The organism is Streptomyces sp. SID14515 (assembly GCF_010548505.1).
GTDB lineage: Bacteria > Actinomycetota > Actinomycetes > Streptomycetales > Streptomycetaceae > Streptomyces > Streptomyces caviscabies.
Genome location: NZ_JAAGMH010000126.1, coordinates 1 through 44,807 on the forward strand (window position 1 = coordinate 1; position 44,807 = coordinate 44,807).

Consider the following 44,807-nt stretch of genomic DNA (forward strand, 5'->3'; position numbering starts at 1 on the left):
GCGACCCGCGCCGCGTCGGGGCCGGTCAGGTCGCCGCCGGGCAGCACCCAGCCGACCAGGGCGAAGCACGGGGCGACCAGCAGGCCGAGCGCGGTCGCGGAGAGCCGGTCGCCGACCGCCCGGCTGGCGGAGCCCGCACCGGCGAGCAGCAGCAGTCCGGCGACGGCCGCGAGGGCGGCCCGGGTCGAACCGGAAGCGTTCACCCCGGGCCGGAACACCAGCACCAGAGCGGCTGCCACGGTCGCCACGGCGGTGCCCACCAGCAGGCCCCGGGCCGCCCCGGCGCTCCAGGTGTGCAGCCGGCGGCCCACCGTCTCGGCGATCCCGTCCACCAGGTCGTCGAGCCGCGCCTCGGGCAGCGCCTCGGTGTGCGGGCGCAGATGGAGCACCGTGCCGTCGGCGAGACCGGCGCGGGCCAGGGTGGTCTCCTCGTCGAGCGGGGCGTCGCCGAGCCGCTGGAGCACCCAGCCGGCGTGGTCGAGCCCGGCCTCCTCGGCCTCCTCACCGACGTACCGCAGGAGGGTGGGGAGCAGATCGGCGACCGGTACGTCGGCGGGCACGGCCAGATCGATGGTGACGCTCGGCGCACGTACGGTCAGGCGGCACGTTTCGGCCACCGCACTGTCGGTCATCAGCAGAACTCTCGTCTTCCGTGCAGGCTTTGACAGAGGACTTCCCCGGCAGAGGGAATGTGCGAACAGTACGGATAGGTCCGCGCGGCGGTGAACCCGGGGGCCGGGCAGGGAAATTGTGCCCGCACATCCGGCAGCCGCCACTCCCGCGTGGACAGGTCGTGTTCCGTGAATGCAGACTACTGCCTGCGGCCACCGGTCGTACCGCGGACCGGTCCTCGAATCCGGCAGGCGCTTGCCCATCACGGAAGTTGACCGTCTCCCGCTATCCGCTCGAAACATTCACCCGGCGTTCATCGGGGCACGTACGGCCCGGAGAATCAGCCTGGTGCGGTCTTTCCCCCTGCCGGGTACCCGCCGGTATTCGGTACGGGCCGGAAAGTCAGTGAACCGGAGGTTCTGTTCCTTGAGTGTCGTGCTGTTTCGCCGCCCGGCCCGCAGGCGCGGGCCGGAGATGCCCGAGGGGCAGTTGACCCTCCAGGAGCCGCCGGTCCTCGCCGAGACGGTGCCCGACACCTCGGCGGTGTGGACCTATCTGCCGATGGCGCTGATGTCGGTGTCGATGATGCTGATGTTCCTGCGCCCCGGCGGCGGGAACGGCGTCTTCATGTATCTGGCGATGGGCGTCATGGCGCTCTCCGCCGGAGCCATGCTGCTCGGGCAGCTGATGCGCCGCTCCAGCGAGCGCAAGCAGCGGCTGAAGGGCGAACGCCGCGACTACCTGCGCTACTTGGCCCAGACCCGCAAGCGGGTACGGACCACCATCGCGGAGCAGCAGCGGGCGCTCGCCTGGCGCCACCCCGAGCCCGCCTCGCTCCGCTCGCTGGCCCGCACCTCCCGGCTGTGGGAGCGCCGCCCGGCCGACGAGGACTTCGGCGAGGTCCGTCTCGCGGTCGGCGAGCAGCAGCTCGCCCTCACCCTCAACCCGGTCTCCACCCGTCCGGTCGAGGACCTCGAACCCCTCTGCGCGCACGCCCTGCGCCGCTTCATCCGCGCCTACTCCACCATCCCCGAGCAGCCGCTCGGCCTCTACCTCCGCTCCTCGGCCCGGATCCTGCTGCGCCCGGAGGGCGCGGACGGCGAGGAGGCGGCGGCTCCGGGCGAGAGCGGCGGCGGGGGCGACGACAGTGATGCCGTACGCGCCCTCGTGCGGGCCGTGGTCGGGCAGCTGGCGGTGTTCCACGCGCCCGAGGAGCTGTGGATCGCCCTCTGTGTCAGCGACGAGCGGCGGACCGACTGGGAGTGGGTCAAGTGGCTGCCGCACGTGCTGGATCCGCACGAGGAGGACGGCGCGGGGCAGGCCCGCCGGATCACCGCCGACCTCGCCGAGCTGGACGATCTGCTCGGCGCCGAGTTCGCCGAGCGCCCCGGCTTCGACCCGGACGCCCGCCCCGGCCGTGACGAGCCGTACACGGTCGTCGTGCTGGACGGCGTCAGCGTCCCGGAGGGCCACCGCTGGGAGGGCCACGGCTACCGCAACGCCCTGATCCTCGATGTCTCCGGGGCGCTGCGCTGGCGGCCCGGCCGCAACACGCTGCGGCTGACGGTGGGGCCGGACCGGGTGAGCCTGGTGCGCACCGACCGGAGCCGCAAGGAGCGCTCGGTGCCGCTCGGCCGCCCCGACCGGCTCGGCCCGCTCGGCGCGGAGTCGCTGGCCCGGCTGCTCACCCCGCGCCGGATGAGCCTGGGCACCGATATCGCGCAGCCGCTGGACACCGACGTCGAGCTGACCACCCTGCTCGGCATCCCCGACCTGCACCGGCACGATCCGCAGACCCTGTTCGACCGGCACTCCGGCTCCGGCCGGCTGCGGGTGCCGATCGCGGTCGGTGTGGACGGCCGCCCGGTCGAGCTCGACATCAAGGAGTCGGCCCAGGGCGGCATGGGCCCGCACGGCATGCTCATCGGCGCCACCGGCTCCGGCAAGAGCGAGCTCCTGCGCACCCTCGTCCTCGGCCTCGCGCTGACCAACTCCTCCGAGACGCTCAACTTCGTCCTGGTCGACTTCAAGGGCGGCGCCACCTTCCTCGGCCTGGAGGAACTCCCGCACACCTCAGCCGTGATCACCAACCTGGCCGACGAAGTCGCCCTGGTGGAACGCATGCAGGACGCCCTGCACGGCGAACTGATCCGTCGCCAGGAGCTGCTGCGCTCGGCGGGCAACTACACCTCGGCGCTGGAGTACGAGCGGGCCCGCGCCGCCGGAGCCGACCTCGCGCCGCTGCCCAGTCTCTTCGTGGTGGTCGACGAGTTCAGCGAACTGCTCTCCACGCACCGGGAGTTCATGGAGCTGTTCGTGATGATCGGCCGCCTGGGCCGCTCGCTGGGCGTGCATCTGCTGCTCGCCTCCCAGCGCCTGGACGAGGGGCGCATGCACCAGCTGGAGAGCCACCTCTCGTACCGCATAGGCCTGCGGACGTTCTCCGCGATGGAGAGCCGCGGTGTGCTCGGGGTGCCGGACGCCTACGAGCTGCCCGCCGCGCCCGGCAGCGGCTATCTGAAGTCCGGGGTGGAGGCCCTGACCCGGTTCCGCGCCGCGTACTCCTCGGGGACGTACCGGCGTCGGACGGGTGCGGTGGTGCAGGCCCGGGTGGCGAGCCAGGTGGTGCCGTGGACCAGCGGCTGGGTGGTGCCGCGCACGCTGGAGGCCGCGCCCGAGCCGGAGCCTTCGAGCGAGGAGGACGAGGAGGCGCTGCTGGAGGTGGCGCTGGACCGGCTGCGCGGCTCCGGGCCCGCCGCCCACCAGGTGTGGCTGCCGCCGCTGGACGAGCCGTCGCCGCTGGACGCCCTGCTGCCCGGCATCGCGCCGGACGAGGAGCGCGGTCTCGTCGCCGCGGGCTGGCCGGGCGCCGGGAAGCTGCGGGTCCCGGTCGGCCTGGTGGACAAGCCCTTCGAGCAGCGGCGCGACCCGCTGATCGTGGACCTCTCCGGGGCGGGCGGCCATGTCGCCGTCGCGGGAGGTTCGCAGAGCGGCAAGTCCACGCTCGCCCGGACGCTCATCGCGGCCCTCGCACTCACCCACACCCCGGCCGAAGTCCAGTTCTACTGCCTGGACTTCGGCGGCGGCGGTCTCTCGCAACTCGCCGCCCTGCCGCATGTCGGCGGGGTCGCGGCGCGGCTCAACCCGGAGCGGGTGCACCGGGCCGTCGCCGAGGTGATGACGCTCCTGGCCCGCCGCGAGCAGTTCTTCGTGGACCACACGCTGGACTCCATGCAGTCCTACCGCCGCCGCAGGGCCGCCGGGGAGTTCCCCGACGAGCCGTTCGGCGATGTGTTCATGGTGGTCGACGGCTGGTCCACGGTCCGCCAGGACTACGACGACCTGATCCCGAAGTTCAACGAACTCGCCGCCCGCGGCCTCAACTACGGCATCCACCTGATCATCACCACCACCCGCTGGGTGGAGCTGTCCGCGCAGGTCCGCGACCAGGCCGCCACCCGGCTGGAGCTGCGGATGGGTGACCCGATGGACTCCGAGATCGACACCCGTAAGGCCCGTTCGGTGCCGCGCACCGGTGGCCGGGGCATCACCGCCGACAGCAAGATGCACTTCCTCGCGGGCCTGCCCCGCCTGGACGGCAGCGGCTCCTTGGAGGACCTCGGCGAGGGCGTGGCCCATCTGGTCGCGGAGATCTCCCGGCACTGGTCCGGCCCGCCCGCCCCGCAGGTCCGGATGCTGCCGCACCGCCTCCCGCTCGCCGAACTCCCGGCCCCCGAGGCCACGGAGGGCGGCGGCATGCGCCTCGCGCTCGGCCTCGACCAGGACGCTCTGGAGCCGGTCTGGCACGACTTCAGCCGGACTCCGCACCTGATCGCGGTCGGTGACACGGAGAGCGGCAAGACCAATCTGCTGCGCCTGATCACCCAGGGCATCACCACCCGGTACGCCCCCGAGGAGGCGAAGATCATCGCGGTGGACTACCGCCGCACCCTGGTCGACGCCATCCCCGAGGAGTACCGCATCGGGCACGTCATCTCGCTGGACAACCTCAACGAGACCATCGAGGGCGCGGCCCGGGCGATGAAGACCCGCATCCCCGGGGCGGACATCGCCCCGGCCCGGATGCGCCGGTGCGACTGGTGGACCGGACCGCGTCTGTTCATCCTGGTCGACGACTACGACATGGTCTCCGGGAACTCCTTCCAGAGCCCCTTCGAGCCGATCTTCGAGAATCTGACGCTCGGCTTCGAGATGGGCCTGCATGTGATCGTCGCCCGCAGCGCCATGGGCGCGGGCCGTGGCCTGAGCGACGGCCTCATCCGCCGCCTGGACGAGGCCAACAATCCGGCCGTCCTGCTCTCCTGCCCGCCCACGGAGGGCCGTCTCTTCGGCAACGCGAAGCCGCTGAACCTGCCGCCCGGCCGGGCCCTGCACATCGCGCGCCGCAAGCCGCGGCTGATGCAGACGGCGTTGGTGGAGGAGGGCTGAGCGTACGGAACGGACAGAGGCGCCCTCCCGCGGAACTTCTCCGCGGGAGGGCGCCTCTGTCCGTTCAGCCCTTGCCCGGCGTGCCCGCTCCCGCCGGACGCCAGCCCCGGGCGCGCGCCCGTGAGAGGGCGAAGCCGGCCCAGAGGACCGCGAGGACACCGGCCGTGCCGAGGAGCACGAAGAGGGTGGCGCGGCCGGTGGCCCGGTCGGTGCCGGAGGTGTCGCGTACGGCCACGGGTTCGGCGGCGCGCTCCGCACCGGCGGCCGGCGCGGCGGAGTCGCCGAGGACGGTGGTGACGGCGGCGTAGGCGTCCAGCTGGGGGAGGTCGGCGGGGTACGCGGTGGCGGTCAGCCTGCGGGTCACCGCGTCGGCCGAGTCCTCGGGGTGGGTGGCGCGGACGACCGCCGCGGCCCCGGCGGTGTACGCGGTGGCCACCCCCACGCCTCCCCCGAGGTAGTGCCCTCTCCCGCGCGGGCCGCCGGAGACCACCCCGGCGCCGGGGGCGGCCAGGTCGACGGTGCCGGTGGGCAGCGCGCCGTCCGGGCGGGCGCCGACGGGCAGCATGTCGGCGACCGCGAGGACACCGGGTTCTCCGGCGGGCCAGTAGGTACGGGAGGGGATCTCGTCGGCGGAGCCGCGCGACGGCGAGTCCGGGGTGGCCGCGGCGACGACCACCGCGCCCGCCTTCCTGGCCTCGGCGACGGCACGGGTCAGCGCCTTGTCCCGGCGCGGCAGGGCCACCGCGACCGCGATCACGCCGGCCCGGGCGGCGGTCGCCTCGCGCACGGCCGCCGCGACCAGGGCCGGGTCCGGCTGCCCGCGCCGGTCGGTGCCGCGCAGGGCCAGGATCTTCGCGCCGGGGGCGACGCCGGCCAGCCTCGGGGTGTTCCCGCCGGTCCCGGCGATCAGCCCGGCCAGGAACGTACCGTGTCCGACGCAGTCGTCGGCGGCCTCGCCCTCGGCGGTGACCCGGCCGTCAAGCCCGGTGGCGTCGGGGTCGACCCCGGTGGAGATCAGCGCGACGGTGACGCCCGCCCCGGTGGAGTGCCGGTGCAGCCGGTCCAGGTCGAGGCGCTGACGCGACCAGTCCTGCTTCTTCGCCTTCTCCTCGGAGGCGGGGGTGCAGACCACCTCCTCGGCCCGTGGGTCGAGCGCGGAGGGCATGCCGGGCAGCTCCTGGCCCTTCTTCCCGTCGGCCGTGGGAAGCCCGTCGGCCGCGGAGAGTCCGTCGATCGCGGGCAGGGCCATCGGTGTACGGGCGAGGGGCGCGGCCTGGGCGGTCACGGCCACGGGCAGCATCAGGGCGGCGGCGAGCCCGGCGCCGTACAGCAGGCGGGTCGTGCCCCGGGCGGGCGGCCTCATCGGGGGACCGCCTTCGGAGTCACGGCCGTCACGTCCGCCGGGAGGAGGATGCGCAGGTCGTCCAGGGTGGGCGCGGCCAGCGAACTGAGCCTGCCCGCCTGGCGGGTGACCATCGACTCGACGACCTGGCGGGCCAGGCGGGCGTTGCCGAAGGACCGGTCGCGGGGCACCGCGTCGAAGTACTCCTTGAGCAGGGGGCCGGTGCCGGGACCGCACTCGTACCCCATGGCCGCGGCCTGGGCGCGCACGATGGTGACCAGTTCCTCGGAGGAGTAGTCGGCGAAGGCGATCCGGCGCGGGAAGCGGGAGGAGAGGCCGGGGTTGGAGGCGAGGAAGCGCTCCATCTCGTCGGTGTAGCCGGCGACGATGACGACGACCTCGTCGCGGTGGTCCTCCATCAGCTTCAGCAGGGTGTCCACCGCCTCCTGACCGAAGTCGGCGCCGCCGCCGCGCGGGGTGAGGGTGTACGCCTCGTCGATGAACAGCACACCGCCACGGGCCCGTTCGAAGACCTCGCGGGTCAACTGGGCGGTGTGGCCGATGTAGCGGCCCACCAGGTCGGCGCGGGCCGCCTCGACCAACTGGCCGCGTTCCAGGACGCCGAGCTGCGTCAGCACCTCCCCGTAGAGGCGGGCGACCGTGGTCTTGCCGGTGCCGGGCGGGCCGGTGAAGACCAGATGGTTACTGAGCGAGGGGACCGGCAGCCCGGCGGCGGCGCGGTGCCGGGCGGTGGTGATCAGGTTGACCAGGTCGGCCACCTCGCGCTTCACCTCGGCCAGGCCGATCATGTCGCCGAGGCGGGTGAGCGGGTCGTCGGCCGGTGCGGCGGTCTCGGCGGCCGACGCGGCGGCGGTGGCAGAGACGTCGTCGGGCAACAGCAGCCGCAGATCGCGCTCGCCGACCTGTGCCTGGGCGGAGAGCCGGACCGCCTGCCGGTCCACCATCTCCTCGAACACCCCGCGCGCGGCACGGCCGTTGCCGAATCCGGCGTCCCGGTCCATCGCCGCGAAGTGCGCGGCCAGCGCTTCCGCGGTGCCCTCACCCAGCTCGTACTGATGCTGGGCGCACATGCTCTCCATGATCGCGACCAGGTCGGGCACCGAGTAGTTCTCGAACTCGACGGTCCGCGAGAAGCGGGACGCCAGGCCCGGGTTGGAGCCGAGGAAGGAGTCCATCTCGCGGGAGTAGCCGGCCGCGACGACCACCACGTCGTCGCGGTGGTCCTCCATGAGCTTCAGCAGGGTGTCCACCGCCTCGCGGCCGAAGTCGGCGCCACCGTTGCCGCTGTCCGAGGTGAGGGTGTACGCCTCGTCGATGAACAGCACGCCGCCCAGGGCCCGTTGGAAGGTCTCGGAGGTCTTGATCGCGGTGCCGCCGACGACCTGGGCGACCAGGTCGGCACGGGAGACCTCCACCAGGTGGCCGCTGCGCAGCGAACCCAGCTCCGCCAGGATCGCCCCGTAGAGGCGGGCGACGGTGGTCTTGCCGGTGCCGGGCGGGCCGGCGAAGACGAGGTGTCTGCTCATCGGCGGTGCGGGCATGCCGAGTTGTTCGCGGCGCTGGGCGAGCTGGGTGAGGTTGACCAGGGTGCCCACCTGCTGCTTGACGTTCTCCAGGCCGATCAGCGCGTTGAGGGCGCCGAGGGGTCCGTCCGCACGGTCGGGGGCAGGTCCGTCGGCGGCGCCGGAGCCCGCCGGGTCGGTGTTCTCGGCGCTGCCGCTGCCCCAGGCGTCCCGCTTGCCGTTGCCGACGCTGTTCAGGCCCTCCACGGCGAGCCGTTCGCCGGGGGCGGTCTGCACCAGGCCGCCGCCCTCGTTCTCCCGGGCGGCGCAGTTGACGAGCGAGACGGGGGCGGTGGACTCCACCCGGAAGCCGTCCTGGGCGCCGCCGTTGGCCTCGCAGCCGCTGAGCGAGGCGAGCGCGCCCTCACGCAGCAGGAAGCCGTGCCCCTTGGGGGCGTGCACGGAGGTGCGGTTGGCGGTCAGTTCGCCGCCCGCGGCGACGACCACGCCCTCTTCGCCGGAGACCTCGACGCGGAAGTCGCGGACGGTGACGTTGCCGCCGTCCTCCACGACCAGGCCGCTGGTGGCCGTGTCGGAGACCCCGCCACCGGCCAGGTAGAGCGTGGAGCCGGAGGCCACCCGTACCCCGGCGCCCTTCGGCCGGACGATCTCGCAGTCCTCGACGCGGCCCCGGGCGTCCCGGGAGGCCGCGATGCCGTCACCGGCGGGCTCGACCAGCCGGGCCCGGCGCAGCAGCGGGTTGGCACCGCCGAGCACGGCGACGGCGGGCGAGGAGCCGATCACCTCCAGGCGGTCCAGCTCGGGCGCCGAGTCCTCCTCCAGGAGCAGGCCCGCCCCTTCGCAGTCGCGGACGGTCAGCCCGGTCAGCGCCGGGGAGGAGGCCCCGGCGACGCGCAGCGCCGCGCCCTGCGCGCCGTCCACCCAGCAGTCCTCGAAGGTGCCGCGCGCCCGGTCGGTGACGACGACGCCCTGGCCCCGCACGCGCGAGACGCGGCAGCGGCGCAGTACGGGGTCGGTGCCTCCGGCCAGCGCGATCCCGTTGCCGGAGGCGCCGGTGACGCGGACGTCCTCCAGGGTGGTGCGGCCCGCGCTGCTCAGATGCACGCCGGTGCTGGTGTCGTGCACCACGGTCCGGACGACAGAGACGGCGGAGTCCCCTTCCAGGGCGATGGAGGGCTTGTCGGTGGAGGAGATGTCGCAGTCCTCGACGGTGCCACGGGTCTCGCCATTGGCGAGCAGGCCGTTGCCCCGGGCGCCCCGCACCGTGCAGTCGCGGATGCGCGCCTCGCCCTGTTCGGCGAGGACGATGCCGCTGGTGCCGAGGTGTTCGAGCGTGCAGGACTCGACGGTGGTGGGCGTGGTGGAGGTGACCACGATGCCCGCGCCCTGCGGGTTGCTCACCCGGCACTCCCGCAGCGCGAGGGAGCCGGTCCCGCCGGCCAGCATCGCGGTCCAGGCGGCGCCGACGATCTCACACCCGTCGAACGCGGCCTGCCCGCGCCGTACGTCCACGGCGGGCAGCTCGGAGTCGCCGCCGCGCAGGGTGAGTTCGGAGAGCATGACGGCGTCGGCGCGCAGCGCGATGACGCTGCCCGAACGCGGCCGGATCTCCACCGTGCCCCGCCCCTCGGCGGCGGTGAGGGTGACCCGGGTGTGGATCACCAGGTTCTCCGCGTACGTTCCGGGCCGGACGCTGATGAGCGCACCGGTACGGGCGACGGCGAGCGCCTCGCCGATCGTGGAAAAGCGGTCCTCGGGGCCGACCGACAGTACCTGGCGCGACACGCACCAACCTCCTTGCTACGGCGGCTTCTTCAACGAACGCCCCACGGGGCCGGGGACGTCGGGCCGGCGAGCCGACCGTGTCATCATGCCTCGTCCCCGGTGCGGGCGGGTGCCGGGGAGCGGGGCTCCGGGCACCGAGGCGCTCGGCTCAGACGCTCCACTTCTGGTTGTCGAGGCCCGTGCAGGTCCACAGGATCAGATAGGTCTCCGGGCCCTTGCCCCGGCTGTGGTTCGGGATGTCGACGCACTTGCCGACGACGGTGTTGACCAGGTCGTGGGCGGCGTTCAGGGTGAACTTCTGGGCGGCGGACCCGTTGCACCAGGCGAGCTGGATGCGCGCGCCGTCGTTGAAGTTCGCGTTGGCGACGTCCAGGCACTTGTCCCGGGCCCGGATGGTGCCGTCGGAGGCGAAGCGCAACTTCTGGGCGTCGGCGCCGTTGCAGTCCCACATGAACAGCGGCTGGCCGTCCTTGAAGTTGTGCCCGGGGACGTCGATGCAGCGGCCGGAGAGGTGGCTGCGGAAGGAGACGGGCCCGCTGAGGGTCACGGCGGGCCCGGCCTTGGCGGGCTGGTTCTTCGCGCCGCCGGCCTTCTTCGGCTGTTCCTTGGAGCCGTCGGCTTTCTCCGCCGGGCTCTTGGGGGTCTTTCCGGTGGTGCCGTCCGTCTTCGGGGCGTCCTGGTCCGCGCCCGAGGCGGGGGCGGGGGCCTGCTGCACGGGCTTGGCGGGCTTCTCCGCCTTCCCCTCGTCACCCTTCGTACCGTCGCCCGGGGAGCTGGTCTCGGGCGCGGTCACGGCGAACTCGCCCGGCGCCTCCTGCCCATTCCCGTCGATCACGGTCCCGGCCGCCGCGGCGTTCGTCCGCTTGGGCCCGTCGTCGTCGTTCCCGGCCAGGACGAGGAAAGGCACGGACACGAGCAGCGCGCCCGCGACCGCGGCCCCGGCGAGCACGGCCTTGCCCGGCCGCCCGACGGGCCCGGCCTGCGACTGCGGCCGGTCGATGGCGGTGGCGGTCATGGTCCGTACGAGGGCGGGGAGCCGGCTCTGCGCGGCGGCGGAGGCGTCCGGGTCGGGGGCGGTGGCGGTGGCGGGGTCGACGTCGGGGGTTGCGGAGGGGGCTTCGGAGGTTCGGGAGGGGGCTTCGGAGGCTTCGGACCGGGCCTCGGAGGTTCCGGGCCGGGCTTCGGGGGCCTCGGACTCCGGTCGGGCGGCTGCGGGGCCGGTGGCCTCGCCGGCCGCCTCAGAGCTCTTTTCCTCTCCGGCCTTCTCGCTTTCCGGAGCCTCCGGGGCAGCGGCGGCGGCTGTACCGGGCGCAGCGGCGGCGGTGGGTACTGCGGGTCCGGCAGAGGCAGCGGGTACGACAGGGCCGGCCGGCCCCTCGCTCTGCTTGCTCCCGGCGCTTTCAGCGCGCTCTGCGCCGGACTCCGCGCGAGCCTCCAAGAAGGCGGGGGTCTGCTGGGACGAACGCGTCACGGGGTCCTCCCTGTGGTGTGGGGCCGGAATTCGGCCGAGCTGTGGTCACCCGTCCCGCTCACGGGTCCGAGAAGGCTGTCGGCCGGGACGAGCAGCGGAGCCGAGGCACCGGCGTTGACCATCAGCAGGGCACCGGAGGGCCGCACCGACCTGGCCAACTCCCTGGCGGGAAAGCTGTCATGGTGAAGTGCCGAGGACATGAATTCATGGGTGGGCGAGGTGAACAACAGCACCACCGGCGCCCCGTCCCGCCCGGCGGCCGTGAGCGGCCCGCCGTCCGGCCCGCGTACGACGGTGACCTCCGCCTCCGCGAGAGCCTCCAGCGCCGCTTCCACCGATCCGTACCCGGTGGCGGCGCGCTGGGCCGCCGCGTCCACCGGATCGGTGGGCTCCGGCCACCCGAGAACCCGCGCCGAGGGCCGGTACGCCGGGTTGGCGCGGTACTCCCCGACGCCCCCGTCCTCGTCCGACCGCCACTCCCCCAGCACCGCCCACTCCGGCGGCGTCCGCTCCTCGGCCCACTCCGGGTCGACGATTCCGACCCAGTGCCCCGGCGCCCGCCGGGCGGCGTCCTTCACGGCATCGGGCACCAGGGCGGCGTCGACCACTTCGGCGCCACCGGCACCAGGACCGCCAGGAACACCCAACGGAGCGTCCTGCCCGCCCACTTGCCGCTCTCCGGGCCGTATCTCCACCTGAACTCTTGGCTCCGTACGCAGTCTTGAGCGCCGAACGGCATACGCCCGCCGCCGACGGTGATCAGATCGGGGAGCCATCAGGATGTCATACGAGCACCGCCCACGGGGCTCATCGATGGACCCGTATCGGCCTCCCACGTGCCCGTTTGATGCCCGATCGGAGAACTTTCCGGGACCAGCGAGGCGTGGCAGGACAAAGCGCCGTGAGGAGTTCGGGGCGAGAGACCACCGCGGCCCCCACGACGAGCTACGTTGGGCGCGCCACCGAGGAGGAGTCACCGCATGTCCCCCGAGCACCCCACCCCCGGCGCCACCACCGCGGCAGCCACCGCCCGCGCAGAGGAGTCCGGCTCCCCGCCCTCGCCGGCCACCGCACCGGCGGCACCGACGCAGGTCCCGGCCGCCACCACGACGGCCGGAGAGAAGGCCGCCACCCAGCCGGAGCCCTCGGCAACGACACCGGCATCGACATCGGCATCGGCATCGGCGAAGCCGGCCGAGACGCCGGAGACATCCGAGACGTCCAAGACACCGGAGGCGCCCGAGACCCGGGCAGAGGCCCACGGAGTCGCGGCGGCCATCGGCACGACGCCGGAGACCCGGACCGTCACCGCCGTCGACAAGGGCCGCCCCCGTACACCGATCCTGGCGGGGGCCGCGTTCGTCGGCGCCGCCCTGGTCGCGATACCCGTGCTGCTGATGGGCAGCGCGAACGACGACGAGCCCCGGACCCCGGCCACCACCCCGGTCGCGGGGAGCGCCGACACGGTCCTCAACCCCGAATCGGCCCCGGCGGCCATGGACGACTACGTGGCGGTGAAGCCCACGCCGTCCGCGACGGAACAGAAGAAGATCGCCGCGCCGAAGGCCGTTCCCGCACCCGTGCCCACACCCGCACCGCGGACGAGCGCTCCCGCCGAGAAGCCGAAGGCCTCACCGAAGCCGAAGCCCAAGGCGGCCCCGAAGCCGAACTGGGGCACCCAGACGGTCTCCGCGACCAGCTCCATCGGGGTCGGCCAGTCCTGGGCCACCAACCGCATCCGGATGACGATGCAGCAGGACGGCAACCTGGTCGTCTACAACGAGCAGAACAAGCCGATCTGGGCCGCGATGACCTTCGGCGAGAACCACCGGGCGATCTTCCAGCCGGACGGCAACCTGGTCATCCACAACGGCGACGACCGACCCATCTGGGCCTCCAAGACCCATGATTTCGGCGGTGCCCAGATGGTCCTGAGGCCCGACGCCAAGGTGGTCATCGTGCACAACGGCAGGGTGGTCTGGTCGACCTGACCGGCGCGGAGTGCGCCCGGGCCTCAGCGGAAGGCCGGCAACGGGGGCAGGCAACGGTGCCGGGCCGACGTACCTACGGGAGCCCGCTACCCGCCCGGTCGCCGACAGCGCCGGTTTCAGGCCGTGCCGGTCGAGCCGGGCCTCGCTCCGGCGGGCCCGCCCACCACCGTGAGCAGGTCCACGACGAAGATCAGCGTCGAGTTCGCCGGGATCGCCGAAGAGGGCGACTGCTTGCCGTAGCCGAGACGCGGAGGAACGACGATCTCGCGCCGCCCGCCGACCGCCATCCCCCTGACACCCCGGTCCAAGCCCTTGATGACCCTGCCACCGCCCACGGCGAACTTGAACGGCCGGCCCTGCTCCCAGGAGGAGTCGAACTCCTTACCCGACGCGAACGTAACGCCTACATAGTGAATCTGGACCACCCTGCCCGCCTGCGCCTCGGGCCCCTCCCCGACCACCAGGTCCCGGACCGTCAGCTCGGTGGGCGCGGCACCCTCCGGAACCTCGACCCCGGGCTTCGCCAGTTCACTCATCACGACCCCATCACTCGCCACCGGAACCCCTGGTACGGGCCGACCGGACACATGGACATTCCACGCAGCAGACGATCACGCTACCGGCATGGCACACGCTCCTGGATGTGAGCTCCACTCCGTCACGACAACCCCAGGATGCGGTGGCATGACGGGAGTGAGTTCATGGCCGCAGTGATTGCGATGCTGGAAGAGCTCAGAGGCCTCGCCCCGATGACCGCCGAGGGTGCGGTGGCACGGTTCTCGGCTCAGGAGTGGACGCCCGGGGGCAGGCCGCGTGACGGCGTGGAGAGGTCATGGGACAAGGGCGGCGCCGGGGGCTGGATCCAGACCTTCGGCGGTGGGGCGGTCAGCGTCTCGTTCTTCGTCTGGATCCGCGACGTCGACGAATCGGGCTACTTCGACGACCTGGATGCCGTCTACGCGCAGGGGGAGCAGGCGCTGACCGACTTCCTCCCCGAGATCGAGGAATCCTCTCTCGCCGGCCACCTCGTCGAGGCCGAGCGGACAGAGGCGGACCGGGACGAGTTCATCAGGCTGAAGAAATGGACCCTCGACGGCCGGATGCTGACCGCCGGTGTGATCCAGCAGGACACCGATCTTCCGGTGATGGTCGTGGTGGCGCTGGAGCAGCCCGGCATCACGTGACCCACCCCGCCCCGGCCACAGCGGACGAAGCCCCGGCGAGGCGCGGGAAGGCCGGCCGCCCTGGCCGGTCCGCCACTCTGGGCGCGGTGTCCTTGCCGTCCGCCTGGTCAAGAGTCGTAGCGCTCGGTCGCCACCACCGTCGTTCCTGCCGGCACCGTCCCCACGGGCGTCTGTGGATCGCGAAAGGTGACCGACCGTGGGGCAGCCAAGCTGGCAGGCCGACGGGCAGGCGGGCAGGCGGGCAGGCGAAGGGTCAGCCCGCCAGACCGCTGATCGCGTCTCCGATGTACTTGGCGCCGAGAACGATCAGAACGGTGGTCATGATCGCCGCGTTGTGGGCGGCCATCCATGCCTTCCATTCACCGAGCACCTTGGCCGACTTCTGGCCGCCGAGGAGGTAGACGCCGAGCGGCAGCAAGGTGCAGAGCGACGCGATCAGCACCATCAGGACGGCCGCGACCGTCCTGCCGCCGGCCGAGGCCGTGCTGGAGGCGATGGAGAGCGCGCCGCCGACCGCGAGGACGAGGTTCTTGGGGTTGGCCACGGCGAGGGCCGCGGCCAGGCCGGCCGCCTTGGCCGGGGTGAAGCTTTCGATCGCCTTCATCCAGCCGGGTGGCTCCGCCTCGTGCCCTTCCCGTGGTCTGCCCTTCCACTGCCTGACGCCCAGGAGGAAGAACAGCACGCCGAGTCCCAGCTTCAGCCACAGGGTCCAGCGGGCCGGCCCGTCGACGCCTCCCGCGGCGTCTCCGCCGGAACCGGCGAGAACGACCACCGTGACGAGTGCCGCGAGCGAGATCACCCAGCCCACCGTGAAGGCGATGCCGTTGCCCCGGCCCTTGGGGGTGGCCAGCATGAGGATCACGGCGATCAGCGGCAGGGGGCTGATGGCGATGCCGACCGCCGAGGCGAGCATCTGCCCGATGGCGTCTCCCACGGCGGCTCAGCCCTTCGCCACGATGGGCGGCAGCCGGTAGGCGCCGTCGAGGACGGACTGCCCGGGGGTGTAGAGGCGGATCATGGGCCGGAAGTCGCCCGACGGGGCGGGCAGCCAGTTCGCCGCCTCGGCCGGGTCGTCGGGCCGCTCCCGCTGGATGAGGACGGTCAGCGAGCCGTCCTCGCCGTACACCAGGCCGGGGGTACGGTCGCCGAGGGAGTAGCGGTCGGCCGGGTTGGCGACGAGGTAGTAGTCGGGGGTGTCGTACATGGTCACCGACCAGAACGACTCGACGGGCGGCGGCTGTTCGAAACGCAGGGTGTAGGAACGGGATCCGTTCAGCTGCTTGCCCTCGGCGTCGGTGAAGGTGTGCGCGTACACCGCCTCGTAGCCGTGATTGCCCCACAGCGCCGCGCGCGCGGCGGCGGCCCGTACGAGGTAGGACGCCTGCCGGTCGGCGATCTTCCACTGGGAGGAGTCGATCGTGCCGGTTCCGAGGTGGTCGACGTTGTAGTCGAACAGGTGGGGGTTCGTCTCCCAGGCTCCCGGCAGGCGGTTGCCGTCGGCGGGCGGCTTCGACGCGGCCTCGACCCGCGCCTTGCCGGCCGCCAGCCCCTCGGTGAGGGCCTCGACGAGGGCGGGGTCGGGATCGACGTACGGCGAGAGGCCCTCTTCGAGGAGGCCCAGCGGCTGGAAGCGTTGCTGGTGGTCCTGGTCGGGGCCGGCGGGCGGGAAGTCCGCCATCCAGACGCGCAGTTGCTCGTAGAAGCGCAGGTGCTCGGGTACGTCGGGGTCCGGTGCCGGCAGGCCCGTCCGGTGGGGGGATGTGTCGAGCGGGGTGAGCGTGAGCCGCTGTTGCAGGGCTTGGACCCGGGGCATGTCGCCGGGTCCGTCGCAGGCGTTGCGGCCGATGACGGAGATCACGGCGGTGGGTGCTTCGATCACGCCGCGCACCCCGTCGGGGGCGGTGCCGGCCCAGCCGGGCGGGGCGATGAGCCAGTCGCCCTCCTCCGTGCCGGTGGCGCGCTTTCCGAGGTACGCGAAGTTGTTGCTCCACACGTCCACGAACTGCAGGACGTAGTACGCGCCGGAGGTGTCCGGGACGTGGAGCAGGACCGGGCCGCCGGAGAGGTCGATCTGGGCGATGGAGTAGACGGTGTCGTTGTTCACGGACACGAAGTGGGCGTCGGGTGTCGCCAGTTCGGTGGCGTGCCCGAACTGGTTGAAGGGGGTGGGCGGCAGTGAGCCGAAGCCCTGGTGCAGGAACGCGGAGATCATCGACACGTCGAAGACGAGGGGGTAGCCGTAGACGTACGCGTCGGCGGCCAGATCGGCGAGGCCGTCGGTGCTGCTCGGGCTGGTCCGGTTGGTCACGGCGGGGCTCCTGTCAGGCGTCGACGCTCAGGGCGGGCAGGGTCCAGGAGCCGTCGAGGACCGAGGGCTCGGGGCCGTACACGCGGATCGCGATGGTGAAGGGCCCGTCGGGGGCGGGCAGCCAGTTCGCGACCTGCTTCGGGTCCGCGGGGCGGTCCTTGCGTACGTAGAGGGTGAGGCCGCCGTCGTCGTCGTGGACCAGCCCGGGGGTGCGGTCGCCGATCGAGTAGCGGTCGATCTCGTTGGCGACGAGGAGCCGTTCGGGCAGCCGGTACATCGTGGCCGACCAGAAGGAGCGGGCGGGCGGCAGTTCCCCGGGAGCGAAGCGGATGACGTGGTCGTGTGTGGAGGCATTCGGCGGCCGGTCGCCCCGGTCGTCCTGGGCCCACCCGGCGTACCACGCCTCCGCCGCCGGCAGGCCGTACAGGCCCTTGTCGACGCCGACCGCCCGGGTCAGGTGGTCGGTGCCGTGCTCGGCGCGGGTGCCGAACCAGTGGGTGGAGTCGACCGCGTCCTTCTTCGCCTCTTCCAGGCGGGCGCGGGCGTCCGCGATGCCCTGCTCGACCGCGGCGCGGATCTCCGGCTTCAGGGCGGCGGGCTCGAACTCGCCGCTGCTGGTGACACCGAGCGCGGCGAGCCGGTCCCGCAGCTCCCGTTCGCCGTCGAGGACGGGGAAGAACTGGAGCAGGAAGTCCAGCAGGGTGAAGAACTCCACCGTGCCGAGATCCTCCTCCCGCCAGACCGGCCACACCGATTCATCGACCGGGGGCGGGGCGGCGGTGCCGGTGAACTCGGACAGCGGGCGCAGGAGGTACTGCTCCTGAATCGCCCGCAGGGCCGGCACGTCGTCGGGGCCGGCCAGATACGTGCGGCCCAGGATGCCGACCAGGAACGTGTCTGCGTGCAGCACGCCCGCGATGCCCTCGGGAACGGCACCGTCCCAGCCGGGCCCGGCGACCAGGTGGTCACCCGCTTCCGAGCCGGTCGTACGGGAGCCGATGTAGCCGACGTACGAGGTGTCCAGGTCGTGCAGCGGCAGGACGTAGTACCGGTCGACGGCCGGCACGGAGATCACATACGGCTCGGCGCGCAGGTCCAGCCAGGCCCAGGAGTACGGGGTGTCGTTGTTCGGCGTCACCACGTCGGTGTTGGCCGGGGTGAAAGGCTCCGAGTAGTGCCGGAAGCGGCCGAAGCCTCCTACGTACCGGGGGTCGGCCGGGTCGATGGCCTGGGGGTACATCGTCCGGTAGTTCCGCAGGAGCGCGAAGCCCCAGATCCAGCCCTCGGCCGCGGTCCTCCGCGCTTCCTCGTCGGTCAGCTCCGGCACGTCAGCCCTCCCTGCCCATAGCGCATGTTTCGCCTCAAAATGTCACGCTGCTTCGTGGAGCGCATCCGCAGCCCGGTCCTGTCGGGCGCGGAAACGGGCAGAGCGGCCGAGCAAGGGAGCCAGGCGTGGGGATTTCCGGGTGAGCGCCGGGCAGGGACGCGGGAGCCGGGCGGTCGCCGGATGGCTGGTGGGCTACCGCAGGGGCATGCTGCGGGGTGACGTGCTGGGAGCGCTCACCGCGTGGGCGCTCATCGTCCCCGAGAGCGTGGCGTACGCGCAGATCGCCGGAGTGCCTCCGCAGAACGCGTTCTACGCGGCCCCCGTGGCCCTTCTGGTGTACGCGCTGTTCGGGCGGTCCAACTTCCTGGTCATCGGGGCGACGTCGGCCGCGGCGGTCCTGTCGGCGGCGGCCGTGTCCGAGATCAGCGGCGATCCGCAGGATGCCGTCGGCCTCTCGGCCGCTCTGGCGGTCGTCGTCGGGGCGGTGCTGCTGGTCGCCGGCATCGCCCGCCTGGGGTTCATCACCAACTTCCTCGCCGAGCCCGCGCTGGTGGGCTTCCTGTTCGGGATGGCGCTGACCATCGTCGTCCGGCAGGGCGCCAAACTCGTCGGCGTCCCCGGCGGGGACGGCAACTTCTTCGAGCGCCTGTGGACCATCCTGAGCAAGGCCCCCGACTGGTCGCTCGCCACGCTCGCCGTCGGAGCGTCCGCGCTGGCTCTGCTGCTCCTGCTGGAACGGTTCGTGCCCCGCCTGCCCGCCGCGCTGATCGTGCTCGCCCTGGCACTGGCCCTCTCCGCCGTCCTGGACCTCAAGGACCACGGCGTCGACATCGTCGGCGGCATTCCCTCGGCCGTTCCCGTGCCGCGTCTGCCGGGCATCCCGGCCGAGGACTGGGTCGCCCTGTCCGCGGGTGCGCTGGGCGTCGCCCTGGTGGTCTTCGCCGAGGCGTTCAGCATCGCCGGCCGGTTCGCGCGCGAGCACGGCCAGGAGGTCGACGCGGACCGGGAGATGGCAGCGGTCGGTCTCAGCAACATCGCCGTCGGTCTGGTGCGCGGTTTCGTCGTCTCGGGCAGCGCTTCGCGCAGCGCCGCGGCGATCGGCGCGGGCGGCCGTACCCCGATGGTGTCCCTGATCGCCGCGGGCCTGATCCTGCTGACCGGGGCCTTCCTCACCCCGCTCTTCACCGACCTGCCCGAGCCGGTCCTGGGCGCCATCGTGATCGTCGCCGTACGCGGCTTCATGAGGGTGGGCGAGCTGCGCCGGTACGCCGCCCTGGACCGGCGGAGCCTGTGGGTGGCGCTCACCGCGCTGGTCGGCGTCCTGCTCTTCGACCTGCTGCCCGGGCTGCTGCTCGCCGTGGCCCTGTCCCTCGTGCTCTTCATCAGCGCCGCCGGCCGCCGCGACGTCGCCGTCCTCGGACGGCTTCCCGGCACCCGCTTGTACGCCGACGTCGCCCAGCACCCGGACGCGGCCACCACCGCCGGCGTGCTCGCCGTGCGGCCCGACGGCAGCCTGTTCTTCGGCAACGTCAACCGCGTCCGCCTCGCCGTCCGCGATCAGGTCGCACGCACCGACCCCCCGCCGCGTGCGGTCGTCCTGGACCTGACCAGCAGCTACCGGCTCGGCATCCCGGTCCTCGACACACTGGACGAGCTGCGGGAGGAACTGGCCGGGAAGGACATCGCCCTGCACCTGGCGCACGTACGGGCAGGGGCCGAACAGGACCTGACCCGGCACGCCCTGGCGGACCGCGTCGGACCGTACGGCCTCCACCGCACCGTCGACGACGCGGTCTCGGCGGCGACCGGCGGACCGGTCTGACCAGCGGGCCGGGCCACTCATTTCAGTGGCTGACGGGGACTCCGGAGGCCGGGGATTCCGGGACGCCGAGGCGCTGGGCGTCCTTCTCCGGGCGCATGAAGAGGGCCGCCAGGAGGCCGGTGACCAGGAGCAGTGCCGCCGTGACGAGCCAGCCGTTCTGGTCCCGGGTCTGGGTGCAGCAGGGGCTCCAGCAGTTCCGCCGTGCCGCCGAGCACCTGCCGGATGCGGTCGGGGCGGACATCGTGGTATCCATCCCAGGAGAGCGACTCCCCCGAAAATGACCCGCCCCTGCGCGTCAACTACCCTTATCACGCTACTGAATCGGCTTCCGGTGCACCAGAAACGGAACCCTGGATTCAATCGCTTTCGAGTCGCCGTATTCCGGTCACAGCCCCTCAAACAGATAGAGACCCACGCTCACCACTGCGACATGACCCCAAAAAAAATACCCTGCGCGATTTGTCCCGCCATGAGATGACGTCGTCGAACAACAACTGCTGATGCGGAACGCTGCGGACTCAGAGGGCAGGTATTCAGACAGCGCCCTCCATGAGTCGGGCGATCATTCGTAGCAGCGGAGGGCGACAGCGGGGCTACGTTCCCGGTCGCTCGGCATCGAACGCCTCGGTCGTGGGGACTCGCAACTATCTTCGCCTTATAGCCCGTTCCGTACGGCGAATACACCTCGTCCTCGCCTGCCCGAAGGGACTCGCCGGCCTCCTCGACGACCACGGGAACCCGTTGCGCGAGACCGTGATTCCCGCGGACACCAAGATCGGCGAAGGTCTACGAGCCTCCTCCCCCTCTCAAACCCTGAGAGCACAGCGCAGGTTGGACGGGCCACCCCACTTGGTCTCATTCAGCTCCGCCCGGCCGCTCCCGATCAGGGCCGCCCCCAACCCCTCAGCCGCCAAGAGACCACACTGGGGCCTCCGTATACCGTTTCTTATGGTGTGATCGATCGTTGAGCCGCGCATGACGGATCTGGTGGAGCGGTTGGTTTCAGAGGAGTTATGGGTGCTCTTCCGACAAGTGGTGCCGCCTGCGGAGGTGAAACGGCCACAGGGCGGGGGCCGGCGGCGGGCGGGCGACCGTGAGTGCCTCGCGGCGATCATCTTCGTGGCGACCTCAGGGTGCACCTGGCGACAGCTGCCCCCGACGTTCGGCCCGGCCTGGCCGACGGTCTACCGGCGGTTCGTCGGTTGGAGCCGGGACCGGGTCTGGGCGGAGCTCGATCGCGCCATCTCTGACGAACCCGGCGCCGGAGGGCAACTGGACTGGCCGCGGTGCGCTATCGACTGCGTTAGCCTTCGGGCGGCTCAAGCGGGCTACTACTGACCGGCCCCGATCCAACCGACTACGAGTAGCCGGATCCTAGGTCCACCTGACCAGCCACCAAGACGGCTGTCGCTGCCACTAACCGCCTCCGGTGCCCGCATATACCCGGGTCGGCACCGTGCGCGCGCTGCGTTGCGTCTGCCCGATCCCGCCCCGGTCCGGCCGCAGCCGACCGGGGACTTGGCCGACAGATGCAACCGCCCTTCAAGAACGCGCTGCAGTGGTGTGACGTTTTTCACTCGGACGTTGATCTGTGCCGGCTCAGCGCCGCAATCGATGGCCAGGTCGTCTCCTGTCTCTGTGCGGTTGTGCGAGCTAAACGACCGATTCCTCCGCCACGATCTCAGCCACACCGCCCGCGGTCCGGTGTCCCCGCAGATGCTCGTCAGCTCGGTTCAGCAGCACGCCACCAAAGGAAACACGTTTTAGCTCATCGGGTCTGACCTGCATCAGGTTCAAGCGTTCGTGTGCGCGAAGGCGGGTTGAACAGGTCTGATTGTGGGATGGATCAAGAGGTGAGGGCAGGTCAGGTCGGATCGCACAGGACGTTGGCGGTCCGTCGTTTGCGGGAGAAGCAGCAGACAGGCAAGGCGGAAGAGAGGTCAGGCAGAAGTGGGCCTGCGGGAGCATCACTCGTCGCAGGAGGTGCGGGAGCTGGAGCGACTCAGGACGGCACACGCGGAGAGGGATATCGCGCGATCGAGTCGACTCTGGGGCACCTCCGGGCCGTATTCGCCGCCAGTCAAGGACCGCGCAACTCCCGCGTCGAGGCTGGTCCGATGATCCAGACTTCCGGAGCCCGGCGCGCTGCCCATGGATGACAGCCGGAGAGCGGGCGGCGTCGCCTGATGGATAGCAGGTGCGTGATAGCAGTGGAATGCAAGGTAACCCGACTCGCCTTCATTGAACAGACACGCGGCAAGGGGATCCGAGCACGGATCACCACCGGGGGCGGAAGCGGGCCAGGTCCTGTCCCGCATGAGGAGCAACCCGCTTCCTCGTTGACGGCACGTCACCCTTGGCATTGCCCGGCAGGTGAGTTTATTCCCGGCCTACCACGAATGAGACATCGCGCCGCGAAATGGCTGAGGATAACTGGCGCGCCCAGATCGGAAAACACACTTACCCTGAAGTGACGCTTCAACTCGCTCTGATTGGACAGGACCTTGCAGCTCATTGAACGAGGCCACGCGTTCGCCGAACTCCACCGTCTCCTGACACCCATCGAGCGGGGCACCGGACACGTGGCACTGGTGAGCGGCGCCATCGGCAGCGGAAAAACGGAACTTCTCCACACTTTCGCAGAACACGCCCTGGACAACGGCGCTGTCTACCTCAGCGCCACCGGCTCACATATGGAGCAAGATATTCCGCTTGGAGTCGTCAAACAGCTCTTCGAGTCTGCTTCACTACCCCTCGACATACCCTGCGGGATCCAGGAAGCTCTTGAACACGACAGGTCAGCGCCTGCTCATGGGAGCGACCCGGTGGGTGACGTCGCCGGGCCGGTTCACAACCGCCTTCTGCAGCACCTGACGTCAGATCTGTCGAAGCTGGCGGAGTCCACGCCGCTGCTCATCGGGGTCGATGACCTTCAACATGCCGACACACCCTCGCTCCAGTTCTTCCTGTGGCTGTCCCGTCGTCTGCGCTCCCTCCCCTCCCTGCTGCTGTTCACCGACATGGAGCACGGCAGCAGGGTGTACAGGGAGTTCCGCGCCGAATTGCTCCGCAGCAAGCTGAGCACTCGGATTGATTTGAAACCGCTCACCGCAGGCGGGGTCACCGAGCTGCTGGCAACAGGACTGGGGGCGCGGGTCGCCCGTCGGCTGGGCCGCGTCAGCCATGAGTTGAGCGGCGGCAACCCCCTACTCGCGCGAGCCTTGATCGAGGACAACATGAGCGCGTCCGGAGAGACAGACACACCCAACGCGGGCGACGCCTACGGCAGAGCGGTTCTGGAATGTGTCCGACGCTGTGGGCCGAACCACGCGCTCGACGTTGCACAGGGTATCGCCGTACTCGACGAACACGCCTCTCAGACCGTGCTCTCCACGCTGCTCTCCATCAACTCCTTCGACGTGACGCAGGCGGTGGACACACTCACACGGACGGGAATCCTCCGCGACGGGAAGTTCCGGCACCCACGCGCCCGGAAAGCGATACTCAACGACATGTCGTCGGCTGACTTCGCCTCACTGCATCAGCGAGCTGCCACTGTCGCCTACAGTTCCGGTCTGCCCATGACTCCAATCGCCCGCTTCCTCCTGGCCGCAGGCCACCGTGACGAAACGTGGGCCGGCGACGTGCTCCGCGAAGCCGCACGCCTCGCGCTGGGAGAGGGCCGGGTGGCCTTCGCGATCGAATGTCTCCAACTTGCCTGTGGCTCCAAATCGGATGCCGAACGTGATCCTGAGATGACCGCCACACTCGCGGCGGCGGAGCGGCGTGTGGATCCGTCGATATCCGCACGGCGGCACATCGTCCTGATTGCCGCAGCTCAGGAGGGGCATCTTTCCGAACATCGCATCACCGAGCTGATCAGGGCATTGACCTGGCATGGCCGCCTCGAGGAGTCCGCAAACCTGATCGAGTACCTGGTGCAACGTGACGTCGAGCCCCGGCCCGACTTCTACGCCTGGCTACGGGTCTCGTACCCGGAGTTCATGACCCGGCTTCAGCAGGACCTGCAGATCATGACGACTCAGGCTGTGCTGGCACAGCCTGAGTCGGCGGAAGTCTTCCTGGCCAGGTCCCTCATGGTCGGTCGATTTGCTGGTATCGCCGGACTTGCTGACCAGTTCTTGCGGAACACCCGGCTGGACGACCAGGGTGTCGATTCGCTGGAATCGGTCCTCCTCGCGCTGGTGTACTCCGACCGCCCCGAGCAAGCCGCCCCCTGGTGCGACTCGTTGCTGTCCAGAGCGACCGCGCTCCGCGCTCCCGCGTGGGAGGCGAGGTTTGCGGCCGTCCGAGCGGAGATCGCATTGAGACAGGGAGAGCCGGACAGCGCCGAGCACTTTGCGAGCATGGCGCTAGAGCGAATCCCCCTGCAGAGCTGGGGTCTTGTCGTCGGCGCCCCGCTGGGGGGCCTGATCCGAGCCGCGACCGCGCAGGGCAGACATCACATCGCCGCGCAGTGGCTGACCGAGACCGTGCCGGCGGCGATGTTCCAGACCCGGTTCGGGTTGCAGTACCAGTACGCCCGTGCCGAGTACAACTTGGCCACCGGCCGTGCGGACTTGGCGTTCGAGGACTTCCTGCAGTGCGGTCGGCGCATCAACGATTGGGGGTTCGCTCCTTCGGCGCTCCTGCCCGAGCGCGCGTCGGTCACCACAGCTGCGGGTTGGCTCGGAGACATACCGCTCGCACACCAGGAGAAGCGGGTGCTGGCAGAACAGATGGCGCAGGGTCTCCCGGAGCAGGCCCCGTCCGCCGAGAAACGAAAGGAGCCGACCGAGGTACTGAGCGCCGCAGAGTACCGGGTCGCCGAATTGGCATCGTCCGGCCAGACGAATCGCCAGATCTCACGGAAGCTCTGCATCACCACCAGCACGGTCGAACAGCATCTCACCCGTGTCTACCGGAAGTTGAAGGTGAAGAACCGCCTAGAGCTGACACGAGTGATTTCGATCCCGTGAGAGCCCTTCAGCGGAGAGCGCGGTCTCCCGACCAGCACGGCCCACCGCGCCAGGGCCTGTCTGGCCATTCGCGTCGTCGCCCGCAGGGCGGCCGCGCGGCGTCCGGTGCGCGCTCTCGGCGTGCCGGCCCCAGGCCCTTGTACCGGGCGCGTACTCGGGTCTGAGGTCGGTGGCGGCGCGAGTGCGTGCATGGCGCCGTGAGACAGACGGGAATTGCCAGACAGGCCCTGTAGAGGGCGTCCGGTGGACCAGGGCCCGCAAAGGGCGCGGCGTCCGGTGCGGTGCATCGCAAGGCGCCGGAGCGCCCTCATCGCGGAGCGATTCGGACGTTCCGGCGACGCAGCGAGGGATGGGGCCTCCCCTGCTCGAGCGAAGCCGAGAGCTCGGGGAAGCGCCAGACGTCCTGACCCCGGTCACGATCTACCGGACACCCTCCGGCCGGGCTGGCTCACTCAGTAGATCCCCTCCGGCACGGTTCGCAGACTTTGCAGTGGCTGCACGTTGGCCACGCCGTCCCACGGCCACTCGGTGCCTGTGTCATACCGTATGGCCGCGTCCCTCTCCAGTATGTTCGGCACGAACAGGTCATCGTGCAGCACAGTCAGCCGAACCTGCCCGCTCCGGCCGTACTCCACCGGACGAGTCCAGTCACCGGGGTCCACCACACTGTGGGTAACCTGCGGATACGTCGATATGTACGGCATGAGGCCGCCCTGGTCGAGCACGGGCAGGGCGAGTGCATTACCGAAGGTATTGCCATACATGGGGACCACCGGCGCATCGGGCATCGCCGCCACGAACGACTTGTACATGGCGGGGGTGACATGAGTTCCGCTGATGCGGGCCCCCTTCAGCTCTGCGACGAGTTCCGGGTGCTTGCGGATCAGTGTCTGGAACAGAGCAGGAGTGATCATCAGATAGTCGACCGGCTGCGTGCGCAAGATCAATGTGATCTGCTCCAGGATGTGGTCGGTGTACTCCTGGACCTCCTTCATCCGGCCTGCCCGGACCAGCCTCTTGACCCAGCGCGGGTCGAAGTCGACCCCGTACACCCGGGACTCGTAGTGCTCCGCAAGATGCCACCCTCGGTTGCCGACCAGATGCGGCCCCGTCGGAGTCGCCTGCAACCAGCTTCGCCCCCGCTGAAAACCCTCCCGAGGCAACGCCCAGCGAAGCCAGTCCGCCCGGTTCCGCAGCATCGGCTCGGTGTAGTGCACACGGCAAGGGGTGCCGGTAGTGCCTCCGGACTCCCATATCTTCCCTGCCAGCGGGCGTGGTACGGCTTGCGGCACGAGTTCGGCGGGATCCAGCGTGCGTAGTTCCTCCAGCTGGAACGGTCCGAAGGCGGACAGTTCTTCGTAGCGAGTGATGTCCCTCGGGTCGAACGACAAGCCGGCCGCCCGTCGCAGCCAGTAGGGACTGCCGGTCACGGGGTCGAAGTGACGGCGGACCACGCGTCGGGTCCAGCTGTCGAGGTCCTTCGCCAGTAGCTCTTTGATGACCGTGTCTTCAGTCAGCACTGCGTCCTTCTCCGTTCCACTAGTCGGTTGAGTCACCTATGACGCCTCCGAACCGTCTTCCCGCAGCCATCCTTGAATGGCTGCGGCGGTCTGCTCGGCGTGCTCCATCAGCAAGGTGAAATGGTCGCCCGGTACGTCGATCGCGGTGTGCCGCAAGGACCAGACCGCCTGCCAGCTCTCGGGAGGCACCGCTGGGCCCTCCAGTGTTCCTGCCCGCTCCGAGGCGCGGACCAAGAGAGTCGGCGCAGTCAGCTCCCGGGGCCGCCAATCGGCGAAGAGACCGAAGTATCCGGCCATCGCGGTCAGTCGGGTGTCGTTCATCGGACCGACCTTGCGCTCGTCCTCGAGCGCTGTCGATTCCAGCGCGGGCAGGATGTAGTCGGTCTGTTCGCTGCCCGGCTCGTACGTGTCCAGCAGGACCAGAGAGCGAAGTGCCGCGCCCTCCTGCTCCAGTCGGGTCGCGAGCATGTGCGCGATGCTTCCACCCGAGGAGCGTCCGACCAGCACGAACGGCGTGTCACCAAGGTCACGCCGCACGATGCCGTGCAAGTAGCCGACCAACGCATCCATATCAGCTGGTATCGGCTCCCCGGTCACGAAGCCTGGGTACGACAGAGTCCACAGGTCATGGTCACCGCGGAATGCGGTCGCCAGATGGGTGAACTCGTGGATTCCCCCGAATACCGTCGGCGAGGGCAGACAAAGCAGGGCCGGGCCCTGCCCTGCCCCGGCACGCAACCGGACCAGCTCGGTGGAGCCGGCCACCCCGTCGGGTGCCGTGAAGGTGGGACGAAGCCGGGACGCGACATTCAGCAGGATGCGGCCCTCCTCGAACTTGCCCTGCTCACAGGCGCTCCGGTAGAGGTCAGCGATCCCGTTCGGTACCGGCTTCGGATCGGAGTCCGGCAGAGTCGGTCCCAGACTGACCACGAGCTCATCCGCCAGGACGGTGAAGGTGGGGTGATCGAAGATCATCGTCGCGGGCAGCCTGAGGCCTGTAACGGTGTCCAGGCGGTTGCGCAGTTCCACGGACATCAGCGAGTCGAAGCCGAGCTCGGTGAAGGAGGCCGCCTCGGCGATCGCCTCCGGTCCGGGGTGCCCGAGTACACGGGCAGCCTCTGTTCGGATCAGGTCCAGCAGGACATCGCGCTGCTCAGATCCGGTCAGCCCCACCAGCCGCTCCCGCACGGCGGCATCCTCGGCCTGAACATCGGGGGCCGCCGCACGCCTGAGGGCACTCGCGCCGCGGAACATCACCGGCACCGTCCCTCCGGTGTTCGGCACTCCCGGCAACAGATTCAGCCGGACCGGGACAATCAGCGACGCGTCCACCGTCCGTGCGCGGTCGAACAGGTCCAGCGCCTCGTCCGGTGACAAGGCCGCCGGACCGCGGGAAGATCCGCGGGACGCCAGATCGCCGGCCATTCCGCCATCGGTGTCCCACATCCCCCAGGCCAGCGAGCGAGCCGGCAGGCCACGAAGACGGCGGTAGGCGGCCAGGCCGTCCAGGAAGGTGTTGGCCGCAGCGTAGTTGCCCTGCCCCGGGTTGCCCATCACACCGGACATCGAGGAGAAGAGCACGAAGTCCGTGAGATCGAGATCCTGGGTGAGCTCATGCAGGTTCCAAGCTGCGTCGACTTTCGGACGCAGCACCCTCGCCACCTGGTCAGGCTTGAGCTCGGTGATCACACCGTCATCCAGTACACCGGCCACGTGCACCACGGCGGTCACCGGGCAATCGCTCAGCAGTTGGGCCAGTGCCTCGCGATCGGCCACGTCACAGGCCACAAGGTCGACGCGGGCGCCCAGCTCGGCAAGCTCCACGAGCAGTTCGGTCGCACCCTCCGCAGCACGGCCGCTGCGGCTCGCCAGCAGGAGGTGCCGCACGCCGTGCCGGCTCACCAGATGCCGGGCGATGTGCCTTCCCAGGGCACCCGTCGCGCCGGTCACCAGCACCGCACCGGCCGGGTCCCAGACCGGCTGTGCGGATGCGGCGGTCGCCCGGACCGGGAGCAGCCGGGGCACCAGCAGCACATTGTCGCGTACGGCTATCTGCGGCTCGTCGACGGCGCACGCGGTCGCCACGGCCGCGGGCAAGGCCCGGTGGCTGTCGGAGTCGAGATCCACCAGGATGATCCGGCCCGGATGCTCGGACTGGGCCGTGCGAACCAGCCCCCACACCGCGGCAGCGGCCAGGTCCTGGATGTCCCCGACCGCCCCGCGGGTAACCACCACTAGCCGGGAGCGGTCGAATACGCCATCGGCCAGCCACTCCTGAATTGCCTTCAGAGCCTGCTGAGTGGCGGCATCGACAGTCGCCGGAGGCTGGGCACCGGAGCCGGCGCAGGGCAGCACGACCACAGGCGGCGGCGCCATGCCGGCCTTCACCGCACGCGCCATGTCGCGGAGATCGTCGTATTGGACCAGCGGCAGCCCGGGGGGCAGAAGGCCCGAGCCGAGGAACACCCAGGGTTCGGGTGTCGCGGGCGCTGCCGCAGCCGGAACCGGGACCCACTCCAATTGGAGCAAGGAGCCCTGTCTTGCCGCCGAAGAGACGTGTTCCGCCGACATCGGGCGCAGTGCCAGGGACTGGACCGTGGCGACCGGACCACCCGCATTGTCGGCCAGGTCAACCCTGAGGCCGTTGTCACCGGAGGTGAGCCGGGCCCTCAATGCCGTGGCACCCGTGGCATGGAGTGTGACTCCGGACCAGGTGAAAGGGACCCCCGCCGCTTCGGTGGCAGCCGGATCCAGACCGAGTGCCTGCAAGGCCGCGTCCAGGAGCGCCGGATGCAGTCCGTAGCCGGACACATCTACGCTGTCCAGCTGAAGCTCGGCGAACAGCTCCGTGTCCCGGCGCCACAGCGACCGCACTGCTGTGAACGGCCACCCGTACTCCAGCCCCCACGCGGCGAAACGCTCGTACCCGCCCTCGATCGGCAGTTGCACGGCCCCTGGCGGCGGCCAGCTGGCCAGTCCGGCGTCGGCGGGAGCCTCTGCGGGAGCCGCGCTGAGCGTGCCTGCCGCCAGGCGCTGCCAGGACTGCTCCGGGCCTGTGGAATCCAGCTGGGCGTGCACGGTGACCGGACGGCGGCCCGACTCGTTCGGTGCACCGAGTGCGACCTGGATCGCTGTGCCACCGTGCTCGGGCAGGAGCAGCGGAGCCTCCAGGGTCAGTTCGTCGATACGGTCGCACCCCGCTTGGGCGCCGACGTGCAGCACCATGTCCACGTACGCGGTTCCGGGAAGCAGCGGCCGGCCGCCCACCGCGTGGCCGACCAGCCAGGGCTGGCCGTCCACCGACAGCCTGCCGGTGTGAAGGAGCCCTCCCGAGTCCGGCAGCGCCACAGCGGCCCCGAGCAGCGGGTGCCCGTCCGCGGCCAGTCCTACGGCGTTCAGGTCGGCCGTACCGCCCGGACGAACGCTGGGCCAGAACCGCTGGTGCTGGAACGGGTAGGTCGGCAGGTCCACCAGGTGACCGGTGGTCTGGTGGACGGACGGCCAGTCGATGGCGGTGCCGACGGTGTACAGGTGGCCCAGTGCCGTGAACAGGGCATCTGCCTCCGGTCGTCCCCGGCGCTGCGCGGCCGTGAAACGGTGAGCTTCCGGGGACGGGACGCACTCCTCGGCGAGTGCTGTGAGGGTGCCGTCAGGGCCGACCTCCAGGTAGGTGGTCACACCCCGTTGCGCGAGGGTGGCGACGCCGTCGGCGAACCGCACCGTGCGGCGCACGTGTTCGACCCAGTAGTCCGGGGTGGCCATATGGTCGTCCGCGAGCAGACCGGTCAGGTTGGACACGATCGGGATGCGGGGAGGTGCGAACGAGAGCCCAGTCAGTGTCTCGGTGAAGTCGGCGAGCATCGGCTCCATCAGCGCGGAGTGGAAGGCATGGCTCACCCGCAGGCGCTTGGTCCGTTTTCCCTGCCCACTGAGGATGGCCTCTGCGGCCGCCACAGCGGCGGCCGTCCCGGACAGCACGACCGCCCGGGGGCCGTTCACCGAAGCCAAGCTCAATTCGTGGCCATGTGCGTCCAGCAGCTCCGCCACCTCGGCCTCACCGGCTTGCGCAGCGAGCATCGCACCGCCGGACGGAAGCTCCTGCATGAGGCGTGCTCGGGCGCTGACGAGGGCAGCGGCGTCCGCCAGGCTCAGAATGCCGGACACGTGTGCCGCCGCGATCTCACCGACCGAATGGCCGAGCACGTAGTCCGGCCGGACTCCCCAGGACTCCAGCTGCCGGAACAGGGCGACCTCGACGGCGAACAGACCGAGTTGCGCGTATCCCGTCCGGTGGAGCAGAAGCCCGTCCGGTGAATCCTCCGGCGCGAACAGCACCGTGCGCAGGCGCGGATCCAGCTCCGCGCAGACCGCGTCCAGAGCCGCGGCGAAGGCGGGGAGCTGTGCGTACAGCTCCTTGCCCATTCCGGCGCGTTGTGCACCTTGGCCGGAGAACAGCATGGCCAGGCGGCCTTCCCCGGCCCTGCCTCGGATCAGCTCAGGTTCGGCTCGGCCCTCAGCCAGTCCGGTCAGTGCTCTGCGCAGAGCCTCACGGTCCGGAGTGACGACAGCCGCACGGTGCTCCCACCCGGCGCGGCCTACGGCCAGGGACCGGGCTAGCGCGCGGAGGGGTGCAGCGGGACGGTCGCCAAGGTGGGCAAGCAGTTCGCGGGCCTGCGCCCGCAGTGCTCCAGGGGTGCGGGCGGACAGCAGGATCGGTGGGATCGGGGCATCGGTGTCGGCCTCGGGCTCCGGGGACACAGGCGCCTGTTCGAGGATGAGGTGGGCGTTGGTGCCGCTGATACCGAAGGCGGAGACGCCGGCACGCCGGGGCCGGCCGGTGTCCGGCCACAGTCGTTGTTCGGTGAGGAGCTCGACCGACCCGGCGGCCCAGTCGACGTGTCGGGATGGTTCTTCGACGTGCAGGGTCCGCGGGAGCACTCCGTGACGCAGCGCCTGGACCATCTTGATCACTCCGGCTGCGCCGGCAGCGGCTTGGGTGTGCCCGATGTTCGACTTGACCGAACCGAGCCAGAGCGGGTGTTCCCGGTCCTGGCCGTAGGTCGCCAGCAGTGCCTGGGCCTCGATCGGATCGCCAAGCCGAGTGCCGGTGCCGTGCGCTTCGACCACATCGATGTCATGCGGCGTAAGTTGGGCGTTGGCCACCGCTTGGCGGATGACGCGCTGCTGGGACGGACCGTTGGGGGCGGTGATGCCGTTGGAAGCGCCATCTTGGTTGACGGCGCTGCCCTGGATCACCGCCAGGACGGGGTGATGATTGCGTCGCGCGTCGCTGAGGCGTTCCAGGACGAGCATGCCTGCGCCCTCGCCCCATCCTGTGCCGTCGGCGTCATCGGAGAACGCCTTGCAGCGGCCGTTGCCGGCCAGGCCGTCCTGCCGTTCGAACTCGGCGAAGGCCACCGGGGTCGCCATCACCGCCACCCCGCCGGCCAGGGCGAGGGAGCATTCCCCGCTGCGCAGCGAACCGGCTGCGGTGTGCAGCGCGACCAGGGCCGAGGAGCAGCCGGTGTCGATGGTCAGCGCCGGTCCTTCCAGGCCGAGGGTGTAGGAGATACGGCCGGAGATGATGCTGCCGGAGTTGCCGCTCATCGCGAAGCCGTCATCGCCGTGCGTCGAATTGGCGACCAGCGCGGCGTAATCGACCGCGGACGCGCCGGCCATGACGGCGGTCGGACTGCCCTTGAGGCCGGTCGGATCAATGCCGGCCCGCTCCAGCGCTTCCCAGGACACTTCCAGGAGCAGGCGCTGCTGCGGATCCATCGCCATTGCCTCGCGCGGTGAGATCCCGAAGAACGCCGGGTCGAATTCGGTCACGTCGTGCACAAATCCGCCGATTCCTTCGGCATTCCAGCCACGGTCGGCGGGAAACGGCCCCATCGCGTCGGTGCCCGCGGTCACCAGATCCCACAGGTCATCGGGAGAGCCCACGCCGCCGGGAAAACGGCACGCCATGCCTACGATCGCTATCGGCTCATCGCTCTTCCCCGTGGCGACCACCGGTGCCAGGCCGGCCTCGCGGTCCGTCAACGAGTCCAAGAGGTGGCGGGCGAGCTCGAACGGAGTGGGATAGTCGAACACCACTGCGCCGGGCAGTTTCAGTCCGGTCATCGCCGTGAGCCGATTACGGAATTCCACCGCCATGACCGAATCGAAGCCCAGATCGCGGAAGGGCTTACGGGCATGGAGTTCCACAGCACTGTGGTGACCGAGTACGACTGCCGCTTCGGCCCGCACCACGTCCAGGATCGCCTGCTCCGGGTCGGACGATTCCGCCAGCCGCCGTCGCATCCCCTCCGCCTGTGGATTCGCTGCCGCATCGGCGGTTTCGGCCGCCGCACCGGCTGCTTCGGCGATCTCGTCGATCAGCGGCCGACGGCGGGCCATGGTGTACGCCGGGGCGAACCGTTCCCAGTCCATGCTGGCCACCGTCAGCGTCGTCTCGTCATCGTCGAGCGCCTGCTGCAGGACCTGCATCGCTGCGTGCGGCGCCATCGCACCCACCCCGCGCCGCCGCAACTCTCGCTCGGCTTCACATCCGAGCATGCCTCCGCCGGACCAACCGCCCCAGGCGATCGAGGTCGCCGTCCTGCCTTCGTGTCTGCGCTGCTGCGCCAGGCCGTCCAGGAAGGCGTTGGCCGCGGCGTACGCCGCCTGCCCTGCACTGCCCCATATGGCGGCTCCGGAGGAGAAGAGCACGAAGGCGTCGAGCTCCTGATCTGCCAACAGCTCATGCAGGTGCTGCGCTCCGGACGCCTTGGCCGCGACCACGTCGTCGTACTCGTCCAGGCCGAGGTCGGGCAAGGTCCCGTACCGGCTCACCCCTGCGGCGTGGAACACCGAGGTGACCGGCCCGACGTCAGCCAGCAGCCGTGCCACGGCGTCGCGGTCCGCCACGTCACAGGACACCACTGTCAGCCTGCAGCCGGCGGCCGCGCAATCGGCCTCCAGGTCGGCGATGCCCGCCGCTGCCGGGCCGCGGCGGCTGGTCACCACCACGTGGTCGGCACCGTTGCCGGCCGCCCACCGGGCGATGTGCCCACCAACGGCTCCGGTCCCACCTGTGATCAGCACCGTGCCACGCGGACGCCACTCCCGGTGCGGGGCACCTTCCCGCGAAGGTGCCCGCACGAGCCGGCGCACCAGTACGCCTTGTTCCCGCAGCGCCAGTTGGTCCTCACCGTCGGCCGCCGCGAGGACGGCGGCGAGTCGTGCCGCGGTCTTCTCGTCGAGGGTCTGGGGCAGGTCGATCATGCCTCCCCACCGGTCCGGACATTCGAGCCCGGCCACGAGGCCCAGGCCCCATACCTGGGCCCGTTCGGCAGTTACCGCGTCCTCGGCGGTGGCCGATACGGCACCGCGGGTGAGCAGCCAGACGGGCGCGTCCACACCGGCATCGCCGAGCGCCTGAACCAGCACCAGCGACGTTCGAGGGTTGAGGCCCGCCTGGTGCACCACTCCGGCAAAAGCGCCGTGCTCAGCCGCCAGTCCACGCAGTTTCTCCGCGAGGGAGGCTCGTTCGGCTGTGCCGTCCATGGGCAGTTGGACGACATCGGCGTCGGCCATCGCCGACAGGATCTCATCATCCGGTCCGGCCAGAAGCCACCGGCCCGAGAGTTTTCCCTGTGGTGTACGCAGCGGCTTCCACTCCACCCGGTAGCGCCACGCGTCCGTCGCTCGCGGTCGGCCCGTAGGCCCTTCCAGCCAGTACCTCTTTCGCTGGAAGGCGTAGGTGGGCAGCTCTACCCACCGTCCTCCGGTTGCCAGGCTCGCCCACTCGACCGGTGCCCCGTGCACCCACGCCTGCGCCAGCGCTGTCGCGAACCGTTGTGGCCCGCCGTCCCCTCGCCGCAGTGATCCCAGGATCACCGTCTCACCGACGGAATCGTCCAGGGTGTCCTGCACGGCCGGAACCAGCACCGGGTGCGGACTCATCTCGATCAGCAGCGTGCAATCGTGCTCCAGGAGGGACCGGGTCGTCTGCTCGAATTCCACGGTCTGCCGCAGATTCCGGTACCAGTACTCCGCGTCGAGACCGGTCGGATCCAGCATGCCTCCGGTGACTGCGGAGAAGAACGCCACTTCGGTCGCTGCCGGTGACACCTCCTCCAGCACCCCAAGCAGCTCGTCGCGGACCTGGTCCACCTGGGGCGAATGGGAGGCGTAGTCGACCGCCACGCGGCGGGCCCGTACTCCGTCCGCCTCACATGCAGCCACGAGTTCATCCAGTGCATCTGGCGCGCCGGACACAACGACCGAGGAGGGCCCGTTCACGGCCGCCACAGACAGCAGGTCCTCCCGGTGCTCCAGGCGTTTGCGCACCTCCTCGAGGGGGAGCGCAACCGACGCCATTCCGCCCTGGCCGGACAGTTTCCGGACGATCAGCTTGCTGCGCAGCGCTACGATGCGGGCGCCGTCGTCCAGCGACAGTGCTCCGGCCACACACGCCGCCGCGATTTCACCTTGGCTGTGCCCGGCGACCGCGACCGGCGAGACCCCGCAGGCCTTCCACAGTTCGGCAAGGGAGACCATGACGGCCCAGAGCACGGGCTGTACGACATCGGCCCGCTCAAGCCAGGCGTCATCCGACGCCGTGCGCAGAACTTCCGGCAACGACCAATCGACGTGCGGCGCCAGTGCCTCGGCGCACGCATCGATCTGCCGGGCGAACACCGGTGAGGAGTCCAACAGTTCCACGGCCATGCCGGTCCACTGCGCGCCCTGGCCGGGGAAGACGAAAGCCACCCGGGGCTTCGGAGCAGCTGCGCCTTCGATCACGCCTGGTGCCGAACCCGACTGCGCCACCACGTCCAGCCCGGTCGCGTCCATGACGACAGCGCGGTGTGAGAGGTGCGCACGGCCGACGGCCAGGGACCAGCCCACGTCCACCGGGTCCAACCCGTTCGTTGCATCCCGCAACCGGGCGGCCTGCTCCCGCAAGGGTGCGTCACCAGAACCGGAGACCACCCATGGGACCGAGGCCACCTGCAGTGGTGGTGTGCTCGCCGAAGGATCCGTGGCAGCCGGTGCCGGCGGCTCCTCCACAATCAGGTGCGCGTTGGTTCCGCTGACCCCGAACGACGACACTCCAGCCCGGCGTGCACGATCGGTGCGAGGCCAGGGACGGGACTCGGTCAGCACCTCCACCGACCCGGCCGACCAGTCCACATGAGCGGAGGGCCGGTCCACGTGAAGCGTCGGCGGCAGCGTGTCGTGCCGCATCGCCTGCACCATCTTGATCACGCCGGCCACCCCGGCTGCGGCCTGCGTGTGCCCGATGTTCGATTTGACGGACCCCAGCCACAGGGGCGTCGGCCGATCCTGCCCGTAGGCCGCCAGCAGGGCCTGTGCCTCGATCGGATCACCCAACACGGTTCCGGTGCCGTGTGCTTCGACGGCGTCGATATCGGATGGCGCCAGTTCGGCGTTGGCCAGTGCCTGCCGGATGACGCGCTGCTGGGACGGCCCGTTGGGTGCGGTGAGCCCGCTGGACGCACCGTCCTGGTTGACCGCACTTCCTCGGATGACCGCGAGCACCGGATGTCCGCGACGCCGTGCGTCGGACAGGCGCTCCAGCAGCAGCAGACCTGCTCCTTCACCCCAGCCGGTGCCGTCGGCCGCGTCGGCGAACGCCTTGCATCTTCCGTCGGGGGCCAGCCCGCCCTGTCGGGAGAACTCCACGAACGATCCCGGCGTCGACATGACGGCGACTCCGCCTGCCAGGGCCAGCGATGTCTCACCGCCTCGCAACGACTGAACGGCCAGGTGCAGGGCCACCAGTGACGAGGAGCACGCGGTGTCCACGGTCACCGCCGGCCCTTCCAGTCCCAGCACGTACGCGATCCGGCCCGATGCCACACTGGCCGAACTACCGATGCCCAGATAGCCCTCCACGCTCTCCGGCACAGACTGGAGCCTGGTCGCGTAGTCACTGAAGTTGACTCCGGCGAAGACACCGGTACTGCTGCCGCGGACCGATGCGGGGTCGACTCCGGCTCGTTCGAAGGCCTCCCACGCCACCTCCAGCAGCAGGCGCTGCTGTGGGTCCATCGAAAGGGCTTCACGTGGGGAGATGCCGAAGAACTCGGGGTCGAAGTCGGCGGCTCGGTGCAGGAATCCGCCACCGAGGCGGCGCCCGGGGTCGGCCGCGTGCAGGTCGTCCAGATCCCAGCCCCGGTCCTCGGGAAACCCGGTGATCGCGTCACGCCTCTCGGCGAGCAGCTGCCACAGGTCTTCCGGAGATTCGACGCCGCCCGCGTAACGGCAGCTCATGGCGACAATGGCGATGGGCTCGCGGCGCTCCGCCTCGACCTGCTCCAGCCGGGTACGGGTCTGACCCAGCTCGGTGGTGACCAACTTGAGGTAATTCAGAAGCTTCTGTTCATTCGTCATCGGGGAGAACACCCTCGCGTGGTAGTCAACTGAGTCCCAGGTCCTTGTTGATGAACTCGAACATCTCTCCCGCCGTGGCGGCTTCGAAGTCAGGAGCGTCATCGGATGAGCCGGTCACCTGCCGGTCGGACCAGTCCGCCAGCAGAGCCCGCAGTCGGGCCGTGACCGTCGCGGCCAGCTCCACCTGTGGATCGAGTTCGGACAGTCGGTCAGCGATCTCGTCGAGCTGGCGCAGCACCGGGGCTGCGGTGGACGAGGTGCTCTCTCCTATCAGCCGGTCCAGCAGATGCTGGGCCAGCGCCGACGGAGTGGGGTGGTCGAACATCAAGGTGGCCGGGAGGCTCAGTCCCGTAACGGTGCCCAGACTGTTGCGCAGGTCGACGGCGCCGAGTGAGTTGAGACCGAGTTCGAGGAATCCGCGCTCCGCCTCCACCTGGTCGTCCGATGCGTGGCCGAGCACGGCTGCGGCATGGTTTCGGACCAGCGCCAGAACGGCCCGTTCTCGCTCCAGTCCGGAAAGACCCGCGAGCCGCTCGCTGAAGTCCTCCGCGCGCTCGCCTGTTCCTGCCGGGACCGAGGCCAACGGCCGCAACAACCGCGGCAAGAGGTCGGCGGGAGTCTGCAGGAGCCCGGGCGCGAACTTCACCGGAAGCAGCACCGCATCGGAACAGGCCAGGGCCGTATCGAACAGCGACAGACCTTCCGTAGTGGTCAGGCCAAGCACCCCGGACCTGGCTATCCGCGAGCGTTCCGTCTGGCTGAGCCGCCCGGTCATCCCGGTCTCCTCAGCCCACAGCCCCCAGGCCAGTGACACCGCGGGCTTGCCCTCCGCGTGGCGCCGCTGGGCCAGCGCGTCCAGGCAGGCGTTCGCCGCAGCATAGTTGCCCTGGCCGGCACCACCGAGAATGGCGGCGGCGGAGGAGAACAGCACGAAGGCGGAGAGGTCGGTGTCGCGGGTCAACTCGTCCAGGTGCAGGGCCGCGTCCGCCTTGGGAGCGAGCACACGTCGCATCCGGTTAGGTGTCAGGGCTTCGACCACGCCGTCGTCCACGACGCCCGCACAGTGGATGACCCCGGTGAGAGGGTGCTGAGACGGGACGGCCGCGAGCAGCCGACGTAGCGTCTCCCGGTCGGAGACATCACCCGCGACAACGGTCACAGCAGCGCCCGCTTCGGCAAGCTCGGCACGGAGTTCGCCGACGCCGTCGGCCGTGTCACCGCGGCGGCTGACCAGCAACAGGTGCCTGACCTCGTGCCGGGCGACCAGATGTCGTGCCACCAGAGCTCCCAGTCCGCTGGTGCCCCCGGTGACCAGGACCGTACCTCGGGGGTCGAAGGAGCGGGGAGCGCCCGTGCCGCCCTCGGCCCGCACCACCCGGGGGGCGAACAAGTGGCCCTTGCGCACCGCCAGCCGTGATTCGCCACTGGCCGCAGCCGCGGCCAGTACGTCGGGGTCAGGATCGGTCCCGTCGCCGTCGAGCAGCACGAATCGGTCCGGGTGCTCGGCCTGCGCCGCGCACAACAGGCCCCACGCCGCCGCCCCGAACACATCGACGAGGTCCGTCGCGTGTACGCCTACGGCACCGCGAGTGAGCAGGATCGGCATGGGACCGTCCTGCGGTTCAGCTGCGAGCAACCCTTGGACCAGTTCAAGGGCCGCACCGGCGGCATGAGTCGGTTCGTCCTGTTCACCGTGTGAAACGGTATGTACCGTTGGCACGTCACCACTGCCGCCCGGCACCCGCACCTCCTCCCAGTCCAGGCGGAACAATGTGTCGGCGGCGGGCGCGGGCGTGGCGGGTGCGGCCAGCCAGAATCGCTGTCCCTGGAAGGGGTACGTCGGAAGCTCGACGGTCCGCGCATCGCTGCCGGCGAAGACAGCCGCCCAGTCGACCGGCACACCGTGCACGTGCAGCCGGGCCAACGCCTCGATCAGGCCCGGGCCTTCCGGACGGTCGAACCGCACCGACGCCACCGCGGCTATCGGGTCGTCCGAACGGCAGTTCTCCGCGACAGTCCCGGCAAGCCGGCCATCAGGGCCCAGTTCGAGCACGGTGCCGACACCGGCCGCTTCCAGCGCGTGGATTCCGTCACCGAACCGCACGGTCTCCCGTACGTGGCGGACCCAGTACTCCGGCGTGCACAGTTCGTTCGGATCGGCCAGTCGACCGGTGAGGTTGGAGACGATCGGGATCTCGGGCGGGTGGAACGACACCGACCGGGCGACCGCACCGAACTCTTCCAGCATCGGCTCCATCAGGGGCGAGTGGAAGGCGTGGCTCACCGGAAGCCGTGTGGTCCTCGGGAACCGGTCAGCAACTGCCAGAACCGCGTCCTCCCGTCCGGAGATCACCACCGCGTCCGGTCCGTTCACCGCCGCCAGGCTGACGTGGTCGCCCAGCAGGGGAAGCACCTCAGCCTCAGGTGCACGGATCACCACCATGGCTCCTCCGGCGGGCAGGGCCTGCATAAGCGCACCTCGGGCGGTAACCAGGGCGCAGGCATCCGGCAGAGAGAGCACACCGGCGGCGTGCGCCGCGCTCAGCTCCCCGATCGAGTGACCGATCAGGACGTCGGGGGTGACTCCCCAAGATTCGAACAACTGGTACAGGGCCACTTCGAAGGCGAACAGAGCCGCCTGGGTGTAAGCGGTCCGGTCCAGCAACGCCGCCTCCGGGGTGCCTTCGGGCGCGCACAGCACGGCCTTCAGCGGATGGCCGAGACGCGGGTCCAGGTGGGCCGCCACCTCGTCCAGAGCCCGGGAGAAGGCGGGGTACGCGGAGCACAGTTCGGCTCCCATGCCAGCCCGCTGCGAGCCTTGCCCGGCGAACAGGAAGGCGAGCGAACCGCTGCCCGTTCGGCCCTCTACCGCCCCGGCACGCGCTTCGCCCCGGGCGACTGCCTCCAGGCCGGTCAATAGCTGATCCCGGTCAGAAGCCACCACCGCGGCCCGGCGTTCCCAGGCCGATCGCGACGCGATCATCGAATAAGCGAGGTCGACGGGGTTGAGTTCCGGGTCGGCCAGGACAAGATCACGCACGCGCTCGGCCTGGTCGCGGAGCGCGGGCTCGCAACGGCCCGACAGCACGACCGGAACCGCGGGGAGCGATACGGAGGCATCCGGCTCGGACTCCGCCTCTTCCGGGGCTTCCTCCAGGATCACATGCGCGTTGGTGCCACTGATCCCGAACGAGGACACACCTGCCCGGCGCGGTCGGTCGATGCGCGGCCACGGGCGGCTCTCGGTCAACAGCTGGACGGCTCCCTCAGCCCAGTCCACGTGTGGTGTGGGCGCGTCGACGTGCAGCGTCTTCGGCAGCACACCATGGCGCATGGCCATCACCATCTTGATGACACCGGCCACGCCGGAAGCAGCCTGGGTATGGCCGATGTTGGACTTCACCGATCCCAGCCACAAGGGCGTCCGGCGGCCCTGACCGTAGGTGTCGATCAGTGCCTGCGCCTCGATCGGGTCGCCGAGCATGGTGCCGGTGCCATGTGCCTCGACAGCGTCCACATCGTTCGGGGCCAGCCCTGCGGAGGCCAGAGCCTGACGGACGACACGCTGCTGAGCCGGTCCGTTCGGCGCCGTCAAGCCGTTGCTGGCGCCATCGGAGTTGACCGCGCTGCCGCGGATCAGGGCCAGAATCCGCCGCCCACGGCGCTGGGCTTCGGACAGCCGCTCCAGCAGCAGCACCCCCACGCCCTCGCCCCAACCGGTTCCGTCGGCGGCGGCCGCGAATGCCTTGCACCGACCGTCGTCGGCCATGCCGCCCTGCCGGGAGAACTCGCCAAAGGTGCCCGGCGTCGACATCACGGCCACCCCACCGGCCAGGGCCAGCGAGCATTCACCGTTCCGTATCGCCTGTACCGCCAGATGAATGGCGACCAACGAGGACGAACATGCGGTGTCAATCGTCACCGTGGGTCCCTCAAGACCGAGGACGTACGCGATCCGGCCGGACAGCACGCTGCCCGATGCTCCCGTTATCTGATAGCCCTCGGCCTCCTCGCTGGCGGCCAGAACAGAGACGTATTCGTGCGGAGTGCCGCCGATATACACGCCGGTGCGGGTCTCCCTCAAGGAGCGGGGATCGACTCCGGCACGCTCGATCGTCTCCCACGCCGTCTCCAGCAGCAGCCGCTGCTGGGGATCCATGGCCAGGGCTTCCCGTGGGGATATACCGAAGAAGGCCGGATCGAAGTCGGCGGCATCGCCCAGGAAGCCCCCGACGTACCCGTTCGGTTCAGGCACGTTCCAGCCGCGGTCACGGGGCAATGCGGACAGGGTGTCCACCCCCTCCCGTACCTGTGCCCACAGGGCCTCGGGGCCGCGCCCGCCTCCCGGAAAGCGGCAGGAGATACCCACGATCGCGACCGGTTCGGTCGCACCGGCAGCCAGCCGTTCGTTCTCCTGCCTCAGTTGCTCGTTCTTCAGCAGTGATGCCCGCAAAGCCTCGGTCACCGTGTCTGTGGAAGTGCGCAAGGTCATCGTTCTAGCCCCGCCCGAGATCGGTGGCGGCGGTGTCGCCGCCGTCGCCCAGTGCCAGCTGAATCAGGGCGTCAGCATCCATCGTCTTGATCTCGTCGCTACGATCAGCCACCGGTTGCAGCCCGGCTGCTGGCGCAGACGGCTCCGGCCGAGCGCCCGGGAACAGCCTCTCGTGCACCAACCGGACCAGGGCGTCCAACCGCGGATAGTCGAACACCACGGTGACCGGCAGCCGAAGCCCGGTCACCGCGCTCAGCCGGTTGCGCAGTTCGACGGCGGTCAGAGAGTCGAAGCCGAGCTCACGGAAGGGCTTCTCCGGATCGACGGCGCTTGAGTCGGGGTAGCCAAGCACCGCCGCCACCTGCCCCTTTACCAGGCCGTGCAGCTCCTGGCGGCGCTCCGCCTCGGTCAGGCCCTGAAGCCGTTGGCTAAGCCCTACGGCCTGCTCTCCGCTTCCCACCACGCGGCGAGCAGGCGCACGGACGAGGCCGCGCAACAGCGCGGGAACTGTGCCGGAAGCGGCCTTGGCGCGCAGGGCCGCGAGATCCAGCTGGACAGGCAGCACCACCGCCTGGTCCGTGTCCAGCCCGGCGTCGAGGCGAGCCAGCCCTTCAGCGGCCGACATAGGCATGACGCCTCGTCCACTGGCCCGGGTCAGGTGTGCTTCACCGACCCGACCCGCCATTCCGGTGCGCTCCTCCCACAAACCCCACACCAGTGAGGTGGCGGGGAGGCCGGCGGCCCTCCGATAGTGCGCGAAGGCATCGAGAAACGCGTTCGCCGCCGCGTAGTTGCCCTGCCCGCCACCGCCGAAGGTGCCCGCCACCGAGGAGAACAACACGAACGCCGTCATCTCAAGACCGGCGGTCAGGTCGTGCAGGTTCAGCACGGCGTCGATCTTCGGCCGGTACACGCGGTCGACTCGTTCGGAGGTGAGGGAGGAGACCAGCCCGTCGTCGAAGACACCCGCACAGTGCACCACGGCTGTCAGCGGACGATCGTCCGGCAGCTCGTGGAGCAATCGGCCCAGCGCGTCACGGTCCGCCACATCGCAGGCGACGATGGTCACCTCCGCCCCCGCCTCGGCAAGCTCGTCGCGCAGCTCGGTCGCACCGGACGCGTTCGGCCCCTGTCGGCTGACGAGGAGAAGCCGACTGACGCCATGGTGGAGGACGAGGTGGCGGGCCACGAGCGCGCCGAGTCCTCCGGTGCCACCGGTCACCAGCACGTTGCCGGCGGGGTCTGCCCAAGCGTGGGGCTCCTTCGGCGCCGTGGGCTGCAACCTGGCCAGCCGCGGTACCCGCATGACACCGGCACGCAAGGCCAGTTGCGGCTCCCCCGTCACAAGCGCCGCCGGTAGGGCCCGCCAGGAGTCCACGTGCTCATCCACGTCCAGCAGCACGAACCGGCCCGGATTCTCGGCTTGCGCGGACCGGAGCAAGCCCCACAGAGGTGCTGCGTTCAGGTCGATGACCGGGTCCATGCCACCGGTGACCACAGCGCCTGTCGTTGTGACGACGAGCTGAGACTCTGCGAACCGCTCATCGGTGAGCCAGGTCCGGATGAGACTCAAAAGGCGTTCAGTGGTCTCCCTGACCTCTCGGGCCCCGAGCACCCGATCTACGTCCTGGGTGACCAACACCTTTTCGGGCAGGCGCGCCCCACTGCTCTCCATCGCTTCGGCCAACGCGGCCGGACTCGAGTAGCTGGGGAGCCCGGCATCCGGCGGGACCGGACCTATCACCGCGATCTTCTGAGGTGGCTCCGTCGGCATCTGCGGCAAGGCAACAGTCGTCCAGTCGACGTGGTATGTGGCGTCCTGGTGCGCAACCGGCCGGAGTTCCTCGGACGATGTGGCCCGTAGTACGAGTGACTCCACCGCGGCGACCGGTGCTCCGGTGTGATCGGCCAGCTGAACCGAGATTGAGTCCTCTCCGGCCAGGGCCAGGCGAACGCGCAGGGTCGATGCGCCGGTGGCGAAAAGGGAGACCCCCGTCCAGGCAAAAGGCCGTCGGCCAGCGGCGGTTCCGGGGAAGAACTGGCCGACGCCGACCGCGTGCAGCGCCGAATCGAGCAGAGCCGGATGAATCCCGAAGCCCGGCTCCTGGTCGGCAAGGTGCACCTCGGCATACACCTCGTCCCCGCGGCGCCATACCTGCCGCAGCCCTTGGAAGGCCGGACCGAACTCCACTCCGGCCTCGGTCATCCGCGTATAGAGACCGTCGAGGGACACGGGATCCGCTCCGGCAGGGGGCCAGACCACGAGCTCACCAGGGGCCGGCGGCTCTTCCTGGCTCAGCATGCCGTCAGCGTGCTGCGTCCAGGACGAGCCGACGGAGTCGGCGGCCTTGGAGTAGATGGTCAGGCTGCGCCGACCGGATCCGTCCGGACCGCTTACGTTGACCTGGAGGTCGACGGCGCCGGTTTCCGGCAGCGCGAGTGGGGCCTGCAGGGCAAGCTCCTCGATCTGGAAGCAGGCGACTTGATCTGCGGCGTACAGAGCCAACTCGGCGAATGCGCTGCCGGGCAGGAGTGTCGTACCCATCACGGTGTGGTCGGCCAGCCAGGGCTGGGACTTCAGGGAGAGCCTGCCTGTCAGCACCAGTCCGTCCGAGTCGGCCAGTTCTACGCCGGCAGTCAGGAACGGGTGATCGGGGGAGTTCAGCCCGGCGCCGGCGACATCCGTCGCGACCATCGGCGCTGAGTCGAGCCAATAGCGCTGGCGTTGGAATGGATAGGTAGGCAGATCAACACGCGGACCCGCCGGCACCAACGACGACCAATCCACCTCCACCCCATGAACCCACGCCTCGGCCACACTGGCCACAACCCGATCCCAACCCCCCTCACCACGACGCAACGTACCCAACGCCACCGCATCAACCCCCGCCTCATCAAAACCCTCGACAAGACCAGGAACCAACACAGGATGCGGACTCACCTCCACAAACACACCGAACCGCTGCTCCAGCACAGCATCAACCGCCGACCGGAAACACACCCGCTCCCGCAAATTCCGATACCAATAATCACCCCCAAGCTCCGCACCACCCACCAAACCACCCGTCACCGTGGAATAAAACGGCACCACCGAATCCCGCGCCTCCACCCCCTCCAACAAACCCAACAACTCCGACTCAAGCGCCTCCACCTGCGAAGAATGCGACGCATAATCCACAGACACCCGCCGCACCCGAACCCGCTCGGCCTCACACACACCGAGCAACTCCTCCAACGCAGCAACATCCCCCGACACCACCACCGACCCAGGACCATTCACCGCCGCAACCGACAACCGCCCAGGCCAACGACCAACCAACCCCTCCACCTCAACCAACCCAGCACCAACCGAAACCATCCCCCCCGAACCCGCCAACCGCCTCCCGATCAACCCACTACGCAACGCCACCACACGCGCCGCATCCTCCAAAGACAACACACCCGCCACACACGCAGCCGCGATCTCCCCCTGCGAATGCCCCACCACCGCACCAGGCACCACACCACACGACCGCCACACCTCAGCCAACGACACCATCACCGCCCACAACGCCGGCTGCACCACATCCACCCG

Annotated in this window: 19 protein-coding genes and 1 pseudogene; 6 read left to right on the forward strand and 14 right to left on the reverse strand. The window is 70.2% G+C overall.

Going from position 1 to position 44,807, the window contains the following annotated elements; all coding sequences use genetic code 11:
* On the reverse strand, positions 1–632 hold a 632-nt coding region (eccD, locus tag G3I54_RS30095; RefSeq protein WP_164619122.1), incomplete at its 3' end, for a type VII secretion integral membrane protein EccD.
* Between the two features lie 406 nt (positions 633–1,038).
* On the opposite strand from eccD, the gene eccCa reads away from it, so the two are divergent.
* Positions 1,039–5,061 carry a type VII secretion protein EccCa gene (eccCa, locus tag G3I54_RS30100; protein WP_239144651.1) on the forward strand — a complete coding sequence of 1,341 codons (4,023 nt, stop codon included), beginning with the start codon at positions 1,039–1,041 and terminating at the stop codon, positions 5,059–5,061.
* A 64-nt stretch (positions 5,062–5,125) separates the two neighbouring features.
* On the opposite strand, the gene G3I54_RS30105 is transcribed toward eccCa, so the two are convergent.
* The 4 genes from G3I54_RS30105 to G3I54_RS30120 all read right to left on the reverse strand — a co-directional run bounded on the left by G3I54_RS30105 (position 5,126) and on the right by G3I54_RS30120 (position 11,811).
* Positions 5,126–6,424 carry a S8 family serine peptidase gene (locus G3I54_RS30105; RefSeq protein WP_164619124.1) on the reverse strand — a complete coding sequence of 433 codons (1,299 nt, stop codon included), beginning with the start codon at positions 6,422–6,424 and terminating at the stop codon, positions 5,126–5,128.
* Positions 6,421–9,732, reverse strand: a complete 3,312-nt coding sequence (locus G3I54_RS30110; protein ID WP_164619126.1) for a right-handed parallel beta-helix repeat-containing protein — start codon at positions 9,730–9,732, stop codon at positions 6,421–6,423. Before G3I54_RS30110 ends, G3I54_RS30105 begins: the two co-directional genes overlap by 4 nt.
* Positions 9,733–9,880: 148 nt before the next feature.
* Positions 9,881–11,203 carry a ricin-type beta-trefoil lectin domain protein gene (locus G3I54_RS30115; protein WP_164619128.1) on the reverse strand — a complete coding sequence of 441 codons (1,323 nt, stop codon included), beginning with the start codon at positions 11,201–11,203 and terminating at the stop codon, positions 9,881–9,883.
* Complete coding sequence (locus G3I54_RS30120) at positions 11,200–11,811, reverse strand: type VII secretion system-associated protein (protein ID WP_343240468.1); 612 nt, start codon at positions 11,809–11,811, stop codon at positions 11,200–11,202. Before G3I54_RS30120 ends, G3I54_RS30115 begins: the two co-directional genes overlap by 4 nt.
* A gap of 372 nt (positions 11,812–12,183) precedes the next feature.
* Here G3I54_RS30120 and G3I54_RS30125 point away from each other — a divergent pair, with 372 nt between their 5' ends.
* A complete protein-coding gene (locus G3I54_RS30125) occupies positions 12,184–13,194 on the forward strand; it encodes a mannose-binding protein (protein ID WP_164619131.1) in 1,011 nt (336 codons plus the stop codon).
* Positions 13,195–13,310: 116 nt separating this feature from the next.
* Here G3I54_RS30125 and G3I54_RS30130 read toward each other — a convergent pair whose 3' ends face one another.
* A complete protein-coding gene (locus G3I54_RS30130; RefSeq protein ID WP_164619132.1) occupies positions 13,311–13,730 on the reverse strand; it encodes an FKBP-type peptidyl-prolyl cis-trans isomerase in 420 nt (139 codons plus the stop codon).
* 165 nt (positions 13,731–13,895) lie between these two features.
* Between G3I54_RS30130 and G3I54_RS30135 the strand changes: the two genes are divergently transcribed.
* Positions 13,896–14,378, forward strand: a complete 483-nt coding sequence (locus G3I54_RS30135; protein ID WP_164619134.1) for a hypothetical protein — start codon at positions 13,896–13,898, stop codon at positions 14,376–14,378.
* A gap of 253 nt (positions 14,379–14,631) precedes the next feature.
* Here G3I54_RS30135 and G3I54_RS30140 read toward each other — a convergent pair whose 3' ends face one another.
* Genes G3I54_RS30140 through G3I54_RS30150 form a run of 3 tightly spaced genes read right to left on the reverse strand, consistent with a single transcriptional unit; the run spans position 14,632 to position 18,013 of the window.
* The gene (locus G3I54_RS30140; RefSeq protein WP_164619136.1) at positions 14,632–15,312 is read right to left on the reverse strand and encodes a GAP family protein; all 681 of its coding nucleotides are present in this window, start codon (positions 15,310–15,312) and stop codon (positions 14,632–14,634) included.
* A gap of 6 nt (positions 15,313–15,318) precedes the next feature.
* Positions 15,319–16,686 (reverse strand): DUF1254 domain-containing protein, encoded by a 1,368-nt coding sequence (locus tag G3I54_RS30145; protein WP_343240469.1) that lies wholly within the window; start codon positions 16,684–16,686, stop codon positions 15,319–15,321.
* Positions 16,687–16,699: 13 nt separating this feature from the next.
* Entirely contained in the window at positions 16,700–18,013 is a 1,314-nt protein-coding gene (locus tag G3I54_RS30150) for a DUF1254 domain-containing protein (RefSeq protein ID WP_343240470.1), read from the reverse strand.
* A 139-nt stretch (positions 18,014–18,152) separates the two neighbouring features.
* On the opposite strand from G3I54_RS30150, the gene G3I54_RS30155 reads away from it, so the two are divergent.
* A complete protein-coding gene (locus G3I54_RS30155) occupies positions 18,153–19,835 on the forward strand; it encodes a SulP family inorganic anion transporter (protein WP_164619138.1) in 1,683 nt (560 codons plus the stop codon).
* 22 nt (positions 19,836–19,857) lie between these two features.
* Here G3I54_RS30155 and G3I54_RS30160 read toward each other — a convergent pair whose 3' ends face one another.
* A complete protein-coding gene (locus G3I54_RS30160; RefSeq protein ID WP_164619140.1) occupies positions 19,858–20,076 on the reverse strand; it encodes a hypothetical protein in 219 nt (72 codons plus the stop codon).
* A 734-nt stretch (positions 20,077–20,810) separates the two neighbouring features.
* Between G3I54_RS30160 and G3I54_RS30165 the strand changes: the two are divergent.
* Both G3I54_RS30165 and G3I54_RS30170 read left to right on the forward strand, forming a co-directional pair.
* Positions 20,811–21,158: pseudogene (locus tag G3I54_RS30165) on the forward strand (transposase); the annotation flags it as partial.
* Positions 21,159–22,339: 1,181 nt separating this feature from the next.
* Positions 22,340–24,814: a LuxR family transcriptional regulator gene (locus G3I54_RS30170; protein WP_164619145.1), complete on the forward strand. Its 2,475-nt coding sequence runs from the start codon at positions 22,340–22,342 to the stop codon at positions 24,812–24,814.
* Positions 24,815–25,266: 452 nt separating this feature from the next.
* Here G3I54_RS30170 and G3I54_RS30175 read toward each other — a convergent pair whose 3' ends face one another.
* Genes G3I54_RS30175 through G3I54_RS30190 form a run of 4 tightly spaced genes read right to left on the reverse strand, consistent with a single transcriptional unit; the run spans position 25,267 to position 44,804 of the window.
* Positions 25,267–26,334: an arylcarboxylate reductase gene (locus G3I54_RS30175; protein ID WP_164619147.1), complete on the reverse strand. Its 1,068-nt coding sequence runs from the start codon at positions 26,332–26,334 to the stop codon at positions 25,267–25,269.
* A gap of 36 nt (positions 26,335–26,370) precedes the next feature.
* Positions 26,371–36,741 (reverse strand): type I polyketide synthase, encoded by a 10,371-nt coding sequence (locus G3I54_RS30180; protein WP_164619149.1) that lies wholly within the window; start codon positions 36,739–36,741, stop codon positions 26,371–26,373.
* 25 nt (positions 36,742–36,766) lie between these two features.
* A complete protein-coding gene (locus G3I54_RS30185) occupies positions 36,767–41,233 on the reverse strand; it encodes a type I polyketide synthase (protein WP_164619151.1) in 4,467 nt (1,488 codons plus the stop codon).
* Positions 41,234–41,237: 4 nt separating this feature from the next.
* Positions 41,238–44,804: a type I polyketide synthase gene (locus G3I54_RS30190; protein WP_343240471.1), complete on the reverse strand. Its 3,567-nt coding sequence runs from the start codon at positions 44,802–44,804 to the stop codon at positions 41,238–41,240.
* Between the last annotated feature and the right edge of the window lie 3 nt (positions 44,805–44,807).

Bases quoted from the DNA above. Each gene is read 5' to 3' on its own strand.
- G3I54_RS30180 (WP_164619149.1), bottom strand. From the start codon at position 36,741: ATGACGAATGAACAGAAGCTTCTGAATTACCTCAAGTTGGTCACCACC.
- G3I54_RS30160 (WP_164619140.1), bottom strand. From the start codon at position 20,076: ATGTCCGCCCCGACCGCATCCGGCAGGTGCTCGGCGGCACGGCGGAAC.
- G3I54_RS30125 (WP_164619131.1), top strand. From the start codon at position 12,184: ATGTCCCCCGAGCACCCCACCCCCGGCGCCACCACCGCGGCAGCCACC.
- G3I54_RS30135 (WP_164619134.1), top strand. From the start codon at position 13,896: ATGGCCGCAGTGATTGCGATGCTGGAAGAGCTCAGAGGCCTCGCCCCG.
- G3I54_RS30105 (WP_164619124.1), bottom strand. From the start codon at position 6,424: ATGAGGCCGCCCGCCCGGGGCACGACCCGCCTGCTGTACGGCGCCGGG.
- G3I54_RS30130 (WP_164619132.1), bottom strand. From the start codon at position 13,730: ATGAGTGAACTGGCGAAGCCCGGGGTCGAGGTTCCGGAGGGTGCCGCG.
- G3I54_RS30185 (WP_164619151.1), bottom strand. From the start codon at position 41,233: ATGACCTTGCGCACTTCCACAGACACGGTGACCGAGGCTTTGCGGGCA.